Below are 57,497 nucleotides of genomic sequence, written 5' to 3'. Positions count from 1 at the left end.
TGCCAGTATGGCCGTGTTGATTTTCGCTGTCCTGCTGTACCCGGCACTGGAGCAGCAATCCGTTGAGCCGGAGCTAATGTACGAACCCATGGCTGTGCCAGAATCTGAAAAACAGGCCATGCCCATGGAGGCTGAAATAATAGTCGAAGCTGAGGCCATTCAAAAAGCGCGTGTACATCATGCCGGGAAGGCAGAAAGTGCTGCGCCAAGTCGACGAAGTATGCACTCCAAAAAAGAAATATCGGCAACAACGAAGACAAGTACTGCGCTCTCGAATGATTCTTTTGCCGGAGTTGAACTGGAAGAAGTGATTGTCCTGAGTGAAGATTCCACAGATGCGGGGATGTCAGAGTTTGATGCTGATGCCTTAACTGAAGAACAGTTGGAAGAGCTGAAAGAGATTCAAGCGCTCTACAATGAAAATCAAGATGAGGCAAAGCAGCGCTACTTAAAATTAAAGCAAAAATATCCTTTCCTGCCGGAAGACATGGTGCAGGTATTCAAATTGCTTAATGAGGAAGAAATAAACCAATAAGGGTCGCTTCTATTATGTCGGTGAGACTTTTCTGTTTTCTGCTTGTGGCGGCCATCGCCTCAGGCAGTGCTTTTGTTGTTCATGTGATCACTGTGGAGTGGTTGCCTGCATGGATTGCTCTGCAAATGGAAGGGAAAAGCATCTCTCCGGCTTGGGACGTTCGTTATGTGGCCATGCTTAGCTCGATCGAATACGGCCTTGCGGTCTTGCTCATTTATCACTTTATGCGAGATAAGTTGATTGCACGAGGCTTTATATTTGCAATCTTTATTCTGTTTGCACTCTTGGCGGCGAGTCATGGGGATTTGATTTGGCAGCCTGCAATGGATTATGTCGTCGGCAATCCGGCTCTCGTGGTCGTTGTTCAGAATGGATTTAAATACCTGACATGGTTTCTGATGTCTCTCATTACGGTATGGGGCTATGAGTTTATCAATCGAAAATTCTTCTGTGAATGATCTGTTAGGGATCGAAGGCCAGATCTGAAAGCCGGTGAATTTGAGGCAGTGTGCGATTGGCTCTACGTTGAAATACGTCGCGGTAGAGCCATCATTGATTTCAGTGGTTTTTGATCTGAGAATCCAACGATTGATTGAATGCCGAAACCTCAGACGATTTCAGCAAACTGTAAATGGCCGGCAAAACAAGTAATGTGAGCAGCACCGCGCTGCTCATGCCGCCCACCATCGGTGCTGCAATTCGGCTCATGATTTCAGAACCTGTACCGCTGCCGTACAGAATGGGAAGCAAACCAATGATAATGGTTGCGACGGTCATCATCACTGGCCTTACGCGTAAGCCTGCACCCTGCAATAACGTCTCCCGATATTCTTCCGTGCTGATCGCCTGATTTTTTTCTGATGCGGTTCTCTTCAATTCAGCGAAGGCCTGGTTGAGATACACCAACATAATAACTCCGATTTCAACAGCGACCCCTGCCAGCGCAATGAAACCTACGCCCACGGCCACGGAAAAATGAAAACCCTCCAGATACATCAACCACAGGCCACCAACCATGGCCATCGGCAGGCTGGTGATAATGACGGCAACTTCACTCAGGCGTCTGAAGTTGAGATACAACAATATTACGATGATGGCGAGAGTCAGTGGCAGCACATAACTGAGTTTTTCCTTGGCTCGTTCCATGTATTGGTATTGTCCAGCCCAGTTGATGGAATAACCCGGAGGCAAGATCAGTTCATTTTTGAGAGCCTGCTTGGCCGCAGTAACATAGCTTCCGATATCAACGCCGTCGATGTCGATAAATGTCCATCCGTTGATGCGGGCGTTTTCGCTTTTAATGCCAGGAGGACCGCTTTCAATATAAATGCGAGCGACATCGCCAAGTGCGATCCGTTGACCTGAAGGTGTCAGCACTGGCAATCGTGATAACTGCTCTGGCGAGTCACGATAGTCTTGGGGATAACGCAGATTTACCGGGTAGCGTTCCTGGCCTTCCACGGTTTGGGTTACGTTCATGCCACCGATGGCCGTAGACACCACCTGTTGAATGTCGGCGATATTCAAGCCAAAACGACTCGCCTTGTCGCGAGAAATATCGACTTTGATGTATCGTCCCCCCGCGACACGTTCGGAATAGACCGATGTGGTTCCGGGAACGCTGCTGAGGATTTTTTCCAAATCCTGGCCAATGTCTTGAATGGTATTCAAATCCGGACCCGCGACCTTAATGCCCACAGGGGTTTTGATCCCGGTCGCCAGCATATCGATTCGGGTCTTAATGGGCATGACCCAGGCATTGCTTAAACCAGGGAAACTGACTCGCTCATTTAACTCAGTCCGTAAGCGTTCCGGTGTCATGCCTTCTCGCCACTCGCTCCTGGGTTTGAGCTGTATAAAGGTTTCAATCATGGTCAGTGGTGCGGGGTCAGTTGCTGTTTCGGCACGCCCGACCTTGCCAAAAACATTCTGCACTTCAGGAACGGTGCGAATCAGTTTATCGGTTTGCTGTAAAAGCTCACGTGCCTTGCCGATGGAAATGCCCGGGTATGTTGTTGGCATGTACATCAGATCGCCTTCGTCCAAGGGAGGAATGAACTCGCTGCCAATTTTGTTAACAGGGTAAAAACCAAGAACAGTCGTGGCGATTGCCAGAAAAACCGTCAGCTTTGGGAAGTTCAGTACTTGTCTCAGTATCGGAATATACGCACTGATTAATAGCCGATTAAGTGGGTTTTTCTTTTCTGACAGTACCTTACCACGAATGCAATACCCCATGAGAACAGGCACGAGAGTAATCGCCAGGCCCGCCGATGCCGCCATGGCATAGGTTTTGGTGTACGCCAGTGGGGCAAACATCCGGCCTTCTTGAGCTTCCAGGATAAATACCGGAAGAAACGATACGGTGATGATGAGTAAACTGAAAAATAGAGCGGGCCCCACTTCCGAGGCTGATTTAGCTACGATCTGCCAGCGATTGTCATGGTTTAATGGTGTGCGCTCCATGTGCTTGTGCATGTTTTCAATCATCACAATGGCGCCATCGGTCATGGCTCCTATAGCAATTGCGATTCCGCCCAGGGACATAATGTTGGCATTGATGCCTTGGCTGTGCATGATGATGAACGCAATTAAAATGCCCAGAGGCAAGCTGACCACCGCAACAATTGAAGAGCGCAAATGAAACAAAAATGCAGCGCAAACCAGAGCCACAATCAACAACTCTTCTGCCAGTTTGTTCCACAGGTTTTCAATGGCATTGTTGATTAATGTTGAACGATCGTAGACAGGTACGATGTCGACACCCTCTGGTAAGGAATTTTTCAATGTGGCGAGTTTTTCTTTAACTCCCTCGATGGTTCGCTGAGCATTTTCACCGAAGCGCATGACCACCACGCCACCGGCGACTTCCCCTTCGCCGTTCAGTTCGGCAATACCTCGGCGCATTTGCGGACCCAGCGTGACATCCGCAACGTCGGCAATTTTTAAGGGGGTTCCTTGCTCGTTAATACCGAGTGGAATCTTTTCGATATCTCGAATGGATTGAATGTAACCCGTCGCTGTCACCATATACTCAGCTTCGGCCATTTCAACTACGGAAGCCCCGGTTTCTTGATTACCTTTTCGTAAAGCCATTTGAATATGGCTGAGGGGAATGCTGTAAGCCCGTAATTTATCGGGGTCGACTTGCACTTGATATTGTTTGACCATGCCACCAACGGCGGCGACTTCTGAAACTCCTGGCACCGTTTGCAGTTCATATTTTAAAAACCAGTCCTGAAGGCTGCGCAATTGACTGAGGTCGTAATTGCCCGATGTGTCGGTCAAGGCATAGATGTATACCCAGCCAACGCCGGTTGCATCGGGCCCAAGTTGTGGTGTGGCGCTGTCCGGTAAACTGGCGGAAACCTGGCTCAAATATTCCAGTACTCGACTGCGAGCCCAATACAGATCCGTGTCGTCATCGAAAATAATATACACGTAGGAATCGCCGTAAAAAGAATAGCCGCGCACGGTTTCCGCGCCAGGAACCGATAGCATTGCGGTGGTCAGAGGAAAGGTCACTTGATCCTGAACCACCTGTGGGGCCTGTCCGGGGTAGCTGGTTTTAATAATCACTTGCACATCGGATAAATCCGGGATGGCATCGACGGGGGTATTTCGAAGGGAGTACACACCGGAAAATGCCACAATAGCTGTGGTTAAAAGCACAAAAAAACGATTCGCGATGGACCAACGTATGATAGCTTCGATCATGTTTCAGCCCTCACTGTGCTTCTGGCTGTTGTGTGGTCAGTCGCTCGCCGCTGGCAGGACTGATGTCCACAATGGTGAGGTTTTCCCTGACTTCAAAGGTGAAGATAAGCAAGTCACCCGGTTGAAAAGGTTCGAGATGAACCCCCTTGTCGACCAGAAAATCAGCATTCGCTGCGGGTCTGTTCCATTGTGCAATGGCGTCGCGGTCGATGTTCATGTGTCGCTTCTTAAGGTCGATACTCCGAATGCGACCTGTCACTGTGGCTCGTTCATAAATCGAGTCGCTGGTACTGCTGTCTCTATGTTTAGAGTCTATACGCTTGAAATCTGATGTTTTGCTGGATTCTGAATCAATCAGAAATTGAGCCGAACTCACGACGGTGTCACCAGGAGTGAGGCCTTCGAGAATTTCAATGTCGTTTGTATTGACTCGACCGATTTTGACAGCAACGGATTTGAATTGACCATCGCCCAGGGCCAGAACGACACGATCTTGCTTGCCCGTTCGAATGACCGACTCTTTAGGGACCAAGGTGACGTGCTCGCGCTTGTTCGCATGGATGACAATCTGCGCAAACATATTGGGTTTAAGTTGATGGTCCGAATTATCGAATTTCAATCGAACACGGAGAGTACGGGTTTTATTGTTTAAGCTTGGATAAACATAATCCACCATACCTTGCCAGAGTTTGCCCGGTAAGTAGTCCAGTGTCATGGTAACGGGAAGTCCTTTGCGAATCAGTGCCGCATCGCGCTCAAAGACTTCCGCTTCAACCCACACTTGGTTCAGTTGGGCAATACTCAGCAGGGTATTGCCGGGTTGCACATAGAAGCCTTCTCTTATGTTTAAATCAGAGACCACGCCTTCCTGTGGAGAATAAAAGGTAATGGTTTGTTGAACTTCACGTTCTCTTTCGAGCTCGCGAATAAACTCGGTGGACAAATGCAAGGCCGTCATTCGATTGCGAGCTGATTTGATCAGGGAGCGGTCTTGGCGTTTGAGGGCAATCATCAGTTCCTCCTGAGCATTGACCAGCTCAGGAGAGTAGAGGGTGTAGAGCGCTTGCCCCTTTTTGACTGGGTTGCCGGCGGCTTTCACATAGAGGGTTTCCACCCAGCCGTCGATTCTGGGGTGAATGTGAATCAATTTGTCTTCGTCGTACTGCACATAACCAACGGTAGAAATGTCATCGTGTAAAGTTTTCGATTCAACCTGAGCCGTTCTGATGCCCAGATTATTAACGATGTGGGCGGCAATTTTTACGGCACCAGGGCCGTGGTCTTGGCGATTACTCCCCTCGTCATAGATTGGAATCAGATCCATGCCCATCGGAGATTTTCCTGGCTGGTCTCGACGATAGTTGGCGTCCATGGGCGCTACCCAATACAGCGGCTTTTTCTTCGTTGAGTCGATATCGGGTAGCGGTAATGGGTCAGGGCTTGATCGGAAATGCGACCAGGTAAAGCCAATGGCGGTACCCAACAGCAAAATGATAAATGCTTTCAATAATGTCATGTTCATAGTCGTCCCCAGCTAACACCGGGCTTGTTTCTACGCGGTTGCGCAAACGTAAGTAACAGAAAGAGGTGGTCAGTACACGAATTTTGGGCGCACTGATTCTGTGTTAGAGGACGATGGGTGGGCGAAAGAGAGAGGCGCTAAAGGTTTTGGGGTATTTCAATGAATAACGAAACCGTACATTGCTGTTTCCTTCCAGGGGGACGGTATTCGGCTTGCTGGTTAATGAGGAAATACTGGAGCAGGAACTGCTGGGGCACGAGCATTCAGCGCCACAACAATCCGCCATGTCAGCCGTTCCGGCATCCATCACAGTGTCGTGATTCATCTCGTCATGAGCGTGCAGAGAGGCGTGTCCCATATTGTTATGGGATGTGGCGTGAGGTGTGTCCATTGGCATTTCACAGTCAGCGTGAGCATACACGAGTGATTGGCCCAAGAAGGCAATCAGCATCGCGGCAGTAATCAGCGCTTGTGAAAAGGACCTAAACATAAAAGATTTTGATCGCGTGTTTTGAGTTCAGTGACGGTTTAATGCTAGGGCAATTGTTTATCAATGTAAATACGACCCGTTTTTTCTAAGTCAGTTCCAGCTGAAGTTCATCACCCTGGTCGCGCAGTTTGAAACGAGTCAAGTTATTCTCCGCTGGACCCTTGATGACCTTGCCGTGCTTATCATAGCGAGCGCCATGACAGGGGCAGATATAGCCGGACTCATCGGGGGCGGTTTCACATTGTTGGTGCGTGCATTTCATCAGGCAGGCGGTATAGCTGCCATCATCTAATTGGGCTATCGCGATGGGGTAGCGTTCGTTCGGGTGGGCAACCAAGAGCTGACCCCTTTTGATGGCTGACTTGCTGATGCTTAGAATGGAGCCTTGCTGGGGCACCTTCATGGCTGTGATGGTGCGTCCGCCACAGGCGTACAGCAAGCCGCTACTGCCAACAACACTGCTGCTTTTTATAAAATCACGGCGTTTCATGTCTTCCCTTTCATTTGTCTTTTTCAATGAACCTTTCTTCATTGAGCGCAGGTCTTTTGTGAATGTGGGGTGTTAAATCCAAGGTTGTTTATCCTGGGCGACGGTTTGCTCGGTTTGTTCCTTGCCGGTGTGCGCTGTGCTGGCCGGTTCGAACATCAAAATTTCAGTGCCTTCTTCTGCCAAAGGGCAGTGTTCCACCCCTTTGGGGACCACAAAAAGCTCACCAGGGTTGAGAACAATTTCCCGATCGCGCAGTTTCAGTGTCAGCTGCCCTTTATGGACGAAAAACAATTCATCTTCATTCTCGTGGCTGTGCCAAACCAATTCGCCTTTGCCCTTGGCGATTTTGACCAATTGGCCATTGCACTCCGCAATGATCTTGGGGGACCAATGTTCGTCGAACAGAGAAAATTTTTCACCCAGCGACACAGATTTTTGGGTTTCGTTTGGCATCTTAAAAACTGTCCTCATGCAGGCTGGCTTTGACCAGTTCCAAGGCTTGTTTGTCATTAAAGCCTTCTGATTTCAAGGCCAAAAATAACTTACGAATATATTTCGCCTTGTCCTTAATAAATTGCTCATCATTGAGAATCGCCGCATTGGCGCGCATCTTAATGTGCAGTTGGCGTTCCAGCTCATGGGTGAGTGGATCTTTGACAAAAGGATTGGCTGTACTTGGTGTGCTGATTATGACGGCGACGGTCAGTGCAGCAACACTGAGACTTTGCTTCAAACGGAATGTTATCTTGTCGTTCATCATCGCTTTCCTCACATGTCATCGGTTTAGTGGGTTGAAGAGTGTCCCATCGCTTTTATCAGTGCGCGGGTGATTTCTACGGCGCTGGATTCGGCTTTTTTGATGTTTCCCTCATTGACAGTAATTGCCACCGCCGTGTCCAGAGCGGGCAGCAAAGTCAGCAGGCAATACCACATTGTGTTGGAGCCGTTATGCCATATCACCTGGCCGTTGGCTAATGGGTCGTGTGCCTTAATCACCCAGCCCTTGGCGTAACTGTCCAGTTGGGCGGTGTGCAGTTCCTGATAGAGCGCTGTTTCTAAATAATCGCTCTCTCCACGCGCGCCTTTCATATGTTCCTGGGCATAACGCGCCAGATCGCTGAGGTTCATATGAACATTGCCGGCCGGGCCCATCACTTTAGGATTGTCTGAGGTGGTGGGTACGGAAAACTTAAATCCGAATATCGATTTGTGCCCTCTGGGCTGATCAATGCCATCGCTGTTGTCCTTTGGCGGGCCAAAACCAGCAGAGTTCAAAGCCAGAGGGTCAAACAGCTCCTCTTGCATCAGGGTTTCCCAACTTTTATTACTGACTTGTTCGGCGAGTGCCGCTGCGATGGTGTAGCCCACATTGGAGTATTGAAACGCTGTACCCGCCTGGCTGTCGGTGGCTTTGCTTAATATGCTTTGCACAGCTTGCAGTCTTTCTTTGTGCAGGGCCTCGGCGGTTTCCGGGTCGTCACTAAAAAGCAGGGACAAAGAGAAGTTCGCGGGCGCCCCGGAACTGTGGTGCAGCAGGTGCTTTAAAGTGACCTGATTCCAGTCGCTGTGCCGGCTGTCTTCACCACTGGGAATTGCATCAAGATTTTGCTCCCAGCTCAGCAGGCCTTTTTGGACGAGGCGAGCAATGACCGTAGCGGTCATGGACTTGGTTACCGACCCCAAATGCCATTTATCATTCACCGTCAGCGTTTCTGGGCTGCCTTTCTTCCGCAGGCCTTCGCTGGCCAGGGCTTGGATGGTGTTGTTATGAATGACCACTCCGCCGATACCAATCAAGCCTGAAGATTGCAGATGTTGTTTGAGTTCGGTTTCCAGGACGGATTGTAAATCGCTAGATTGAGCAGAACTCATAAGGCTTAGACTCCAGCAGCACAGAGCGATGACGATTTTAACTATCGACACATTTTTCATTTAAATAGTCCCTTGTTTCAGAGGGGTTCTCAGGGTCGTTCGTTAAAGCTAATACGCGGCTCAATTTAGATGAGCAGGTCTTGGGCCATATTATCATTATTTCAAAGCGGTAACTGTGTGGAAAACTGAAAATCGGTTTATTGACACTGTTCAACGCGTTTCCGGTCACACGATCTTGTTAAGAATTGGCGTGCCAATCATAATGCCGAAGCGCACAGCTTTACGAACAATCACTAGAGGAAGCGAAATGCAAAGATATCAAGCATGGGCCCGCAGTTTAAAGCGAGGCTTGCTGGTTTGGGGGGCCGGTCTCAGTTTGGGACTGACGACACAGCTGTCTGCTCAGACCACTGCCGAAGACGTGAATACCTTCACTTTAAAAAACGGTATGGAGTTTATGGTGTTGGAAGACCGTTCCATTCCCAATGCCAACATGTACTTATTTTGGAAGGTCGGTTCTCGTAATGAGGTGCCTGGTATCACAGGGCTATCCCACTTCTTCGAGCATATGATGTTCAATGGTGCAAAAAAATACGGTCCCAAACAATTTGACCGCGTTATGGAAGCCAACGGCGGCGCCAACAATGCCTACACCACTGAGGATGTAACGGTTTATACCGACTGGTTCCCGGCGAGTGCACTGGAAACTATTTTTGATCTGGAATCCGATCGCATTGCGCATTTGAAAATCGATGAAAAGATGGTCGAAAGTGAGCGTGGTGTGGTGACTTCAGAACGCAGCACCGGGCTTGAGAACTCCAATGTTCGTTTGATGATGATGGAATTGAAAGGCATTGCGTTTCGAGCGCATCCTTACAGTTGGCCGGTTATTGGACATCAGTCCGATATTGACAACTGGAGTATCGAGGACCTGCGTGAATATCATCGCCGCTACTATGCGCCAAATAATGGCCTGGTGGTCATCGCGGGTGATGTAGATTCCAAAGAAGTGGAACGTCTGGCCAGACAATACCTGGGCGATATTCCCGCCCAACCGGAGCCCCGTAAAATTCATACGGTTGAACCGGAACAAAAGGGTGAGCGTCGGGCTTATGTGCAAAAAGAATCGGTATCCAGCCCCAACATCATGATGGGTTTCCATGTGCCTAACAGCCGCCATGAGGATTACTACTCTCTGGCAATGGTCGAGAGTATTTTAAGCGGTGATGACAGTGCTCGTTTGAACCGCGCTCTGGTGGATCAAAAGCAATTGGCAACGAACGTCTGGGCGTATTTCCCGCAGAGTATTGATCCAAACCTGTTTTATATCTTTGCTACAGCGGCGGAAGGCGTATCCGTGGAAGCACTGGAAAAAGGCATCGTAGAGGAGTTGACTAAACTGAGCGCTGAGCCCGTCAGTGACAAAGAACTGCAGAAGGTGAAAAACCAGGCTCAGGTTGGTTTGTATCGCACTTTGTCGACCATTAATGGTAAGGCTGATACTTTGGGCACGTATCAAATTTATTTTGGTGATTACAAAAAAATGTTTGATGCCTCCAAGGATATGGCCAAGGTGAGTGCGAAGGATGTCCAACGTGTAGCGAAGACTTATTTCCGCAAGGCCAATCGCAGTGTCATTGTTTTGGACAAGCACGCTGACAGTAAAGAGGGAGATCGATAATGAAGCGTTTTACTCAATATGGCCTCTTCTCAAGTCTTTTACTTGCGAGCCAGCTAGTCCTGGCGGCATTTTCCATTCCTGACTATGAAAAATACACGATGGATAATGGCCTGGACGTTTACCTTATGCGCCAGGACGAGGTGCCCTTGGTGGATGTGCTTGTGGCCGTGAAGGCCGGTTCGGTCCAGGACGGGGCGCAATACGGTCTGGCAGAATTCACGGCGGAAGCTTTGAAGTTCGGTGCGGCCGGCAAAAGCAAAATCCAATTGGAAGATGAGATTGCGTTCTACGGCGCGGATTTTGGTGGTGGTGCTGGAACGGAAGTGACCACGCTCAGCATGTCTTACGCGAAAAAAGACGGCGATGTGATGTTGCCTCTGTTGGCCGACATGTTGTTACGCCCGGATTTTGATCAGGCTGAAATCGACAAATATCAAAAACGCTTGGGCGCTTTGCTGAAACAAAATCGCGAGAGTCCTCGAGCGATGATGGGCGATTTGTTGAATCACTTGTACTACGGTAATCATCCCTACGCCAATCCTGCTTCTGGTAATGAGAAAACGGTTGCTGCGATGACGCGCGATGATATCAAAGGCTTTTATCGGGATTATTTTAAGCCAGATAATGCGGCCATTATTGTTGTTGGTGATATTGAACCCAAGGCGATGAAAGCCAAATTGACCAAGTATTTTTCAACGTGGTCGGGTAAAGCCAAGGCCAAACAGGCGGTTGCGACGGTGGATGTGCCCAAGACAGCACGCGTATTGCTGGTAAACAAAGGCGATGCCAAAGAAACGCGTTTTGTTATCGGTGGGCCGGGTATTGCCCTGGGTGATGAAAATGAAGTGCCGTTGTCGGTGATTAATACCATTTTGGGAGGGCGTTTCACCTCTTGGTTAAATGATGAACTGCGAGTGAATTCGGGCTTAACGTACGGTGCGCGCAGCCGTTTCGATAAGGAATCCAAAGCGGGTTTGTTTCGTATCAGCACATTTACCAAGACAGAAACCACCTTCGAAGCACTCGACCTGGCTCTGAAAACCTATCAGCGCTTATGGGAGCAGGGCATTGATCAGAAAACCCTGGATTCTGCCAAGGCTTACGTAAAGGGCTTGTTTCCGCCCCGTTTTGAAACCTCTTCTCAGTTGGCGAGTTTGTTGGGCAGCATGTGGGCCTTTGATTTGGGGGATGAAATGATCAACGACTTTGAAGCCAAAGTCGGTGCCCTGGATGTGGCGCTGGCGAATCAATTGGCCAAGAAGCAATTCCCGCGTGACAAGCTGCAGTTTGTGTTAATTGGCAAGGCCGATGATATTCGTGAAAAAGCCAAACAATACGGTGAAGTGATTGAAGTGGACATCAAGGACTTCTATCACTGATCGCCCGCCTCAGAGTTCGTCCTTCCCCAGGACTTTGGGACTCTGTGGACGAACTGGAAAACCGGCCGCTTCTGCGGCCGGTTTTGTATTGGGCGCTCGACATGTTCTGGCACCTTATTCGTTCTTTCCCCGCGCATGGACAGCGGTCGGTGCGCCGCTCAGTTGGGAAAGCTCCTGGGCAAATCGTCGACTTTGCCAAGCTCGTTCAAAGCCCGCACCACTGTAGGGTTTAGCGCATCAAGAAATCTTTCCTAACGGCCTTTACCTGCCCCCCAAGAAAAGGGAAAATAGCGCCCATTTTCCAGCCTCAGGCTGTGTGTTTTTTGACCTATTCGCCCTCTCAGGAGCTCTTTATGCCTTCCCGCAACCAGCTAGCCAATGCAATTCGTGCTTTGAGTATGGATGCCGTTCAACAAGCCAACTCCGGCCACCCAGGCGCCCCAATGGGCATGGCGGATATCGCCGAAGTGCTGTGGAACGATTATCTGGTGCATAACCCAGCGAACCCCGAGTGGGCTAATCGCGACCGTTTTGTCTTGTCCAATGGTCACGGTTCCATGCTGATATACTCCTTGCTGCATTTGTCCGGTTACGCGTTGCCGATCGAAGAGCTGAAAAACTTCCGTCAGCTGCACTCCAAAACACCCGGTCACCCTGAATATGGCTATGCGCCCGGTGTCGAGACCACGACCGGCCCTCTGGGTCAGGGCATCACGAATGCTGTGGGTATGGCTGTGGCCGAGAAAATCCTGGCGGCTCAATTTAACCGTGATGGCCACGATATCGTGGATCATTACACTTACAGCTTCCTGGGTGATGGCTGTTTGATGGAAGGTATTTCCCACGAAGCCTGTTCCCTGGCGGGTACATTGGGTCTGGGTAAGCTGATTGCGTTCTATGATGACAATGGTATTTCCATTGATGGTGAAGTTGAGGGCTGGTTCACCGATGACACGCCCAAGCGCTTTGAATCCTATGGCTGGCAGGTGATTCCGTCCGTTGATGGTCACGACAGCGCCGCGATCAAGGATGCGATTGAGCAGGCCCGTGCAGAAGAAGGCAAGCCAACCTTGATCTGCTGTAAAACAGTGATTGGTTTTGGCTCTCCAAACAAACAGGGTAAAGAAGATTGTCACGGTGCACCTCTGGGTGCCGAAGAGATCGCCTTGGTCCGCGAAACGCTGGGTTGGGAGCACGATGCCTTCCAGATCCCCGAAGATATCTACAGTGCTTGGGATGCCAAGGACACTGGCGCCAAAGCGGAGCGCGAGTGGGAAGAGAAATTGGCGGCCTATAAAGCGGCCCACCCAGAGCTGGCGGCTGAGTTTGAGCGTCGTGTTATCAAGGGCGATTTGCCAGCCGATTTCAGTGAAAAAGCCGATGCTTACATTAAGGAGTGCCAGGACGCTTCTGAAAAGATTGCATCTCGTAAGGCCTCTCAGAACAGTCTGAACGCTTTCGGCCCGATGTTACCTGAATTACTGGGTGGTTCAGCCGATCTGGCCGGTTCCAATCTGACTCTGTGGAGTGGCTCGAAGGGGGTTTCTGCCGACGATGCCAGCGGGAACTACTTGTTTTACGGTGTGCGTGAATTCGGCATGAGTGCCATCATGAACGGTATTGCATTGCATGGTGGTTTCGTGAATTACGGCGCAACCTTCCTGATGTTTATGGAATACGCGCGCAATGCAGTTCGCATGGCGGCGTTGATGGGGCAGCAAAGCATCTTTGTATACACCCACGATTCCATTGGTTTGGGTGAAGACGGCCCCACTCACCAACCGGTTGAGCAAATTGCCAGCCTGCGTTTGACCCCGAACCTGAACACCTGGCGCCCTGCCGATGCGGTGGAGTCGGCGGTATCCTGGAAAAGCGCGATTGAGCGTCGCGATGGCCCAAGTGCGTTGATCTTCTCTCGTCAGGGCTTGGCACCCCAGCCGCGCAATGATCAGCAGCTGGCGGACATCGGTCGAGGTGCCTATGTATTAAAAGACAGCGACGGTGAGCCGGACGCTATTTTGATCGCGACAGGTTCCGAGGTAGGCTTGGCGGTAGATGCGGCCGACAAATTGACGGCGGCGGGCCGTAAGGTACGGGTGGTTTCCATGCCCTGTGCGGAAATCTTCAGCAAACAGGATGCGGACTACAAACAGTCTGTGCTGCCCATTGAAGTAGCGGCCCGCGTGGCCATCGAAGCGGCTCACGAAGATTACTGGTACAAGTTTGTCGGCCTTGAAGGTCGAGTGATTGGCATGAGCACCTTCGGTGAATCTGCCCCTGGCAATGTATTGCTGGAGCACTTTGGCTTTACCGTCGACAACGTCGTTGCCAATGTTGAAGAGTTGCTGGAAGACTAAACGGTCTTCCTCTTTCAGGTCGAGGCCCTATCGCCTCGACCGCTAGCTGGACCTGTGAATGTGAGCGTGACGAAGATAGCTATCAATGGCTACGGCCGAATTGGCCGCTGCGTGCTGCGGGCCTTATTTGAAGCCCAGCAACAGGGACGCTTTGGCCATTTGCAGGTGTTGGCCATTAATGAGCTGGCCGACTGCAACACCATCGCACACCTTACCCAGTACGATTCCACCCACGGCCGCTTTCCTGCGGCGGTGGCCGTCGAGAATGATCAACTGCATATCGATGAGCAGCGCATTCGCGTTTTGCATCAAGCGGATATTCAACAATTGCCCTGGGCGGAACTGGATATTGATCTGGTGTTGGAATGTACCGGTGCTTTTAATGATCGCCAAACGGCTGAGCAGCATCTGGCGGCAGGCGCTCGCCACGTGCTGTTTTCTCAGCCCGCGACGGCTGAAGTCGATGCCACCATCGTTTACGGTGTCAATCACCATCAGTTGAATGGCCATGAGGCCATTGTCTCGAATGCCTCGTGCACTACGAACTGTATTGTTCCAGTGATTCATACATTGAATGCCGCTTTCGGTATCGATAGCGGTGTTATCACCACAATTCATTCGGCGATGAACGATCAACCGGTCATCGATGCGTATCATCATACCGATTTGCGCAAAACACGCAGCGCGATTCAATCCATGATCCCAGTAGACACCGGTTTGGCGAAGGGCATAGATCGTCTTCTGCCCGAACTGGCGGGGCGTTTTGAGGCCCAGGCTATGCGCGTGCCAACGGTGAATGTGTCGGCAATGGATTTGTCGGTGGTCATGAAAAACGATGTCACCACGGCCGACATTAACCGCGTTCTGCAAGAAGCTGCAGACACTGCGTTTGACGGAGTGCTGGGCTACACCGAAGAGTTGCTGGCCTCCTGTGATTTTAATCACGACCCTCGCTCAAGTATTGTGGATGCTACGCAAACCCGCGTGGCCGGTGAACGTATGGTCAAGGTGCTTACCTGGTTCGACAATGAGTGGGGCTATGCCAACCGTATGATTGATACGGCGGCGTACTGGGCAAAAAAATTCTAAATTTATATTGAGGACAACACACCATGGCTGTTAAACAGATGAGCGAGCTGGATCTGGCAGGTAAACGGGTTTTGATCCGTGAAGACCTGAATGTACCAGTGAAAGACGGCAAAGTGACTTCCGATGCGCGTATTCGTGCGGCATTGCCCACCATCGAGCTGGCATTGAGCGCTGGTGCGAAGGTAATGGTCATGAGCCACTTGGGTCGCCCTACTGAAGGTGAGTTTTCCGAAGAGTTTTCACTGGCACCGGTTGCCAGTCACCTGGGGGCTTTGTTGGGCCGTGAGGTGAACGTTGTGAAAGAGTGGCAGCAGGGTGTAGAGCTTGAGGCAGGTGAGCTGGTTTTGCTGGAAAACGTTCGTTTTAACAAGGGCGAAAAGAAAGACGAGGATGAGTTGGCTAAAGCTTATGCGGCCTTGTGCGATATCTTCGTGATGGACGCTTTTGGTACCGCACACCGGGCCCAAGCGTCGACCCATGGTGTGGCCAAGTTTGCTCCTGAAGCGTGTGCTGGCCCTTTGCTGGCGGGTGAATTGGATGCTCTGGCGAAGGCGCTGGATAAGCCGGCACGTCCAATGGTGGCGATTGTTGGCGGTTCCAAAGTGAGCACCAAGTTAACGGTTCTGGAGTCATTGTCTGATAAGGTGGACCAGTTGATCGTCGGTGGTGGTATTGCGAATACTTTCCTGGCGGCCAGTGGGCAGAATGTGGGCAAGTCTCTGTGCGAGAATGATCTGATTCCCAATGCCAAAGCCTTGATGGAAAAGTGCGACATCCCGGTACCCTCCGACGTTGTCGTTGGTCAGGCGTTTTCTGAAAGCGCGGCCGCGGAGCTGAAAAGCGCGAGCGATGTTAATGACAGCGATATGATTTTTGATATTGGCCCGGACGCTTCCGCGGAACTGGCCAAGATTCTGGCTGAAGCCAAGACCATCATTTGGAATGGCCCGGTGGGCGTGTTCGAATTTGATCAGTTTGGTGAGGGGACGAAGGCGTTGTCCCAGGCCATTGCCGAGAGCGATGCTTTTTCGATTGCTGGTGGTGGTGACACTTTGGCCGCCGTTGATAAATATGAGATCGCTGACAAAGTGTCGTATATCTCAACGGGCGGAGGCGCCTTTTTGGAATATGTTGAGGGTAAAACCTTACCTGCGGTCGCGATTTTAGAAGCCCGCGCAGCACAATAATTTTTAACCATTGAAAAGGTCCCTAGGGATAGCGTGGGCCAAAATATTATAGGAAGACGATTATGGCTTTAATTAGCATGCGCCAAATGTTGGATCACGCCGCCGAGTTCGGTTACGGTGTTCCTGCATTCAATGTGAACAACCTGGAACAAATGCGCGCCATTATGGAAGCGGCCGATCAAACCGATTCTCCGGTCATCGTGCAGGCTTCTGCGGGTGCTCGTAAATACGCCGGCGCGCCTTTTTTACGCCACTTGATTTTGGCTGCGATTGAAGAGTTTCCGCACATCCCTGTGTGTATGCACCAGGATCACGGTACGTCGCCAGCCGTTTGTCAGCGTTCTATTCAACTGGGTTTCAGCTCCGTCATGATGGACGGCTCACTGGGTGAAGATGGCAAAACACCCACCGACTATGAATACAATGTCGATGTTACCCGTCGCACCGTGGACATGGCCCACGCTTGTGGTGTGTCGGTTGAAGGCGAATTGGGTTGCCTGGGTTCATTGGAAACCGGTGAAGCCGGTGAAGAAGATGGCATTGGCGCTGTGGGTAAATTGAGCCACGATCAAATGCTGACTGATCCTGAAGAAGCGGCCGACTTTGTTGCCAAAACTCAAGTGGATGCGCTGGCCATTGCCTGTGGTACGTCCCACGGTGCCTACAAATTTACTCGCCCACCCACAGGCGATATTCTGGCGATTGATCGCATTAAAGCGATTCACGAACGAATTCCAAACACTCACTTGGTGATGCACGGTTCCTCATCCGTTCCACAAGAATGGTTGAAGGTGATCAATGAGTTTGGCGGTGAAATTCCGGAAACCTATGGTGTGCCTGTTGAACAGATTTGTGAAGGGATTAAACACGGTGTGCGCAAGGTGAATATCGATACCGATCTGCGTTTGGCGTCTACTGGTGCGGTACGTCGCTTCCTGGCTGAAAACACCAGCGAATTCGACCCACGTAAATTCCTGAGCAAAACTGTTGATGCCATGAAGGATATTTGTGTTGCGCGATACGAAGCCTTTGGCACGGCTGGGAATGCCAGCAAGATCAAAGCTATCAGTCTGGACGATATGTTCCAGCGTTATGAGAGTGGCGAGATTTAAGGTTTAACCTGATAGCCCAATAAAAAAACCGGAGCCTGCTCCGGTTTTTTTATGCCTTGACTGAAAATGACGTTTATATTTTTTGCCCAGCCATAGGACGGAAGGTTTTGCCATCTCGTCCTCGCAAACGGAAAGGCAGCGAGGCTACGCGTCCGCCCATAATACCGCGAATAACAAAATGCAAATGCGGGCCAGTGGAATACCCTGAGGAACCTGCGCGGGCAATCACTTGTCCTGCGCGAACTTTGTCTCCAGGTTTTACTTTCGCGCTGCCTTGCAGAATATGAGCGTAAATGGCAGAGCTGCCATCGTCGTGATAAACCGTAATGTGGTTGGCTTTATCAAGGAAGAAACTCTTAGCGCCACCCATATGGTAATCGTCTTTGGCAATCGCGACGATGCCAGGGCGAGCGGCAGCAATATGGGTGCCTACTTCCATCGCTATATCCAGAGCGTTGCGGTTGCCGATTCCCTGATGTGAAAAACGCCCGTTAAATCCCTGGCTGATGAGTAAGCGCTTTTTGCTGGAAAACGGTAAATCATAAACCGATTGACTGTGCACAACATCGCCTTTTCCGATGGCCCAACCCGACTTCAGTTCGCCGAAAGATGAGTCTTGCTCGTGCAGTAAAAATCGACCTGGTCCCTCAGCACTGAATTGAAAACGTTTCTTTCCCAGTCGGCTTGCGCGGTACAAAAACTGTATGGGTGCGTGTACGGGATTGTTTAGAAACAGGCGGTGCTTGCCATTTTCTCGAATGGTTTCAAGCCAGGGCTCATGTTTGGACTGATTGCCGCGGGTTTTAAGTTGAATGGTTTCAGCCGCTTGCTTGGGTTTCTTGTCGGTGAACACCAACTTGCCATTTTCATCGGTGTACTTATAGATTTTGCTTTGGGCGTTTCCGATCGACGCGATAAATCCGTTGCTCAACAATAGTGCAAGTAGACCATATCGAAGCAGAGAACGTCGTTTACCGGGTGGGAGGGAAATTAAAGGCATGATAGTTTGATTTGAACACACGTTAATTATTGCGCTTAGCTTGGCACAATTGCAGCCAGTGTTCCAGAGAGTGGCTGATGGCTTTGTCGCGATGGAAAACAAAATAAAAACGTCGACGCCAGTCTCGATGTGGCGCATGAAGTTGTGCAAGGCTACCCCGTTGCAAAGCTTCGGTAACGGCCAGTCGGGATAGGCAAGCCACGCCAAGGTCTGCTTCAATGGCTCGCTTGATGGCTTCGGTATGCTCCAGCTCCATGGCGATGTTGAGTTGGGGCAGTAGGCCATGCAGGGCATGTTCAAAGGCCTGGCGGGTTCCTGAGCCGTGTTCCCGGCTGATCCAGCGCAGCGACAGCAATTGTTCGTCATTCAACGGTCCCTGATTGACGAGAGGGTGATCGGGGTTAGCGACGATCAGTAACTCGTCGTCGCGCCAATGTTGGCTGCGTAACTGGGGGTGATTAAATTCGCCTTCAATCAAGCCAATGTCCAGCTCATAATTCAGTACTTGGTGGGCGATATTGTCGGTATTGGCGACATGCAGATCGACTTTGGCTTCCTGGCCCTTCTGGCGAGCGTCATTCATGTACTCGGCCACTAAAGGAACGGCCAGATAGTTGCCAATGGTCAGGGTGGCACCTACTCGCAAATCCCCCAGGCCCGCTTGGCCTCTGAAGCTGGATTCCAATTGTTCGGCAGCACTCATCAGACTTTGTGCCTGGGGGCGCAGGGCAATGCCGTTTTCATTCAAGCGCAAGCGTTTACCCAAGCGGTCAAAGAGTTGCAGACCGAATTGCTGTTCCAGCTCTCGTAAAGCCGAGCTGGCCGCAGACTGAGAGAGATTCAGCTGTTTGGCCGCGATGCTGATGTTTTGCTGTTGAGCCGTGGCTAAGAAGACTTCTATCTGGCGAAGGCTAAAGCGCATACAGGTTCCAGTGGTATCAAGTTTTATATCGATTTTATCAATAAGCAATAGAAAGATAACCCATTTTACAGTTAAGTGACAGATATCTAGACTGTCTGCCATTGATAGTTACCTCTATGGAGAAGCCCTATGGCCAGCCTGATTCGTGAACGAGTCACCCGAGTACATCACTGGAATGAAAGCCTGTTCAGCTTTAATACCAGCCGTAGTCAAAGCTTGCGTTTTGAGAATGGCCATTTCGTGATGATGGGTCTTGAGGTTGAGGGAAAGCCATTGATGCGGGCCTACAGTATTGCCAGCGCGAATTACGATGAGGAGCTGGAATTTTTCAGCATTAAAGTGCCCGATGGCCCGTTAACTTCACGCTTGCAGAACATTCAGGTGGGTGACGAAGTGTTGTTGTCCACTAAGCCTACCGGGACTCTTGTGGCGGATCACCTGTTAGAGGGTAAGCATCTCTATCTTATTAGCACAGGAACTGGCTTGGCACCCTTTATGAGTATCATCAAAGACCCTGAGGTGTATCAGCGTTTCGACAAAATCATTTTGACTCATGGTGTGCGCCACGCCTCTGAACTGGCTTATCAGGACATTATTGAAAATGAGCTGCCCAATAATGAGTTTTTCGGGGATGAAGTTCGAGAAAAATTATTGTATTACCCAACCGTTACCCGCGAACCCTACCGAAACAATGGGCGCATTACTGACCTGATGCGGATGGGCAAATTGTTCCAGGATCTGGATCTGCCAAAGCCGAATCTCGAAGATGATCGTTTTATGATTTGCGGCAGTCCCAGCATGTTGAAAGAAACCTGCGAGATTCTGGATAGCCATGGTTTTAAAGAATCGCGTCACGGGCAAAAAGCCCACTATGTAATCGAGCGTGCGTTTGTCGAGCAGTAAGACCAACGCGTTTAAAATCCTGACGGCTGCAATACGACGTTAACCGTTTCACGCTTTAGCCTCCTTGGTTTTAACCTTGGGGGCTTTTTTCGTTTTGGTCCCAAGACTTTTCGCTTACACTGCGAGTTAGGGAAGACAACAACGAGAATGCTCATGGCGACGTTTTTACGATTGATTCTGTGCAGAGCCTATTGCTTACTTGCAGTGGGTGCTTTGATGGCCTGTGGTGAGACCATGCCTCCTGTTACTGATTGCAACGCCCTGGGCGACCGCAAAGCACTGTGCGGTTTTCATAATCCAGAAGATCTCGAGCCCTTGGGCGACGGACGCACTTTGATCGTCAGCCAGATGGGTATTGTGGGACAGCATACGCCTGGGTCGTTGGCATTTTTCGATGTCAAAGCCAAACATCTTAAAATTTTCCCTGACTTCACGGAAGCGGACTCAGAGCACTGGGGACAGGAAACGTGTGAGCCACCGGGAAAAGCGTTTTCTCCCCATGGTATTCATCTCAGTCGTCTGAATGAGCATACTCAGCGTTTGCTGGTGGTAAATCATGGTGGGCGCGAAGCGGTGGAATCTTTTTTGATTCGACGTGAGGGTGATGACTTTCAAATCAGTTGGCAAGGCTGCGTTGAAATGCCAGAGAACAGCAACATTAACGATGTGGTTGCGGGCCCGGATGGTGGTTTCTTTACGACTCACATGTTCGCGATGGAAGGTCTCAGCCTCGGGCCCATTAACTGGCCTCAGCTGGAAGGCCTGTTGGGCTTTGATACCGGTTGGGTTTGGCATTGGCAACCCGAGAACGGTGGTGAGTTCTCCAAAGTGAAAAATTTCCGCAGTGCTTTCCCTAATGGCATTCAAATCGATCCGGAAGGGAAATATTTGTATGTGAACAGCTGGGGAGACAATGAGGTTTGCAAACTGGACTGGCGTACGGGCGAGATTCTGGCCAGTGCAGAAATGTTACATCCTGACAATGTGCAATGGGGCGATAACGGTCACTTGTTGGTGGCCTCACAGCATTTTGATTTGGCCAGTGCCCAGCAATGCATGGATCTGCGTGAAGGCGCTTGCCCAAGCCGTTTTGATATTGTGGAAATTGATCCACAGGACATGAGCCATCAGATTGTTCTGGAGCAACAGGGGCCGCCGATGGGGGCAGGAACCGTCGCTCAGGTTCTGGGAGATTATATGTACATCGGCAGTTTTGCCGGTGATCGGCTATTGCGTGTACCAAAACCTTCGACAGCTTCGGTCTCCGAAGATGAACGCAATTAGCGTTTCGTCTAATAGCGCTGGCAAAGTCCTCGGATGATAATGACGCTGTAACGCTTTACTTATGGGTGTGGCATGAACAATCAGTGGACTGCTTATACGGCCGGAGCCGTGCTGTTATTTGGTGCGGCTTTCTGGGCCTCGATATTACCTCTGGATTACAAAGGGGTCGTTTTGCTCATGGGCGTGCCGAGCTTGTTTGCCGGTTATTATTTTGCGCGCTTTCCCATGCCCTACATCTGGGGTGCTCTGTTAGGTGTCGCTTGTTATATGGGGCTCGAATATCAGATTTACGGCCCTATCTATAAAGTATCTGGCCCGGTTTATGGCGCGGCATATATTTTGGCGATTGCTTGTTGCTTGACCGGTGTGTGGGTTGCGAATTGGCGGATAAGTCGCTCAAGCCAACGGGTGGCTTGAGCGATTCGCTGTTGATTCGTTAGAACCTGGAAACAGGACGGTTTATTTTTCCTTGGGAGAAAAATTGAGCGCCGCCTGGCCGAAGACAGAATGGCCATTTAACACTCGCCTGCTACCTGCGTAAGGTATTTGTTGTTCAATTCTAGGACCATACCCAGCCAGGAGATTCATCCACTCCTGACTATTTTTGCACTTTCGCTGCTAATTGAGAGCGGGCCCTTATTTAGCGAAGCTTTGCAAGCTCACGGTGATTGTTGGCATTGCGGTCGCTTGAGCGACTGGACACTGGATGGTTTTTGCGTGCGACTTTGGCGGTGATTTGACTGTCACCTTCTTCCAGAATGGCTTTCTGGTTAGGGCTGACATTTGCAATGGACGACTGGCGTTTCATTTGCTTTTCGGCTTTGACGGTCCAGGATTTCCATTCATTTTCTGTCATGCACTTCTTGCTGTAATGCTGATAGATTGAAGCACGAGCTTTCTTGCAAACCACTTCGTCTTTAGCCGTCTCTGCGGCGATGCTGCCAAGGCTGAGGCTAAGGGCAAGACCGGATACAACAACTTGAGAGATTTTTTTCATAACGATTCCTGTTGTTTATTTTACGGTTTATTTATCACGTGTTAATGAATGATAGGTGTATACCGGTTAGCTGTTATAGAACGCAAGCTTTTTGCTACCCTCCCTGGGATGGGTCGCTCCGGCAATTTGCCATTGCTTTTTATCTTTGGAGCAACTTCGACGATCCCATTATTTCATTGTTCGACAGTGTTGCGAAAATGATCGTTAAGAGGATTGCACGCAAGCCACCAACTAAGCCTATGAGTTGTTCAGGAATCTGTCAAATAACTACTGAGCTATTGGTTAACTGCCGCAGGAAAGTGTCGTGCCAGTCTTCTTGTTTTTTTGCAGACATAAAAAAAGCGAGGTAAAGACCTCGCTTTTTAACTTTTTGGCGCAATTATTTGATCAGGCGGAGAGTGAAGGGATATTCGAAATACTCACCGCTGCTGGCTTTAACGCCGCCGATAATCGACATGACAAACCAGAAAATACCGACCACAAACATCATGACGACCCCGATCAGAATAACGGTCAGGATGGCGCTCACAAACATTGCGAGTGCAATCGTAATTTGAAAGTTCAGAACTTCCTTGCCGTGGTAGTTCACGTATTCCATTTCGTCGCGTTTGATCAGCCAGACAATCAATGGGCCGATAATGCTGAAGAAAGGAATAATGAAGCCACTCATAGTCGCCAAGTGACAAAACATGGCCCAGTTGCGCTCATCGGAACTTGGGGCTGCAGGTTCGAAGCTTTGCTTTGGAGCCTCTTGTTGCTGACTCTGAGCGTTCTGCTCTTGGGCACGGCTTTCTTGCTGTTCGTTGTTTGCTGTACTTTCGTTCGTTGTACTTTCGTTTGTTGCAGTACTGTCGCTGTTCTCTTGGGAGTTCGCTTCAGTATGCTCTACGCTTTCTTCAATAACTTCGCCTTGTACTTCTTTCTCTTCGGACATGATTTGCTCCAAATCTCTGTGTGTCTGTTTTCTTCGCCTGTTTGGCTTCTTGCTGATTTAGACGAGGAAAATCCCTGACGTTCCTCGAACTATGACGAAAAAGGCTATTAACGGGCGATAATGGCACCCATTAGATGTCATGGTCATAGCTCGCCAGGCCTTGATTATACTGGCCTAGCGAGCATGAAGCAGCGCTGAACTTAAGTTTTGTAAAGCTTTTACTTTTTGTTCTTCATGGCCTGCTGTAACAGAGCGCCCATCGAGCCCATGCCCCCTTGTTTCTGCTGGCCGCCCTGTTTGCTGCCGCCACCAAAGGAACGTTGCTGCTGGCTGCGGTCCTGGCGGCCTTTGCCGCGGTGCTGTTGACCTGCTGGGCCAGATTGTTTCTCTCCCGGGGTGTCATCCAGGCGCATAGATAGGCCAATACGCTTACGAGGCACGTCCACTTCCATCACTTTAACCTTGACGATGTCGCCGGCCTTCACCACCTCGCGGGGGTCTTTGACAAAGGTATTGGATAGGGCTGAGATGTGAACCAGGCCGTCCTGGTGCACACCAATGTCGACGAAGGCGCCAAAGTTAGTCACGTTGGTCACGGTACCTTCCAGGATCATACTCGGTTCCAAATCCTTGATTTCTTCAACGCCGTCCTGGAACTGTGCGGTTTTAAACTCCGGACGAGGGTCGCGGCCGGGTTTGTCCAGCTCGCTGATGATATCGGTCACGGTTGGCACACCAAAGGCTTCCGAAGTGTAGTCTGCAGGCTTGAGGGCTCGCAAGAAGCCGGAATCGCCCATCAGATTGTGAATCGGCCGACCGTTTTTCTCGGCAATGGCTTCCACAACGGAATAGGATTCCGGGTGTACTGCCGAGGCATCCAATGGATTGTCTCCACCGGCAACACGCAGGAAGCCAGCGGCTTGTTCGAAGGTTTTGGCGCCAAAGCGACTGACGCTTTTCAGGTCTTCGCGGCTTTTAAAGGCACCGTTCTGATCGCGAAACTCGACGATATTGTTGGCAATGCTGCTGTTCAGACCAGAAACGGCGGCCAAAAGAGGTGCGGAGGCAGTGTTGACTTCAACACCTACGGCGTTTACACAGTCTTCGACGACAGCATCCAGGGAGCGAGCCAATTGTGCCTGGGACACATCGTGCTGGTACTGGCCAACACCGATGGACTTCGGCTCGATTTTCACCAGCTCTGCCAGAGGGTCCTGCAGGCGGCGAGCGATGGAGATGGCGCCGCGAATGGTCACGTCAAGATCTGGAAATTCTTTGGCGGCCACTTCCGAGGCGGAGTACACCGAGGCGCCGGCCTCATTGACCATCACTTTTTGCGCCGTGATGTCCTTATGGGTTTTGAGCACATCACCCACGAACTTATCGGTTTCACGAGATGCTGTGCCGTTGCCGATGGCAATCAGGCCCACATCGTGCTTTTTGCACAGAGCGACAAGGACCGCTTCGGCTTCACGGATCTTTTTCTGGGGTGGCGTCGGGAAGATCGCGCCGTGATCGACCACTTTACCGGTGGCGTCGACGACCGCGACTTTCACGCCGGTACGCAGACCCGGGTCCAGGCCGATGGTGGCTTTCTGACCAGCTGGGGCCGCCAATAACAGATCCTTCAGATTACTGGCAAATACTTTAATGGCTTCCTCTTCAGCCGCTTCGCGGATTTCGCCGAGCAGATCGGTTTCCAAATGAGTCAGCAGTTTTACGCGCCAGGTCCAACGAACCACCTCGGACAGCCATTTATCCGCCGCGCGTTCCTGCTGTCGAATCTCCCAGTGATCGGCGATCATGGCTTCGCAGGGATGGGCCGCCAGGCGATCTTCCGGGTCGCCTACGGTAATGGCGAGGCTCAGGATGCCTTCATTGCGACCACGAAGCATGGCCAGGGCGCGGTGAGAAGGCACGCCGCCCAAGGCCTCATCGTGTTCAAAGTAGTCGGAAAACTTCGCCCCTTCGGCTTCTTTACCGTCCATCAAGCGAGCGCTGAGGTTGGATTCGTCTTTCAGGAACTGACGCAGTTTGCCAATCAGCTCGGCGTTCTCGCTAAAGCGCTCCATCAAAATATACTTGGCGCCGTCCAGAGCCGCTTTGATGTCGGTAATCTTCTGGCCTTCTTCGCTGTCGCCATTGAGGTACTTTTGAGCTTCCTCTTCCGGAGCCAGATTGGGGTTTTCCAACAAGCTGTCTGCCAGAGGTTCCAAGCCCGCTTCTTTGGCAATCTGGCCTTTGGTACGGCGTTTGGGTTTGTACGGCAGGTACAAATCTTCCAGTCGGTTTTTGGTGTCTGCGGCGTTAATTTCCGCCTCCAGCTCTGGCGTCAGCTTTTCCTGCTCGTGAATGCTTTTCAGAATCGCGGAACGGCGATCTTCCAGCTCTCGCAAATAGCGTAAGCGTTCTTCCAGGGTACGCAGTTGGCCATCATCCAAGCCGCCAGTTACCTCTTTACGGTAACGTGAAATAAAAGGAACCGTGGCGCCTTCGTCCAACAGTTCCACAGCCGCCTCTACCTGGCGAGCGTTTACCGATAGCTCATCGGCAATGCGAGCATTAATACTGATCATTGAATCTTTGGTCTCTCTTATGTATTCCTTCGCTTGCGGCAGGCACGCCGCACCCCGGGGACGGCGCATTATGCGGTATTCCGAAGGTGTACAACAGCCTTGTTTTTAGCCGGGGATTATGGCTGTTGCCTCTGGGTTCAGGTGATGTTGTGTCAGTATTTTCGGGAAGCAGTGAACTATGTGAAGAAGGGTAAAATCCCGACGCGGCGCTCTGGCTGCGTTACACTAGCACTTTAGCCCCAGGCCTGGTGTGGATACCGGCCAATAATGACAATAGATAATGCATGAGGACTTCCTGTAGTGGCTGATTCCGCTGTCCGCTCCCGTTGGAGCAAGTTTTTGCCCATTCTGATTTTGCTTGCCGGTGCCGTGTTAGTGTTTGCCGTAGCCACCATGAAACCAAAATCCAAACCTCAGCCCAAAGAAGAACCCAAACCGGCTGAAGTGGAGATTGTGATTGCGGAACCTGCCGAGCATCAACTGAGCGTCCACAGTCAGGGTACCGTCGCGCCACGACGTGAAATCAGTTTGGTCGCCGAAGTCTCAGGTCGTATCGTGAAAGTAAACCCGAGCTTTGTTGCGGGTGGTCATATTGCGGCGGGGGAACCGCTGGTGGAGATCGATCCTCGTGACTATCGCTTTGCGGTGGTACAGGCGAAATCTCAAGTTGCCGAAGCCGAGCAGCGTCTGGCGACTGAACGCGGACAAGCTCGTCAGAAAAAACGCGAATGGCGCAATCTTGGAAATGATGAAGCCAATGACCTTTTCCTTCGCAAACCGCAGATTGCCGCTGCGCAGGCCAGCTTGGACGCCGCGCGTGCGAACTTGGAAAAAGCGGAATTGAACCTTCGTCGCACAAAAATCAGCGTGCCGTTTTCGGGTTTGGTGCGTAGCACCAGCGTGGATCTTGGACAGTATGTCGGGCCGGGCACTCAACTGGGCAAAGCATTCGATACGTCTGTGGTCGAAATTCGTTTGCCTTTGACGGATGCGGAAGCGGGCTTGGTTGATCTACCTCTAGGCGGCAGTGCGGCGAATCAGGCGGGACCGAATGTTGAATTGTCCGGTACGGTTGCGGGGGATCAGCAAACCTGGCAAGGACGCATTGTGCGAACAGATGCAAGCCTCGATACTCGCACGCGTTTGTACTACGCCGTGGCAGAAATTGATTCGCCTTATCACCCGGAGCAAACAGCGCCGCTGATGGTCGGTTTGTTCGTCGAGGCGAAAATCGACGGCAAAAATTTATCGAATGTTGTGGAGTTACCGAGAAAGGCGCTGTACAAAAATAATTTGATTTACCGAGTCAGTAACGATAACAAAGTGCAGATCGATGAAGTGAAAGTTCTAAAAGTGTCCAACGATAAGGTCTGGGTAAAAGGTGATATAGGCGCTGGCGATAAAATTATCGCCGCCAATCAGCAGTATCTGTCGGCCGATAAAGAGGTTCGCGTGAAAGGGGAGGAGGTGCTGGAGTCCAAACCTTCTGCTGCTGAAAGTGTTGCTGGTGATAACGATGCCCGCAATGAACAAGAGGTTGAGGGTTGATGAATAAGTTGATCCAGTGGTTCGTTGAGAACCCCATTGCGGCCAACTTGTTAATGGTCGCGATTATTATTGGTGGAATCTACAATTACAATCGACTGGACCGCGAGGTATTTCCAAACGCCTCTCCGGGTCGCCTGAGCATTGGCGTTCCTTATCCCGGTGCGGGCCCGAAAGAAGTGGAAGAGCAAATCGTCAAGCGTATCGAGCAAGCGGTGTTCGATCTTGAGGGCATCAAAAAAATCGAATCCAGTGCTCGCAATGGTTACGGCTCAGTCAATATTGAGGTGCAAAACGAATACGATACGCAAGTGTTGTTGAATGATGTCAAAACCCGAGTGGACTCCATTACCACTTTTCCGGCCGATGTTGAGCGACCGGAAGTTCAGGAAAGCAAAAATAAGATTGAAGTTCTCAGTATTGGCATTTACGGCGAGGTGGATGACACCGCTTTAAAGTCGGTTGGTGAGTGGTTGCGCGATGAAATTTCACTTCTGCCCGCGGTGACCTTGGTTGAGCTTGAAGCGGTTCGCCCTGAACAGATGGCCATTGAGATCTCCGAGCAAAAGCTGCGTGGATATGGCTTGCGGTTTGAGGATGTGGTGAACGCGGTTCGCAGTTCCTCCTTAAATCTGGGGGCAGGCTCGATTCGTTCCAAAAACGGTGACCTGCAGGTTCAAACCCGAGCCCAGGCCTACACGGTTGAAGATTTTCAGAATATCGTCATTCGCAGTAAGGAAGATGGCTCTGAGCTGACTATTGGTGAAGTAGCCGATGTCAAAGAGACGCTCGAAGAGTGGAACCTGATTGCGCGTTTGAACGGTCGCAAAGCGGTGTACCTGGAAGTGTATGCGACCGATAACCCTAATGTTGTTGAAACCGCGAAAGAGGTTCGAGAATTTATTGAGGAAATTCAACCTCAATTGCCCCAGGGCGTTCACGCGGTTGTTTGGCGAGATTGGTCGACTTTATTTGAAGGGCGTTTGAATTTGCTGCTGAGCAATTCGCTCTCCGGTCTGGCCTTAGTGTTTGTCGTGCTCATGTTGTTTTTGCGCCCGGCATTGGCTGCCTGGGTAACCGTAGGGATCGCAGTGGCGTTTCTTGGCGCTTTCTGGTTTTTGCCGACCACTGGCGTCAGCTTGAATATGTTGTCTTTGTTTGCCTTTCTATTGGTTCTCGGGATTGTGGTCGACGACGCCATCATTGTGGGCGAAAGTGTGTATTCGCGGCAGCAGGGTGGTATGCAAGGGAATCTGTCGGCGGCAACGGGTGCCAAAATGGTGAGCAAGCCGGTTATTCTCGCGGTGATCTCGACCATTATTTTCTTTGCGCCAATGTTATTTATTCCTGGTGGTCTGGGTGAAATCTCCTTCGGTATCCCTGCGGTCGTTACATTGTGTCTGGTGTTTTCTTTGATTGAGTCCTTGTTGATTCTGCCTTCTCACCTGGCGCATATGAAACCTGAACGTGAAAGCCGTTTTGCATTTATGCGTAAGTTCCAGGTATGGCGCCAAGGCGTTGCCAATGGTTTGGAACACGTTGCCGATCGCTATTACAAAACCAGCTTGAAACGTATGCTGCAACACAATGGCACCACCGTTGCGATATTCATCGTGGCATTTTTCCTGTCCGTATCGGTCTTTGTCGGAGGCTGGGTTGGGAAATCGTTCATGCCTGTGGTGGCCTCAGACTTTGTGCGCATGCGCATGAAAATTCCGGAAGGAGCCCCGTTTGCCACGATGGATTCCATCATTGAGCGCGTCGAAGGCGCCGTGCCTGAGCTGAAAAAAGATCAGGAATTGTTTGGTGAAGAAGGCGGCGATGCGGTCATCAAGGATATGCAGACCTGGGGCTGGCGAAACAATATTGTGGTGTCGTTGTCACTGACCGACGGTGAAGGGCGCGATGTTTCCGCCGATGCAGTCGTGAAGCGTTGGCGCGAGCTGGTTGGGCCTTTGCCGGAATTGGAAGAGCTTACGCTTGATGCCACCATTAATGACGTAGGTGCGGACATCAGTCTGCTTTTAACGGCGCCTGGTGATGATGAGGTGGTGTTAGCTGATGTTGCCCAAAAGCTGGAAGAGGCGCTGTTCTCTTATGCCGGTGTCTACGATGTGCGCAACAGTATTGAAAGCGCCCGCAGTGATATTCAACTCAGCCTGAAGCCGTACGCTGAAACCCTGGGCTTGAGCTTGAGTGATGTGGCTCGCCAGGTTCGCCAGGGTTTCTATGGTGCTGAAGCGCAAAGAATTCCTCGGGGCAATGAAGACGTTCGAGTGATGGTGCGTTACCCCAAGGAAGATCGTAATAATGTGGATCACCTTGGCAACGTACGTATTCGTACGGTAGACCAACGTGAAATTCCTCTTCAGGCGGTTGCGAATGTCGATTACGTGCCGGGGTATTCTCATATCAAACGAGAAGACCGCAAGCGTTCGGTAAAAATCAAAGCCTATGTGAAAAAAGGAGAAGGCGTTCCTGGCGAAATTGTTCAGGCTATCATGAAAGAACATTATCCCAAGTGGTCTAAACAGTACCCGGGATTGAAGTTGGATGTTTCGGATGGCATGAAAGAAGAACAGGAATTCATGGTGGCCATCCTGGTCAACTTCTTTATTGCCTCACTGATCGTATTGGCCATTATGGCGGTGGCCTTTAAATCCTATTGGCAGCCGTTCCTGATTTTCACTGCCGTGCCCTTTGGGTTTATGGGCGCTATTGTTGGGCATATGCTTCTGGGCCGCGAAATCAGCATGATGTCTTTCCTTGGGTTCTTTGCCTGTTCTGGGGTGGTAGTAAACGATAACCTGGTACTGTTGGATCGCATCAATCAACTGCGAGCCCAGGGGGAGAACGTTTACGATGCGGTTGTGAATGCGGGGCGCGATCGTTTCCGTGCGATTATCTTGACCTCAGTTACCACGTTTGTGGGTCTGGTGCCTATTCTGTTTGAAACCAGTTCCCAGGCACAATTCTTGGTTCCGATGGTGATCTCTCTGGCCTTTGGTGTATTGCTGGCAACCACGGTGACCCTCATTCTGGTGCCGAGTTTGTTTATGCTGGCCGAACGCGCAAAATCTCGCTGGCGTAATGAGCCTTCACCGTTACCGCGTTTGGAATTGAGTTAAGAGTGAATGTGCAATGGCCAATACCTGTTCATGTTGGCCATTGCCTGTATTCAGAAGGGACTATTTAGCCCCTTTATTTAGTCCCTTTATTTAGCCCCCTGTTGAACGCTTTCCGTCGGTGAATTCTTTCACAGGCTTTCAATTCTGAGCTGCGCGTGCATCGTAATGACACCCGTCTATTTTCATTCTTATGATGTTAGTACTGCGTTCATCGCTCTCTTCGCGAAAACACAGTTGCTCTTTTGATTACACTTGCTCGAGTTTGATTGTCCTTATTTGAGTTTGAGTTTGAGCTGTCCCGTTCGGTCAAATAAATAATCTGAACAGTAATGGCCTTCCCGGTGATGTGGATGAAAATGTATTGCGTTCGGCTTCTGTCCCAAGGGTGTTCTTGCCGGTAGAAGTGATGGATTACTTGACATGTTAGCGATTCGCTTTGAAAATAGGTCGAATGACTGACATGCCGACACCTTCTGCCCATCTCTATGCCTCCTGGCGGCAATTGCTGATTTACATATTGGCGTTAAGCGCCTATCTGTTATTGCCTTTTGTGTTGATTCTTTTTTTTGGTGCTATTTCTGCGGGAGGGTACTGGGAATGGTTGAATGGCATTGGCTTTGTTGCCTTCGCGTTGTGTTTGTATCTTTTTGTTGAACGAGCACGCCCAAAGGTCTGGCCGCGTTTGCGCGGTGATTTATTTTATTGGTGGCATCGCTTGCTGGCTTTTGCGATGTTGTTTTTCACTACGGTACATGGGCTTGGCTTTCTGGTGCTTGAGCCGACCAGTCTGGAATATCTCAGCTTACGCGCACCGTGGCATATGTTAGTGGCTTGGTTGGCCTGGCTGCTGTTCACCTATTTGTGTCTCGCTTCTTTGCGTCCGCTGCGCCGACGAATGCATGGCAAGGTGTATGGCTTTCGGGCAAGCCATGCGATCATTTCCATCATCGCAATGCTCGCCAGTTTTTACCATATTGTGGGCAGCGACTTCTATCTGAAACCTTATATTGCCTGGGCAAGCTGTGCGATATTGCTGGCACTGTTTCTGCTGTATTACGCTTTTAACCGCCAGGCTCAAACGCTATCGTTGAGCAAAACTCTGTTGGGCGAATCTGAGTCGGATCGGATGAGTTTATCCGTTACTCAGAAAACGTTTCTTTCGGTGTATCTTATTGTGTGTTGTTCGGTGCTGAGTGGGGGCTTGTATGTGGTCACCCGCTAAAGTGGTATTCACAGTAACTGCACTGCTGGCGATTATTGTCTTCCTTGTGTTCTTTCCACAGAAACGTGAGAGTTCTTTGCGAGAGGCGCCTTTGCTGGATGTCTATTTTGTGCATAAGGATCATCACCAAGTTGGCTGTGCCCAATGTCATCATAATTATGTGGACGGCACCGGAAGGCAGTTTGGTTGTTACCAATGCCATAAGGAAGACGAGTCAGTCAATCTTCTGGTGGAGGAACAGTTCCATGGACTGTGTCGGGAATGCCACCGTGAACGTAAGGCGGCAGGAGAAGAATCAGGGCCAATACGCCAGTGTGGCGGTTGCCATAAACCGGATACCAAACCCTGATGTCAGTTGTGTCGATTAATCCAGCAGTTCACATAAACCGTTAAAGACCAGCTCATTGTAACTGACCACGCCAACAACTTTTCCCTGATCAAGCACCGGTGCATTGGAAATGCCAAAGCGATCAAACATGCGGGCGACATAGCGAACGTCCAGATCGGCCTCAACAGGAATGACCGGCTTGGACATGATTTCGTACACGTTTACGCGTTCAGGAGCTTTGTCTTTGGCGAGTACTTTTTTAACCACATCCGAGAGCAGGACAATACCTAAGGCATCATTGTTATCGCGCTTTTGAACAATGAGTACATCACTCTGGTGAGCGCGCATGAGGGCGATGGCTTCTTTGACGGTGGCCTTGCCATCGATCTCCATGTGATTGCTGTGCATCACCTGTCGGGCTTGTATGACTTTCTTTTCTATCATGGTTTTTTCCATTACAGCAGCTCCTCTACATCCGAGGTGAGTTTTTCCACTTGGTGTGCGACGCCAACGGCGTCTTCAACGTCGATTTGAAACGCGATACCGGTTCCTGGTGCCGCATCGAACTCTCCCACCCGATTAATTTCTTCCAGAATGTGCCGGCTGAGGTGTTCTTCAACCAAAAACAAAATTACGTCACGTTGGCTGCTCAAGGATAAACCCAAAAAAGTTTTACTCTGTTTTAAACCTTCACCGCGCGCATTATTAATCACGGTGGCGCCGGTCGCGCCAGCTTGACGAGCTGCGTCCATAACGTCATCGGTTTTATCGTCTTCTACAAAAACGACAATCATTTTGAAGTGCATAGTGAGCTCCTAAGTTGAGGACTCAGCCGACTCGGTATCGGCGGATTTAGCGCGAGCACGATACTCGCTGATTTGGGCATATGCCATGACTGACATCATGGGAAACAGACTGGCAAAAGCAATTAAACCAAAACCATCAATTAATGGATTGCGCCCGGGCACTGTTTCCGACAAGCCCAGACCCAGTGCGGCAACCAGAGGTACGGTAACCGTTGATGTGGTCACACCACCGGAATCATAGGCCAGGGGAACAATCATTTTGGGGGCAAAACTGGTTTGGATCACAACCACAATATAGCCACTGATGATGTACCAGTGGATGGGGTCTCCGACCACAATACGGTAACAGCCAAGAGAAATACCCATAGCAACGCCAAGCGCCACCGCGAGCCGCAGGCCCCAAATACCGATCGCGCCACCGGACACTTCATTGGCTTTGATGGCAACAGCAATCAATGAGGGTTCAGCAATGGTGGTACTGAATCCAATGAGAAAGGCAAACAGATACACCCAGTAGTAGTCACGCCAATTGATCTGGCCGGCAATATCGGCAACGGTTTTTCCGGCGTGAATAAAATTGGGGTCGGTTAATTGCTCTGCCATCAATCGGCCCAGTGGAAACAGGCACCATTCCAAGCCTAATAAGAACAATGACAGGCCAAGCAGAACCCATACGAAACCAAATAAAATCTGGCCAAGATTGGCGGGCTTCTTGCGAATGACGGCGAACTGAAAGCCAAAAATAATGGCGGCAATGGGCAGCACATCGCTGACGGTCCCCAGGGTGACTTCCCATATCTGTTGCAATATTTCCATTAGATCAGCATCCCGTAGGCCATAACAAAAATCATTGGAGTGAGTGAGGCAAAGGCAATTAACCCAAAGCCATCGATCATCGGATTGCGTCCTTTGATGGATGAGGCCAGGCCAACGCCGAGCGCCGTCACCAAGGGCACCGTAATGGTCGATGTGGTGACACCACCAGAGTCATAGGCGATACCGATGATTTCACGAGGGGCAAACATTGTCATGATAACCACGATGAGATAACCGCCAATAATGATCCATTGAATTGGCCAGCCTTTGAGAATGCGCAACACGCCAATCACAATGGCCAGTCCTACTGAAAAGGCTACGGTGTAGCGCAAGCCATTGGCGTATTCGGTCTTGGCCAGTGAGCTGTTTTCGATCATCTGCCCAGTGGCCGCTACCTCGGCGGCTTCGGCGGCAACAGCAATCAAGGCGGGTTCGGCCACGGTTGTGCCAAAACCCAGTGAAAAGGCAAACACCATCAGCCAGAACAGGCTGCCTTTGCGAGCGAAGGCATGGGCCATGGATTCGCCAATTGGAAACAACCCCTGCTCGAGCCCGTGAATAAAAAAAGTTAAACCCAGAACCACGAAGACCACGCCCATCATCAGTTGGCCGACATTGGGCAGGGGTTGCTGCAGGACAAAAAACTGGAAGAAAAGAATCACCGCCACGATGGGCAGCAGGTCTCGCAAACTGCCGATCATGGAGCGTCCAAGTTGTTTCAGGGTTCTCAGCACGAAGATTCCTTTAGCGTTAGCAAGCCCTTATTGATGGATAAAACCATGATAGAAGTGGGGTCTGACAGGGTAAAGGCAAAAACGCCATTTACCCCTTTCAGATCAAGTACTTGGCAAATATTTTTACAGATTCAGTAACCCTAATCATTGTGGGGTGTTTTTATTGCAGAATGATTGTGTTGAGGATGAGCTGGCTATTAAGTATGGGTTCAGCCAAATTACACGATAGTAAGCCTACGCAATGGGGCTAGGGTCTTATGGTGTTGCCTCATCAACTAATCGGCACGGCGACAGTCAGTGCTTACGATGATACAAAGCGAAAGGGGAATAATTATGGGTTGGATTGCTTGGATTATCCTGGGTTTGGTTGCAGGTGCTTTGGCACGCTGGCTGATGCCGGGTGAAGACAAAATGGGTTGGATTCTGACCATCCTACTGGGTATTGGTGGCGCTTTTCTTGGCGGCTATCTGGGTTCCCTGTTGGGCATCGGCTCGGTTTCTGGTTTCAACATCGTGACCATTATTACGGCAACAGTTGGCGCATTTATTCTGCTGTTTGCCTACAACAAGCTTATTCTCAAGAAGTAAGCTTCTGTTCGGGGTCAGCGTCCTTTGGCTGGCCCCATTCTCCAGGTCATTTTTTGCCTTTCTGTCTCTGCTTCGATTCGTTTGTCGCGGATTGTCAAATTCTTATCTACCTTTCATATCAGCAGTGACTGATACTCAGCGCAAACCAACAATAACATTTGGAGTGCCTGGTGACATTCTCCCATCTTTCCCTGTGGCGGGTTTCGGCGGTATTGCTGTCCCTTGCCTTAATATCCTGTAGTAACGATGAGCCTTCAACAGCGCTGGAGACAACGCCAGATGAGGCGCAAGCCGCGCTGGCTGTTGAGTCCGACGCTAAACCTGGTGTAGCCAATATTGATGCCGAACGATTGCTGGCGGCGGATGGTGAGCCCGGTAACTGGATGGCTCATGGTCGAACCTATGGCGAGCAACGTTACAGCCCCCTGACGCAAATCCGTCAGGATAATGTAAATGATTTAGGTTTGGCCTGGTCATTCGATGTTGAGCATCAACAGGGTTTGGAAGCGAGTCCGATTGTGGTTGACGGGGTGATGTATACCAGTACGGCCTGGAGCGCGGTGTATGCGCTTGACGCTAAAACGGGCAAGCTCTTATGGCATTACGATCCTGAAATTCCCAAGGAATATAATCGCTATCTTTGTTGTTCCCCGGCAAATCGCGGGGTGGCGGTCTGGAAAGGAAAAGTCTACGTCGGGACCATCAATGGCCACCTGGTGGCCTTGGACGCAGCGGACGGTAAAGTGGTATGGGATGTGAAAACCGTCGACGGTGCGCCTTACTCTATCACCGGTGCGCCTCGTATTGTGAAAGACAAAGTGATTATCGGTAATGGCGGCGCTGAGATGGGGGTGCGGGGTTATATCACCGCTTACGACACCGAAACGGGGGCGCAGCAATGGCGTTTCTATACGGTTCCCGGTAATCCGGAAAAAGGATTCGAAAGCCAGGCTATGGAAATGGCAGCGAAAACCTGGACGGGGGAGTGGTGGAAACTCGGCGGCGGTGGCACGGCTTGGGATTCCATGGCCTACGACCCGGACTTAAATCTGCTTTATGTGGGGGTGGGTAATGGCTCGCCCTGGAATCGCAATATTCGCAGCCCGGAGGGTGGCGATAACTTATTCCTATCTTCGATCGTCGCAGTGCGTCCGGAAACTGGGGAGTACGTTTGGCATTATCAAACCACTCCAGCGGACAACTTCGACTACACCGCTACTCAACATATGATCCTGGCGGATATTCAAATCGACGGCGTGATGCGTAAGACCATTATGCAAGCGCCGAAAAACGGTTTCTTCTACATGCTCGACCGACGCACAGGCGAATTCCTGTCAGCCAAGCCTTATGTGCAAGTCACCTGGGCAACCCATGTGGATCAGGAAACCGGCCGGCCGGTTGAAGACAAAAGCGTGACAGAATTTACCGAGCGCACACAAATGGTTTGGCCTGCGCCGTATGGTGGCCACAACTGGCATCCAATGGCATTCAATCCCGAGACCGGCTTGGTGTACATTCCCGCGATTGAAATGCCGCACTTTTATAACGGCCGAAAAGAGCTGGACAAAGAACGCATTTGGAATCTGGGCATGAACTGGATTAAGCCGCCCGCGGAAGACAACGACACCATTTTGATGAACAAAAAATTGACCAGCGGAAAACTGATAGCCTGGGATCCGGCAAAGCAGAAACCTGCATGGGAAGTGGTGTACCCCACTCCCGGAGTGGGCGGCATGTTAACCACCGCCGGTGATTTGGTTTTTCACGGTGTGCCTCAGGGTAAGTTAATGGCTTACCGTGCCAGTGATGGCAAGCAGCTTTGGGAAGCCTACACCCAAACTGGTGTTGTGGCGCCTCCGATTACTTACGAAGTCGATGGCGAACAGTATATTGCAGTCATGGCCGGCTGGGGTGGTATGTTCAGTCTGACGGGGGGCACGGTGTTTGGAAAGGATGAAGGCCCTGGTCCAAACCGGGTGCTGGTGTACAAATTGGGCGCCGATAGCCGTCTGCCTGAACAAGCCAAGTTGGTGAAAGAAGCACCGAAACCGCCTGCTCAAACGGGTACCGCAGCGCAAATTGCCAATGGCGGTGCCTTGTATGATGAGTACTGTCAATTCTGTCATGGTTTGCACGCGGTCAGTGGTGGTGTGATTCCCGATCTGCGTCACATGAGTGAAGCCAGTCACCAGGCTTTTATGGGCATAGTGTATGGCGGTATGTTGAAAGACAAAGGCATGGCGGCGTTCAACGATCACCTGAGTGTGGAAGAGGTGCAGGATATTCATCACTACCTTATTCAACGTGCTATCGATAGTCACGGTGATGAGCGGGTATTTTAAATAGGGGACGCGAAAACAGGCGGACATGAGGTTCGCCTGTTTGTTCATTTGTCGAAACTGCCGTCACAAATCCCGACCTTTGTCATTATTCCCGCAAAATATGTCCGGCTTTTTCTGCAGGCTGCGGCTACACTGAATTTGTTCAGTGCTCTCTCAAAATAATGCCTCGCAATAATAATGATTAAGGAGTTCGAAATGCCTGCAAAATTTGTGGATGAAACCCCGCGCAGTGTTCACTTTTACAGTCGAGCCGCTGCTATCGCTGTCGACGATGATATTCCTCTGACGGAGCAGGATGTGGATGACGTGGCAGAAATTTTTCAGACCCCGCTCACCGGCAGTTACAACTGGGATTACAAGCTTCAGGATGGGCGCATCAAGCAGTTGTACGAGCTCGGAAAAAAACTGAATTGGAATGTCGAGAGCGATCTGGACTGGAGCAAACCTGTCACTTTATTGCCTGACGAGGTGCGCGCCAAAGTAGGTGGCTTTGCCGGTTTTGCGCCGTTTGAGCAATTGTCCGACGCAAAGAAGAAAGAGTTTCTGGATCATTGTGATGCCTGGCGTCTGGCACAGTTCTTACACGGGGAGCAGGGCGCCTTATTGGTGGCGTCTCAATTAGTGAGTTGTGCGCCAACCTTTAATGCAAAACTCTACGCCGGTTCACAAACTTTTGACGAAGCCAGACACGTTGAGGTGTTCAATAAATTTATTCAGGAAAAGCTGGGGGTGATGTACCCGGTGAATTATGCCCTTAAAGGAATCCTGGACAAAATTCTGACCGATGAACGTTGGGATTTGAAATTTATTGGTATGCAGGTGGTAATCGAAGGTCTGGCTCTGGCGGCTTTTACTTCCATGCACGATCGCTTACCAGAAGGCGGTTTGCTGAAGGACATCCTAAATTACGTCATTCGTGATGAGGCTCGCCATGTAGCCTTTGGCATTCACTATCTGGAAGAATTCGTAAAATCTTTAAGCGAAGAAGAGCGAGAAGAGCGGGCGCAGTTTGCTTATGAGGCCTGCGTGGTATCCCGAGAACGTTTAATTCCAACGGATGTGTTTGAATACTATGGCTGGGATGTGGAAGAAGCGCGCCAGGTATTTCTGGCCGGAGAAGGCAATACCAATTTTCGAAATCACTTATTTCAACGTGTGATCCCGAATCTTCGCCGCATTGGTTTATTGACCGAGAATATTCGCCCCAAATTCGACGAGCTGGGGGTACTGGAATATGAAAACATGATTGATGACGGCGATATTGATTGGGCTGAAATGAGTCGTCCACTGGATCAATTAAACTGATCGCATTATCGCCTGTTTGGAGTGGGCAGCCAAAACTGAAAATGTGAATAAAAAAGGGCGTGCAATCTGTTGCACGCCCTTTTTTACGGTTTTTTTGAATGGATATTTTGCTCTGTGAATGGCCGTTAATCAGGCTTTCTTATACGCCGCAAATAAAATTGCAATTAACACAAATTCCACCGCCAAAGGCATAATCGCCGCTTCAGTATAACCGTCGACAACTAAACCGGTGATGCGACCAATAGCCACACCTAACATAACGGTCGCGGCAGCAGCAAACCAGTGATTGCCTTTATTGATCAAGCCAAGGCTGGTGAGCACCATGGTGATAAAGAAAATACCGCCCATATCACCGCGAATAGAGGCCAGTCCCAAATTGCCGACGCCCTGCAGGCCGAGTTGTTGAGCCATTTCAACGGGGGAGATCAACGTCTTCACCCAAATAAAGGCACAGGTTAAAACAATAAGCACAGAAAGCGTGCGAACCAGAATTTTCATAAGAATCCTTTAGCTGTGTCAAATCACGGCTCGGCCAGTCGAGCCCCAATGCTGCCTAGGATACCATTTCTGACAGCTTATAGCGTAGTGCTTTACCCAATGGATTGCGGGGGATGGCTTCGAGCAGGATGAGCTTTTCAGGCAGCTTGTACATCGCAATCTGTTGCTCTTTGAGATACTCGCAAAGTTCGGCGAGGGTCAGGTTTTGCCCCTCTTTCAGCACAACAAAAGCCGCCACACGTTCCCCCATGGTGTCGCAGGCATAACCCGCCGCCGCGGCTTCTTCGATGGCGGGGTGCGCGCCCAGAAGATTATCCAACTCAGCCGGGGCGATGTTGACGCCGCCGCGAATAATCAGATCTTTGCAACGGCCGACAAAACGATAGAACTGCGCATCGGCAATTTCGAACAGATCGCCGGTTTTGAAATAGCCGTCGGCGGTAAATGCCTGCTGGGTTTTTTGCGGCGATTTGAAATACCCATCAAATACGGCCGGTCCTTTGATTTGTAATTCTCCACTCACGCCGGGACGATCGATGATGTCGTCGTTCTCCGGATTCGCCAGTCGCGTCTCCAACAATTTATTGCGGATGGGAAATAAGCGGGCGCGTTGATCGGGCTGCTGGGTATCATCCGGACCACACACCATGCTGACGCCTTCGTTGGACCCAAAATGGTTGACGATTTCAATATCGTATTGTGTTTTGAAACCTTCCACCATCCAGGCGTCCAAGGGTGCAGAACCTGAACCGATCGTATGAACTTTGGCCAGGGTATTGGGCGGTAACATTTCTGGGTGCTTGATAATATTGTTCAGCAGTGGAGGAGGCGCCAATGTGTAAGTAATGTCCTCTTCGATCAGCTGGCGAACAAATACCGCTAAATCCATGGGATGGTGTAAGACCATTTTCCCGGCACTGTAGAGCCAGCTCATCATTAAGCCGCCGATGGACGCCATATTGATGAATGGGAAAGGGTTTAACAACGCTTCGCCGTCTTTCAGCTTGTTGCCCTCGTAGGTCGCCAGACCAATCGTCAACCAATGATTGTGGGAGCGGGGAATGCCTTTGGGTTTTCCTTCGGTACCTGAGGTCCAGCAAATGGTTACAATATCATCGGCATCAACGGGGTGTTCATCCAGATAACTTTGCCAGAGCGATTCATTGATTTCGTCCTGCAGCAGGTTTTCAAATGCCTGACCATGCAGGGCTTGGCCGGCACCAATAGTATAATGGTCGGGTTTTTTATCCAGTTGTTGTCGACAATGTTCAACGGCCTGCCACATGGGCCCGCTGTGATCTTTGCCTTTGAAGGTATTCAGACTGACCACTATTTTGGGTTGCAGGATGGGTAGAATGTCCGCCAGCTCATGTTTCTGGTACTGCATAGGAACCGGGCTGATGATAGCGCCGAGGCGAGAGCAGGCCATATAGAGAATGACGAGCTCGACGATATTCGGCAGTTGCACAAAAACAATATCGTCCTTTTTTAATCCTGCGCGCATTAGCCCATAGCTGTACTGCTCGATCAAACGGTGCAAGGTTTGATAGGAGAGCGACTGGGCTTGTTGACCACAGAGATCCGAGCGATTTAAGGGATCGACCAGGGCGGTTGCGTCGGGTTTTTGTGTTGCGGTCTGATAGAGTACATCGTGCAGTTTTCGCTCAGCGAAAAAGCCTTGCTTCCGATACAGCTGGCGCAGTGGCTGTGGGGTGGTAATCATCACTCGGCTCCTTGGCCTGGGGCGCGTATTATTATTTGCGTAATGTAACTTGCGTTATAAGACCTTAATTATAATCCGAGCGGACCATCGTTTGTCCAGAGCTTGTACGGATTTATTTGCGGATCTCTTTAGTGGGCCTATTGTCGAGCCTGTTCATGAACCCTCTTTAAGGCCTTTCTACAGGGGTAAGCCGGCCTGTTGTTTTACATGGCCAAAGGCGAAACTGGATTCAATGGAATCAATGCCGGGTACCTTGGAGAAGCGCTCTCGAATAAAGCGTTCATAATCTTTGAGGTCGGCGGCGACCACGCGCAGCAAATAATCGCGATTGCCTGCGATCAGATAGCATTCAACAATCTCATCCAGAGTGGTCACGGCCTCTTCAAAGCGCTTAATAATGTGTTCTTCGGGTTTTTCCAGACGCACGCTGACGAAGACGTTCATGGCGAGGCCGCACGCTTCCTGATTCACTTTCGCGCTGTACCCCTCGATTAAGCCATTGGCCTCCAACTTACGCACTCGGCGCAGGCAGGGAGAGGGGGAAAGATTCACTTTTTCAGCCAGTTCTTCATTGGTTATTCGGGCATTTCGCTGCAGTTCACGCAAAATATGCCGGTCAATGGTATCCATTGGGTTCTGTCTCATTTTCTATTTGATTGGCAATATTCTGCCAAGATGATGATTCAAAGTGGCAAAAATCACAAGTTAATTGCGCGCCGGCTTTGACATACTTCAGTCAATAACATCATAAGAGAGCGCGTGAGATGAATGACTGCAAAGCCCGCCATTTGGGCGCTAAACAGCTGGCCCCGGAAACCCAGATGATGCACTACGGCTACAAGCCCAGCCTGTCTGAGGGGGCGGTGAAGTGCCCCCAGTTTCAAACCTCTACTTTTGTCTTTGATTCTGCCCAGCATGGTAAGGACTTCTTCAACTATGCGTCCGGCCGCGAGCCATTGCCGCCGGGTGAGGAGCCGGGTCTGATCTATACACGGTTTAATAATCCGGTTCTGGAAATTCTGGAAGGGCGTATTGCCCTTTGGGATGAGGCCGAAGACTGCCTGGTGACGGCGAGTGGTATGGCCGCGATTTCCACCAGTCTGTTGGCGCTGTCGAAGCCTGGTGATGTGGTGGTCTACTCAGAACCCGTTTACGGTGGTACTGATGCACTGTTGAGCAGCATTCTCTCCCAGTACCAGGTGAGCGGTATTGGCTTTTGTTCCAGCGACGGCGCGGAAGGTCTGGCAAAGGCTTTGGCGCAGGCAAAATCGCTAGGGCCTGTGTCAGTGGTGTTTGTAGAAACCCCCGACAACCCCACGAATCAGATCATTGATATCCGAGCCTGTGCCGACTTGATCGCAGCGGTTGATCAGGAAGAACAACCGGTTTTCGTCGTGGATAACACCATGTATGGCCCGATCTTCCAGAAGCCTCTCGATCACGGTGCTGACGTTTGTCTCTATTCCTTAACTAAGTACATTGGGGGTCATTCCGATGTGGTTGGTGGCGCTTGCTCTGGCCGCCAGGAGGTCATCGGTAAGATTCGCGGTTTCCGCAACATTATGGGCACCACCATGGACCCGAATACGGCCTGGTTGATCATGCGCTCTCTGGAAACCCTCAAGGTACGGATGCAGGCGTCGTCGAACCACGCCCTGAAGGTCGCTGAATACTTGCGCACTCACCCCAGAGTGGAAGCGGTGCTGTATCCGGCTTTTCTGGCAGAAGGGGATCCTCAGGCGGATATTTTTAAACGCCAGTGCAGTGGTTGCAGCTCCACGTTTTCGTTTGCCATCAAAGGCGGAGAAAAAGAGGCATTTGCCGTATTGGATAACATGCAGATTGCCATGTTGGCGGTGAGTCTGGGGGGCACCGAAACCCTGATTCAGCACCCCGCGTCGATGACCCATTCCTGTGTGCCAGCGGAACGTCGCGCCGAGATCGGTATTGGCGACAATCTGATTCGTATTTCGGTTGGCCTGGAGAATCCAGAAGACATCATCGCTGATCTTGAGCAGGCGCTGGGGTAAGCGCCGCCCCTTGATTCGCCTTACCGTTCATCCCGGCTCGTGCGTGGCCGGGATGAATATCCCTATAAAATATGTCTAATTATTTGGAATAACACGCCGATAACACCCTACGTATTTGAATTAACGTAGAGTGCGCCATGCAAGCTGATTCTCTCTCCCTGGCCAGCAAAATTTACTGGGCTCTGGGTCTTATTGCCGCCCTGTTACTGACGGCCAATATTGTTGTGTTTTATTACGATGAGCGTTCCCTGGCGGAAGGCTTGGTCAAAGATAATATGCAAACCCTGGCCAGCAATTATTTTGATTCGGTCAATGCCATGATGCTGACAGGCAGTATGGCAAATCGCAAAATCATCCAAGATAAATTACTGCAAGAAAACGATATCGTTGAGGCGCGTATCATACGTGGTGATAAAACTCGCGAATTGTACGGCGACGGCTTTGCAGATCAGCGTGCTAGCGACGATTTTGAACGCAAGGCGTTGCAAGGTGTTGCCGGGTTTCGCATGAACGACAAAGGTGAGCAGCATGTGTTGGAATACATCATGCCGGTCACAGCTGAGGAGAATTATCGGGGCACTAATTGTTTGGGTTGTCATCAGGCAAAACAAGGTGACGTCCTGGGCGCTGTAAAAATCAGTTACGATCTGGGTCGTGTCGATGGCGAAATTCGTCGTTCGGTGATGTTGGGGGCGGGTGCGCAACTGCTGCTGATCATTATCTGTTTCGCGATGCTGAGTCTGACTTTTCACCGCCTGGTGTTGCGCCGTTTGAGCCGATTGAAAGGAACGATTCAGCGGGTAGAAGACGATATGGATCTGAGTCGGGAAATCACCGTGCATCACGATGACGAACTGGGGGCGGTCAGTAAGGCACTGAATGCGATGATGCGAAAATTTAAGGGCAGTTTTCTGGCGGTGTCTGAAGCCAGTGATCGCTTGGTGGATTCTGCGACCAGTCTGGATAAAATTTCTTCGCTCACCAAAGAAGCCGTGCTCAGCCAAAAACGAGGTACGGATTCTGTGGCTTCGGCGATTAATGAACTGGATGCCTCGGCGCATGCCGTACGCAGTAATACTCGTGATGCGGCGGAAAAATCCGAAGCGGCCAATAACCGTGCCAGTGAAAGCCTGACACTGGTTAAGAAAACCCGTCAAGGTATCTTCCTGCTGCGCGACACCGTGGAAAGCAACGCATCCAAAATCGAAGAGTTGGGTGAGAAAACCCAGGAAGTGGGTGGTGTATTGGATGTGATTACCGGTATCGCCGAGCAAACCAATCTACTGGCGTTAAATGCCGCAATTGAAGCGGCTCGTGCGGGACCACAGGGGAGAGGCTTTGCCGTGGTGGCCGACGAAGTACGTCAATTGGCTACTCGCACACGAGAATCCATCGATCAAATTCAGGGTACCATCGAAGCTCTGCAAAACGACGCCAAATCAGCGGTGCAATCGATGCACGATGTCCGACAGCAGGCAAATGAGAAAGCCGATGATGTTGAAGCGGTAGCGAATTTGTTGGGCAGTATCACAGAGCAAATTCAAGTACTCGACGGATTGAACATTCAAATCGCATCAGCGACAGAACAGCAGAATCAGGCCGCCGATGAAATCAATCAAAATGTGGTCAGCATTGCTCAGGTAGCCGAACAGTCGAGCGAAGACGCTGTGCGTGGCAAGCAAATCAGTGAGAGCCTGCTCGAATTAGCCTACGGCCTGAATAAATTGCTTCAGCAGTTTAACTTGAGTAAGTAAAACGATTTGCTCCTTTCGGTGGAGGCACATGCCTCCGCCGTTTTCCGTCCTCACCAGTGCTGATTATTGTCTGATTCTATGCCGTATTTTTTCTTCAAGCTGTCGATTAACGATTGATTGTCAATAAGAAAAGCATTCAGTCGTTCAATCATCTCCCGATGTTGAATAGTCGATACTCTAAAACCAACAACCGTGATGGGGAGAGTGTCGTCCATCACCAACTTTCCTGGGTGACCCAGTTTATTCAAAATAAATTGGGTGACATTGTATTCGATGTCGGCGCCATCGGCTCGGTCTCGAAGTACCATTTTTAAGGCTAATTCAGGAGTGCTGGTTTCCACAAGTTGCAATTGTTTCTTTTTTAACAGTGCTCGCCATTTGGTGGGTGAAAAGCCTTTCGGGAATGCTACGGAGCGAAAGTTTTCTGCACCCACACCGTTGCGTCGACGTTGTACCATGGTGCCGTAGGTGGCCATGGTTAAAGCTCGGCTGAAGGTTTTGTCTGACGGATGCGGGTTCTCGCCTTCCAGCCAGCGGGCATTGCCTGGGTAGATAAAATCGATACTGCCCCGTCTTAGTTCATCCTGCAAACGCCTGAGGGGTAAAGGAACATATTCAAAGTGAAGATTTTCCTGTCTGGCAAACGCTTCCAGTACGGCCCAGGCATAGCCTTTGTCTTTCCGGCTAATAAAGTTGTATTGGGGGGAATAATCGAAGTTTTGAGTGCCTATTTTATAATGGTTTGTTGCACCAGCATGACTTGATATCAAAAATAGGCATAAGCACCGAATCCACATGGCCAGGCCTTTCCGTTGGCGAAAAATTCATTATTGACCCGCATGGTGCATTCTTCAAGATTCAGAAAAAGATAAAAGAAAAAAAGGACAATGAAAACGCTGCCAAAGCGAGAGCTCCGGCAGCGAGGAAATCAGACGCGCTCGACCAACATGGCTGTGCCGATACCAATGGCGCCGCTGACCGCAATTAAGGCTAAGGATTTATCCTGACGTTCCAGCTCATCCAGTGCCATGCCGACCAGCATTGCACCGGTGGCTCCCATTGGGTGGCCGAGGGATAAGGCACCGCCATTCACATTGTATTGTTCATCGTCCAGATCAAAATGACGCTGGCAGTAAATGCTGGTGGCTGCGAAGGATTCATTGAACTCCATCAGGTCCACATCTTTCATTGTCATTTTTTGGGCCGCTAAAAGTTTGTCGGCGGCATCGATACCGCCGGTCAATACCAGGCGCGGATCACCACAGGCATTAGCGAAACCGAGTACGCGGCCACGAGCGCTTACGCCGAGATCATCCGCAATGCTTTTGTTGCCCATCAGATTCAGTGACGCACCGTCGACCATGCCCGGTGAATTTCCAGGATGATGAATATGGTTGATCTCACTCAGTTCTTTAAATTGTGCCAGCAGTGCCTGGTCAATTCCCATGGCCCCCATCTTGGCGAACGAGGCTGATAATTCCGCCAGGCTTTCCAAGCTACCGCCGGATCTTGGGGCATTGTCGGTTTCCATCAATCCATGTTCGGTTGAAATGCCCACGACCGATCGTTTGAAACGACCTTCGGAGATCGCTCTGCTTGCACGCTCTTGACTGCGCAATGCGTAACGGTCGGCGTCTCCGCGGCTGATGCTTTGCAAACTGGCGATCAAATCTGCGCCAATACCCAATGGGAGATTGTGCGCAGCGGTCGCGACTTTCGGATCCATAAAGCCTGGAGCTTTATCGCTCATCATCGGCGTCCGGGACATCATTTCCACGCCACCGGCGAGTACGGCCTGATCTATACCCAGGCTGATTTTTCCCGCGGCAATGGCCATGGCGTCCAGCGCGGATGTGCAATAGCGATTGATGGTCATCGCCGGCAATTGAGTCCAGCCAGCGGTATTGGCCGCGAGTTTCGCGACATTGGCACCTTGCTCTCCGGTTTGAGTGGCGCTGCCTAAAATCAGATCTCCGCATATCTTTTTTGAACCCGGCGCTCGCGCTTCCAGTTCATTAAATAACGGTAACATCACTTCAATGGAAGACAGGCCCGATAAACCCGTGCCTGCTTTGGCTTTCGTTCTGGGGCTGCGCAGGGTTTCGTAAATATAAACATCATCGAAGGTATTCATTTTAGTTTCCTCGAGCTTCTTGGTATTCCTGAATAAGTTCCTGGGTTAAATCCGCAACGCTTTGAATGGATTGGCTGGCCCCAACACCCTGACCGGCGGCCCATATGTCTTTCCATTTTTTTGCATCGGCGCCCGCTTCGGCGAAATTAATGCCGGCGGCGCTGGGCATATTACGTGGGTCATAGCCTGCTTGAACCAAAGAAGGAATCATCCAGTTGGCCTTTACGCCAGTGATGGCATCGGAAATCATGATGTCATCGGCCGTGCAATCAACCACCATTTTTTTATAGGCATCCTGCGCCAGACTTTCCTGAGTGGGAATAAAACGGGTGCCCAGATTGGCCATATCGGCGCCCATAACTTGCACGGCGTGAATGTCGGCGCCACTGGAAAGACCGCCCCCGAGCATCAGCAAACCATCCCAGAATTCACGCACCTCGCGTACGAATACAAAGGGGGATAAATACCCGGTATGTCCGCCCGCGCCCGCAGCAACGAGAACCAAACCATCGACGCCAGCAGCAACAGCTTTTTTGGCAAAACCGGGCGAGATGACGTCCGCAACAACCAGGCCACCGTAGGCATGCACTTCTTCAATAATGTGGGCCGGGCTGCCAAGAGCCGTGACCACGATCGGAGGTTGGTGTTTCTTAATCAGTTCCAAGTCGGTATCACGCCTCGGATAAGACGGGTGTACCACAATGTTCACAGCCCAGGGGGTATCGCCGAGTTCGTTTTTAATTTGTGTCATCCACTGATCGAGAATGTCTGGGCTGCGAGCGTTGGGGGTCGGAAAGCAACCGAGCATTCCGGCTTTGGATGCGGCGATCACCATCTCGGGTCCGCTAATTAAAAACATGGGGGCACACATGGCGGGTAGGGTCAATGTGTTCAAGAGTTCTTCGCGGTTCATCGATCAGGGCTCCTAAATTTTCATGGCAGAGCCGATTGCACGTGCAACCAGCTTTCCAGCTTTGTTATGAATGGTGCCAGCGGTGGCGAGGGTGCGCCGGCCAGCATGTTCGACTTCGGCCCGTACAGTGAGTACATCTTCTGCGCTGGTGACGGGGCGAATAAATTTGCTCGTAATGTCGGTCATAATGTGACGCTCGCCGACATCGAGAAGTGTCATGACGGCAGCACCCATGGCAGTATCCAATAGCGTTGCCATGATGCCGCCGTGCAGGGTACCAATCAGATTGACATGCCGATCTTTAAGTCTGTATTCGTAAACCACATAGCCTTCGCCATACTCGGTGACGGTATACCCCAGGTTTTCTGCCATGCCGCCGCGATGCTCCATGGCTTCAAACTGTTCGATTCTTTCTTTTCCGCTTAAATGACTGAGTTGATTAAAATTAATAGGGTCGCTCATATTAGGAACCAGGATAGATGAGTGATTTGATTTCGCGCTTGACGACTTTCCCGACAGGATTGCGAGGCAGTTGTGCAAGTCGATGGAAGGCCTTGGGCGTTTTAACTGCACCGAGTTCGGCTTTCACTTTCTGGCTGAGCGTGTCATCACTCAGCCCAAACGTTTCGTCGACGCAAATGGCGGCTTCGACCCGCTCTCCCCAATAGTCATCGTCGACCGAAAAGACGGCGGCTTCACGTATGCCTGAAATCTCGCTCAGTACGTTTTCCACCTCCGCGGGGTAAACATTAAAACCGCCGCTAATGATCAATTCCTTGGCTCGGCCTTGTAAAAATAAATAGCCGTCTTGATCGATGTAACCCAGGTCACCGGTATGGAGCCAGCCTTCGCGAATTGTGTCTTGGGTTTTGTCAGCTTCCTGAAAATACCCGGCCATGACAATGTTGCCTCGGGTAATGATTTCCCCGCTTTCCCCTGTTGGCAATTGCTCACCCTGCTCATTAACAATGGCGATGTCACTGTGGAGGCAAGCCTTGCCCACTGAGCTTTGCAAACGAGACTGGGTCATATCCTCCGCTGTCATAGCGGTAATGGTCATGGGGGCTTCGGTCTGGCCGTAGACCGTTGACAGTTTGGGACCAAAAAAATCAATGGCTTGTTGAATTCGTTCCGGAGGCATGGGGGCGGCGCTGTAGGTGAGATGACGCAGCTTGGAAAAATCCGATTCTGCATCGGGGCCGCAATCCATAATTTTATAAATCAGAGTTGGTGGCATAAAACTGACGCTGGCGCCTCGCTGTCGAAAGGCTTCGCGAATGAGGTCGGTATTGGCCTGCGGTAGCAATACTTGCCGACCGCCAACCGCCAGCAAGGGTAAAATATAGTGAGAGCCGCCATGGGTCAGTGGTGCAACGGCCAAATTGCCATCGTTGCTATTGAACTGAAACAGCGCTTGCATATTTTCGACTACCGCAGCCACATTGGCGTGACTTTGCATCACTCCTTTGGGTTCGCCTGTGGTGCCACCAGTAAATTTAATGCCAAAGATGTCATCGGCTTTCGCTCGAACGGGCGTAAATGCTTGTCCGCGAAATGCCTGACTTAATGTTTGAATGCTGTTGTGGTGGGAGTGACGAAGATATATTCGGCTAGTGGGATCATCCGCCAGTGTGGCCTCGCTGTCGGGATCAACCAAAACCAGATTTGGCTGACTTTTTTGCAACAGTTGTCGATTCAGTTGTGCGCCGTTTTTCGGGTTGATTGGCACCCAACAATGACCAGCAAGCAAAATGGCCAGAAAACTCACCAGGTGATCAATATGGTTTTGTGCGCATAATGCTATGCGGCTGGCTTCCGGCACGCGGTCTTGCAAGACCATGGCCAAGGCTTCTGCGCGAATTTTCAATTCCTGATAGTCAATGGTCTCTCTATCATCACTTGCGGCAATAGCTGAGGCATTGAGAGCAAAGCCCTGGTAAACATAATCAATCGGTAAGGGAAGGTCGATTTTGTCAGCGCTCATGACTGGCGCTCCAGTACCGTCACTACAGTTGCGGCTTCTTCATGTTCGTAAAAGCCGCCGCCATTTTCGGCGACAGCGATGCGAGGGTTTTCTACCTGACGTTTGCCCGCTTCGCCGCGCAATTGTGTGCACAGTTCCTGCAGTTGCATAATGCCAGTTGCCCCAACCGGGTGACCTTTGGAAACCAAACCGCCGGAAGGATTGACGGGAACACGTCCGCCGAGTGTGGTTTCGCCCGCTTCTGTAAATGCGCCGCCTTCGCCAATATTGCAGAGCCCGAGGTTTTCGATCTGCTGAATTTCGGCATAAGCGGTGGCATCGTGTACTTCGGCCACATCCACATCTTTACCGTCTATACCGGCTTGCTCGTAAGCACCTAAAGCCGCGACGCGGCCAATATGTTGGGCAAAATCATCGGGCGCACGACTCTGACCGCTGGCCAGGTGAATGCCGCGAATTCGAATGGCGCGCTGACGTTGGTAACCTCGCTTTTCCAGTTTGCCCAAGGCGCTGCTGGAGCAGACAACGGCACACGCTGCGCCGTCGGAAATGGGGGCGCACATCGGCAAGGTAAAGGGCCAGCTGATCAGTCGGGCATTCATGATTTCCTCGGTGCTCATGTCATTTTGATATTGAGCCAAAGGATTCATAGTGGAGTGCCAGTGATTTTTAGCGGCTGCCATGGCGAGCTGATCCTGGCGGGTGCCAAACGTTTTCATATGCAGTCGTGCTTGGGCGGCGTAGCTGTCCATAAAAAAGCTGCGTTGACCGGTATCGATATTGCGTAAAGGCTCAGGAATCATATCCACAGCGGTTTGTTCGATGGCTTCGCTGAATTCATCCAGGCGGTCAATATCGGTGCCGCCCATAAAAGCCTTGAACATGGCATCGCGCTTCTCGGGGAAAAACATTTTTTCTGCTCCCAGCACCAACACCATTTCGGCCATTCCGGCGCGTATATGGGTGACGGCTTGATAGAGAGCAGACGAGCCTGAGGCGCAGGCGTTTTCGACATTGCAAATGGGAATGGATTCAAAACCCAGTGGGCGCAATGCAATCTGCCCACGGATGGTGTTTTGTCCTTCCAGCATTTGTTGGCGAGTATTGGAAAACCAGGCAGCTTCGATATCTTCAACGCGTGCACAGGCGTCGGACAGTGCGAGGTTAACGGCTTCGGCACTGAGATCTTTTACACTGCGGTCTGGCATTTTGCCGAGCCCGGTCATGCCGATGCCGGCAATTACAATATCATTCATACGAATTATCTGCTTGCGGTGAAGGTTGCCCAGCCATTGCCTGTCTGGTATCAGAAGTACGCAGCACCCTGAGGTACTGCAATGTCAATGGCGCGTGTTCAGCTGCGCATGACTTTACTTTGTACGATGCGAAAACGACTGGTAACAAATGCCAGATCCGCTAAACAGGCATTGCCCGCTGGGTTCAAACCGGTGACATGAAAATCGCTGTAGGCCGCAGCGAAATTAATCGGCATGCCCATTAAATTGCAGGCCACTGACGCCCCCGCAAAATTGTAGGCATCCTGTGCTTTCTCCAGAAAGTCATCGTCGATGCTGTAAACATGCGAGGTAATTGCACCGCGTTCTTTGGCGTCGCGGGTCGCCGCTGCCAAGCAATCGTCGGCGTCTTTGCCTTTGATCATAAAGGACACCGGGCCGAACAGTTCTTCCCGGTAGAGATCGGCGTCTGTGTTGCTGACGGCCAGAATTAATGGCGTTGCCGTGCGGGCATTAGGGAAGCCTGGATTGTCATACGGGCCGGAGTGACGCAGAACAGTGCCGCGTTGCTCGCCCTGTTCCGCGAGCCGGTCGAGGGTTTGGTAAATGTTGTCGTCGACCAGAGTGCCGCAGAGGAAAGCCGCGTTCTTGGGGTTTTCCAGATGGGCATCGACGGCCGCGACAATTGCCTGACAAACGTCTTCGTAAGCGACTCGCTCACCGTTCACTAAAATGCCGTCTGCCGGAATATGAACATTTTGTACGCTGGTGCACATCTGGGCAGACGCCTGGCACAGGGAGTGGGCAATGGCTTTGCTCATGGCGGCGAGATTATCGGTGGATTCGATTACCACGGAGTTGCAGCCGGCCGTTTCGGTGTAGACCAATTTATCGCGGCAATTTTGTTCGATCCAGTGACCAAACCTTGGGCTGCCCGTGAAGTCGACAATGGCCGTATCTGGATGCTCCAGCAATGCCATCGTGGCGGGCTCCTCTCGAGTGTCGGCTACCATGGTGACCAGGTTTGGGTCGTAACCCGCTTCACTCAGGATGTCCCGACAACGACTCACCATCAAGGCAACGGGTAGGATTGCCGCTGGGTGAGGTTTCATAACGACGGGATTGCCAGTGGCCAGGCTGGCGCAGAGTGCCGGGTAACCGTTCCACAGTGGAAATGTGGCGCAGCAGATCACCACTCCCACGCCGCGAGGCATCAGGCGATAGCGTTTTTCCAATCGGGCTGCACCATCGGCCCCGAATTGACGTTCCCAATCGGCGTTTGTAGGTACATCTTTCATGGCCTTGTAGGCATAGGCTAATGCTTCCAGGCCGCGGTCCAGGGCATTGGCGCCGGAGCCGGCAAAAGCCATGATGTAGCTTTGTCCGGAGGTGTGCATGGTGGCGTGAGCGTTTTCAAATAGCTGCTCACTGCAACGGTGGAGCATTTCCAGGCAAAGGCCCACACGCTCTTCAATACTGGTTTGGCGCCATTGGGCTTTGGCTAAATCAATGTGCTCGTACAGTGCTTCTACATCGGCTTTGGGGTAGCGAATGCCAAGGGCCTCTTTGGTGTAAGGGCTGATTTCCGCGCCGGTCTGGCCGATGGTTGCCGGTTGCTCAAGTGGATAAGGTTGGCCGAGCAGGGCTTCAAAGTTGGCTTTGCCTGCGGCGGGGCGCTCGCTGCCATGAATCTTGCTGCTGGGGCTTTCCTGATACGCGGTCCAGGCATAACGCTTGGCGCAGGCGTCCAGGGCTTTTTCCAGAGTGGCTTGGTGCTTCTCGAACCAGACTGACATGGGCTGTTCCTCGGCTTTGTCCAGAGATGGCGCCCTGTGAGTCAGGGCTTATTTTGTCAGTCCAATAATACAAGTTACATTGCCGTGGAGTAAAGACCCTGCTGTCCAAAGCGTTGTCTGGGGTGGCGATCAAAGTGCTAACCATAGACCTCTATCACTCGAATCATAAGCACACCCAGAGCGGTCAGGGGCGAAGGGCGGTGTGTTTTAAAGGGCTTTATTCTTCCGATTCAGGATGCTTCAGAGCAAAGCCCTCATCCAGCCAGCCGCAGACGCCACCGATCATTTTCTTTACCGATCGGTCGAGTTTGGCCAGGCGGATGGCGGCTTTTTCTGTGGCATTACAGTGGGGGCCGGCGCAGTAGACAACAATTAACTGCTCTTCAGGAAACTCCGCCAGAGAGTGTTCATTGATTCGTGGATGAGGCAGGTTGACGGCCCCGGCAATATGGCCCTGGTGAAAAGCTTCTTCGCCTCGGACATCAAGCAATACAAAGTCCTGGCGATGGTTGCTCAATGCATGGTGAACATCCCAGCAATCGGTCTCAAAGGTGAGTAGCGACTCAAAATGCGCAAGAGCCTGGGCTGATGAGGCGGCGGGAACACGAGTAACGGCGGATGACATGGGCAACTCCTTTGGATGCTTGAGGGAAATAAAACAGCGATGTCATCTTAGGGATTGTTGACGGTTTTGAATGCTGGCCTAAAAGTCATTATTCGTTAATAATCAGCCAATGTCTGATGCATCGACCGCCCAATCCCATTCCTTGAACGGTGCCAGCCGTCGAGTGGCCATTCTCGTTCCGGGCCCGGTTTCCCTGTTTGAGCTCGGCTGTGCGGTTGAGTTGTTTGTGTTGCCCCGGCCCGAACTCAAAGCCTGGTATCACACGCAGGTACTGGCTTTGGAAGATCGCTCTCTGGAGGGCCTGGCAGGCCTGCGAGTACAGGCACCGCGTTTTGAAGGCCTGGGCGATTTTGACGATGTGTTGATTCCCTACTGGCCCATTGATCAACGCGCTGATCCTGAGCTGATAGCTGAATTACAGGGAATCTATAAGCGGGGTGGGCGGTTGTGGAGTTTTTGTTCCGGAGTGTTTTTGCTGGCACAAACCGGTCTCTTGGATGGCCGGGCGGTCACTACCCATTGGCGTTATCGAGCCTTGCTGCTGGAGGCATTCCCCCAATTACGTTATCGCGATGACTGCCTGTATCTTTATGATGAGCAGATTGCTTGTTCGGCGGGCAGCGCGGCTGCTTTGGACCTGGGTTTGGAAATTATTCGGCGGGATTATGGCCATGAAGTCGCGGGTACCGTTGCCCGTCGCTTGGTCAGCAGCCCCATACGGCAGGGCGGCCAGGCGCAGTTTGTCAGTCGGCCAGTCAGTCGTCATCCTGATCTGCTTGCCGCCAGCCTGGACTGGGCCATCGAACACTTAGCGGAACCGATTGCCGTGGATCAATTGGCCGAGCGTTGCAATATGTCCCGGCGCAGTTACGATCGTAAGTTTCGCCAAGCGATGGGGCAAAGTCCGAAATCCTGGATTCTGGGGCAGCGATTACAACAGGTGAAAGATTTACTGGAAAGCAGCGCGATCGCCATCGAGCCATTGGCTCAGGCCACGGGTTTTGCTAATGGCAGCAGCCTACGGCACCACTTTCGTGGCCAGTTTGGTCTTTCACCCAGTGAATATCGTCGCCAATTCCAGGCCAAATAGTGAAAATGGTGGATCTAGGGTAGAATTTTAGAACTTTGTGGTTCACCTACGCAGGGAGCGATGGGTGATTGAGAGGGCTGCCAAGTATAGATCATCAGTCAGCCTGCCGGAGAAATAAGGAACCGCTTGTATGAGTGTCGCCAATTTAATTGTGATTAACCCCGTGGTAAAAAGCCTGGAGCTGCTGGGGGATCGTTGGACAATTTTGATTCTGCGCGATGCTTTTCTTGGGCGTCATCGCTTCGAAGAGTTTCGCAGCCATACTGGTGCGTCCCGCAGCACCTTATCCAAGCGTTTGGAAAACCTGGTCGCTCAGGATGTTTTGTATAAAAAACCCTATCAAACCACGCCACTTCGCCATGAATACCGCCTCACCAAAAAAGGCTTGGATCTATACCCTTGGGCCCTGTTGATTTGGGCTTGGGAATCTCAGTGGTGCGGAGATCAACAGCAGCTGCCCCCTAAATTAATTCACCGCCTGCCTGATGAACATGAATTGCAGCCGATGGTGGTTTGTCGCCACTGTCAGCAGGAACTGCACATCACCGATGTGGAGCGTGAAGTGTTATCCGATTCGGTGGAGTCGGATGTGCAAGCACTGAAAACCATCGGCAATCAACGTCGCTCCCGCGGAGGGCGAGGCACTGAGGAAGACAGCAGCCTCGGCCATATTACGGATATCATCGGAGATCGTTGGGCAAGCTTGATTTTGGCCGCCGCCTTTATGGGCCTGCAGCGCTATGATGACTTTCGCCGACAGCTCGGCATTGCCACCAACATTCTGGCTGATCGTTTGAAGCGCTTGAGCGATGCTGGTGTTTTTGATCGCATTGAATATCAGAGTAAACCGCCACGCAGCGAGTATCGTTTGACCGAGAAGGGCAAAGCGCTTTACCCCTTCACGATGATGATGCGTCAGTGGTCCTTGGATTGGTTGGATGCGATGGAAGACGCCCCCTTTACATTAATCCATAAGCCCTGCGGTCATGAGCTGGCGGTGGATGTAATTTGCAAAGGCTGTTCTGCGGTTCCCAATCCGAAAGAGGTTTCTTATCAGAATGGCAACGCGCAGAATTCTGACCACTAAGGTTCTGCGCTGACCTCAGTGCTGCTTTGCTGTCTCGGCACGTGCTTCGTATAGGCAATAAAACTGATCAGTGCGCCGATCATTAATACGGTGATCATGGACCAGAAATCACCACGTATGGAATGTTCTGAATACTTGATGGCGTAGCTCAGTGCCGCTGCAAAACAGAACATCGTCGTCATGATTTTCAGAACAGTGCTGAACTCATAGGGTGAGTTGTGTGTTTTCCAAGCCACTCCCGCGAGACTGGCGGTGAGCAATGCGCTCCAGAAACTCCAATATGGATTCACATTCAATATTTGGGACAATAAAAAGCTCAGGGCAAACGCCGCAGGAAGTGCCCATACAAAACCGCCCCACAAAATATTGATAAGGTCTTCTTTGCGGCGTTTATTGAGCCATATATTGACTCCACTGATGGCGATGTAGGTGAGGGCTGAGCCCAGTAATACGTACAACAGTTTGAGGGTGAAGCCGGCAAAGTCTCCAAAGTGCAGGCGGTAAGTCGATAACAGTACTTGGGATCCTATGGGTAGCTGGTCGGGATCGGTTTGGCCGATAAAGTTGCCCGCGGCGTCGAAGCGAAAGTTTTCCGAATAGATGAGGCGTTGATCCTTCATCAGATAAAACTCCACGAACTGGTTTTCGCTGCCGGCTTCATGAATGGTCATGAAAATAGGTTTGGCATCGGGCTTAAGGCTTCTCAGGTTTTCTATACTGGCTTTCACATCAACAAGCGGCGCCTGTTTGAACAGCTCTGGTTCGCTGCCAAAAACTTGTTCGATCATATGACGTTGGTCGCCGCCGTGAAAGAAGCCTGCGGCCAGAGTGAGCAGCAAACCTACCAGACCAAAATAACAACTCGTTAAAGCGATCATGATATGGAAGGGTAAGCCCCAAACACTGAGTCGATTGTGCAAGTCGATAGATTGAGTCAGTTTTGATCGCCCCAGACGTAAGCGAAAAGCTTCTTTGACCATCGTTTTGTGAGCCAAAACCCCCGATACAATCAACGCCAGTAGCAGAGCGGCAATCAGGCCGGTTAACAGTGTTCCGATGGTTGAGGGTAAATGCAGGTGTTTGTGTAAGTCGATGACCATCTTGATCCAAGGGGCGTGTTCTTTGGCGCCCAGGCTGCCATCGTGATTTACAAAAAACGCCTGATGATCGTTTTCAACTACAATGCGAGGAATCGCATCGCGTGGAAAGACGATGTGAATGTGTTCTGTATCTTCCGTATGTGTTTCCACAAAGCGTCGATAAGCTTGATCGATAAAGGTTGGGCTGTAATCGTTGAATTCATCGATACCCGGCTGCTCCCATCGCTCCATTTCCTGACCGATAACGGTGAGCACACCAGAGAAACACAACAGGTACAGGAAGGTGGCAGCAAACAGGCCGATCCAGGAATGGGCATCGAGAGATCGTTGGCTAAGCGGTCGATCAGAATTTTTATGTTCAGGCATAGTCGGGCCCTCTTTAGGGGCATTGGTCTTTACAGGAAAAGGTCGACACTCATCAGGCCAGGCGAAGCCAAGCGTAGAGTGCCAGAAAAATTAATAGGGCAAACAAGCGCCACAATCTTTCAGCGGTAAAGCTGTAGATAATGAATCCTGCCCAGAGACTTGGGAACAAAAACGTGGCGACGGCCATTCGTTCGGGTTCGCCTAGGGGAAGGTCATAACTGATGGCAATACTGGCATAGGCGCAGATACCACCAATAAACAACACATAAAAAACCAATCTCACAAAGAACATGGCCAGCTT

The 57,497-nt window shown here is 51.0% G+C and carries 51 protein-coding genes (2 of these 51 only partly in view); 22 read left to right on the top strand and 29 right to left on the bottom strand.

The features are described 5' to 3' along the window. On the top strand, positions 1 to 535 hold the 3' portion of the coding sequence (locus tag ABWW03_RS02610) for a hypothetical protein (RefSeq protein WP_353406193.1). 152 nt of this gene lie to the left of the window's left edge; 535 of the gene's 687 nt are visible here — the last part of the coding sequence; the start codon falls outside the window, past its left edge; it ends in the stop codon at positions 533 to 535. Positions 536 to 549: 14 nt separating this feature from the next. Next, positions 550 to 993 (top strand): hypothetical protein, encoded by a 444-nt coding sequence (locus tag ABWW03_RS02605; protein WP_353406192.1) that lies wholly within the window; start codon positions 550 to 552, stop codon positions 991 to 993. A 100-nt stretch (positions 994 to 1,093) separates the two neighbouring features. Here the strand turns inward: ABWW03_RS02605 and ABWW03_RS02600 are convergent, their stop codons facing one another. The 7 genes from ABWW03_RS02600 to ABWW03_RS02570 form a co-directional block, all read right to left on the bottom strand. Next, entirely contained in the window at positions 1,094 to 4,252 is a 3,159-nt protein-coding gene (locus ABWW03_RS02600; protein WP_353406191.1) for an efflux RND transporter permease subunit, read from the bottom strand. A 10-nt stretch (positions 4,253 to 4,262) separates the two neighbouring features. Beyond that, positions 4,263 to 5,774 (bottom strand): efflux RND transporter periplasmic adaptor subunit, encoded by a 1,512-nt coding sequence (locus ABWW03_RS02595; protein ID WP_353406190.1) that lies wholly within the window; start codon positions 5,772 to 5,774, stop codon positions 4,263 to 4,265. 103 nt (positions 5,775 to 5,877) lie between these two features. Continuing rightward, positions 5,878 to 6,165, bottom strand: a complete 288-nt coding sequence (locus ABWW03_RS02590) for a hypothetical protein (protein WP_353406189.1) — start codon at positions 6,163 to 6,165, stop codon at positions 5,878 to 5,880. Positions 6,166 to 6,349: 184 nt separating this feature from the next. Further along, the gene (locus tag ABWW03_RS02585; protein ID WP_353406188.1) at positions 6,350 to 6,754 is read right to left on the bottom strand and encodes a ubiquinol-cytochrome c reductase iron-sulfur subunit; all 405 of its coding nucleotides are present in this window, start codon (positions 6,752 to 6,754) and stop codon (positions 6,350 to 6,352) included. Between the two features lie 72 nt (positions 6,755 to 6,826). Continuing rightward, the gene (locus ABWW03_RS02580; protein ID WP_353406187.1) at positions 6,827 to 7,207 is read right to left on the bottom strand and encodes a cupin domain-containing protein; all 381 of its coding nucleotides are present in this window, start codon (positions 7,205 to 7,207) and stop codon (positions 6,827 to 6,829) included. 1 nt (position 7,208) lies between these two features. Beyond that, complete coding sequence (locus ABWW03_RS02575; RefSeq protein WP_353406186.1) at positions 7,209 to 7,511, bottom strand: hypothetical protein; 303 nt, start codon at positions 7,509 to 7,511, stop codon at positions 7,209 to 7,211. A 26-nt stretch (positions 7,512 to 7,537) separates the two neighbouring features. Beyond that, positions 7,538 to 8,626, bottom strand: a complete 1,089-nt coding sequence (locus tag ABWW03_RS02570; RefSeq protein ID WP_353406185.1) for a serine hydrolase domain-containing protein — start codon at positions 8,624 to 8,626, stop codon at positions 7,538 to 7,540. A 307-nt stretch (positions 8,627 to 8,933) separates the two neighbouring features. Between ABWW03_RS02570 and ABWW03_RS02565 the strand changes: the two genes are divergently transcribed. The 6 genes from ABWW03_RS02565 (at position 8,934) to fba (ending at position 17,431) form a co-directional block, all read left to right on the top strand. Continuing rightward, the gene (locus ABWW03_RS02565; protein ID WP_353406184.1) at positions 8,934 to 10,307 is read left to right on the top strand and encodes a M16 family metallopeptidase; all 1,374 of its coding nucleotides are present in this window, start codon (positions 8,934 to 8,936) and stop codon (positions 10,305 to 10,307) included. Then, on the top strand, positions 10,307 to 11,686 hold the full coding sequence (locus ABWW03_RS02560) for a M16 family metallopeptidase (protein WP_353406183.1): 1,380 nt from the start codon (positions 10,307 to 10,309) through the stop codon (positions 11,684 to 11,686). Before ABWW03_RS02565 ends, ABWW03_RS02560 begins: the two co-directional genes overlap by 1 nt. Positions 11,687 to 12,039: 353 nt before the next feature. After that, positions 12,040 to 14,043, top strand: coding sequence for a transketolase (tkt, locus tag ABWW03_RS02555; RefSeq protein ID WP_353406182.1), 2,004 nt, complete (start codon positions 12,040 to 12,042; stop codon positions 14,041 to 14,043). Between the two features lie 66 nt (positions 14,044 to 14,109). Beyond that, the gene (gene gap / locus ABWW03_RS02550; protein ID WP_353406181.1) at positions 14,110 to 15,132 is read left to right on the top strand and encodes a type I glyceraldehyde-3-phosphate dehydrogenase; all 1,023 of its coding nucleotides are present in this window, start codon (positions 14,110 to 14,112) and stop codon (positions 15,130 to 15,132) included. Positions 15,133 to 15,155: 23 nt separating this feature from the next. Further along, on the top strand, positions 15,156 to 16,319 hold the full coding sequence (locus ABWW03_RS02545) for a phosphoglycerate kinase (RefSeq protein WP_353406180.1): 1,164 nt from the start codon (positions 15,156 to 15,158) through the stop codon (positions 16,317 to 16,319). A 62-nt stretch (positions 16,320 to 16,381) separates the two neighbouring features. Continuing rightward, positions 16,382 to 17,431 (top strand): class II fructose-bisphosphate aldolase, encoded by a 1,050-nt coding sequence (fba, locus tag ABWW03_RS02540; RefSeq protein WP_353406179.1) that lies wholly within the window; start codon positions 16,382 to 16,384, stop codon positions 17,429 to 17,431. A gap of 73 nt (positions 17,432 to 17,504) precedes the next feature. Here the strand turns inward: fba and ABWW03_RS02535 are convergent, their stop codons facing one another. After that, positions 17,505 to 18,431 carry a M23 family metallopeptidase gene (locus ABWW03_RS02535; RefSeq protein WP_353406178.1) on the bottom strand — a complete coding sequence of 309 codons (927 nt, stop codon included), beginning with the start codon at positions 18,429 to 18,431 and terminating at the stop codon, positions 17,505 to 17,507. Between the two features lie 22 nt (positions 18,432 to 18,453). Next, positions 18,454 to 19,455, bottom strand: coding sequence for a LysR substrate-binding domain-containing protein (locus tag ABWW03_RS02530; protein ID WP_353406177.1), 1,002 nt, complete (start codon positions 19,453 to 19,455; stop codon positions 18,454 to 18,456). 27 nt (positions 19,456 to 19,482) lie between these two features. Between ABWW03_RS02530 and ABWW03_RS02525 the strand changes: the two genes are divergently transcribed. From ABWW03_RS02525 to ABWW03_RS02515, 3 genes are all read left to right on the top strand, one after another. Beyond that, positions 19,483 to 20,256 (top strand): ferredoxin--NADP reductase, encoded by a 774-nt coding sequence (locus ABWW03_RS02525; protein ID WP_353406176.1) that lies wholly within the window; start codon positions 19,483 to 19,485, stop codon positions 20,254 to 20,256. Positions 20,257 to 20,409: 153 nt separating this feature from the next. Beyond that, positions 20,410 to 21,540, top strand: a complete 1,131-nt coding sequence (locus tag ABWW03_RS02520) for a hypothetical protein (RefSeq protein WP_353406175.1) — start codon at positions 20,410 to 20,412, stop codon at positions 21,538 to 21,540. Positions 21,541 to 21,612: 72 nt separating this feature from the next. Further along, entirely contained in the window at positions 21,613 to 21,957 is a 345-nt protein-coding gene (locus ABWW03_RS02515; protein ID WP_353406174.1) for a hypothetical protein, read from the top strand. A 223-nt stretch (positions 21,958 to 22,180) separates the two neighbouring features. Here ABWW03_RS02515 and ABWW03_RS02510 read toward each other — a convergent pair whose 3' ends face one another. The 3 genes from ABWW03_RS02510 to ABWW03_RS02500 form a co-directional block, all read right to left on the bottom strand. Then, a complete protein-coding gene (locus ABWW03_RS02510; RefSeq protein WP_353406173.1) occupies positions 22,181 to 22,537 on the bottom strand; it encodes a hypothetical protein in 357 nt (118 codons plus the stop codon). Between the two features lie 379 nt (positions 22,538 to 22,916). Next, entirely contained in the window at positions 22,917 to 23,471 is a 555-nt protein-coding gene (locus tag ABWW03_RS02505) for a DUF4870 domain-containing protein (RefSeq protein WP_353406172.1), read from the bottom strand. Between the two features lie 218 nt (positions 23,472 to 23,689). Then, positions 23,690 to 26,047 carry a Tex family protein gene (locus ABWW03_RS02500; RefSeq protein WP_353406171.1) on the bottom strand — a complete coding sequence of 786 codons (2,358 nt, stop codon included), beginning with the start codon at positions 26,045 to 26,047 and terminating at the stop codon, positions 23,690 to 23,692. A 300-nt stretch (positions 26,048 to 26,347) separates the two neighbouring features. Here ABWW03_RS02500 and ABWW03_RS02495 point away from each other — a divergent pair, with 300 nt between their 5' ends. The 4 genes from ABWW03_RS02495 (at position 26,348) to ABWW03_RS02480 (ending at position 32,291) form a co-directional block, all read left to right on the top strand. After that, a complete protein-coding gene (locus ABWW03_RS02495) occupies positions 26,348 to 27,595 on the top strand; it encodes an efflux RND transporter periplasmic adaptor subunit (RefSeq protein WP_353406169.1) in 1,248 nt (415 codons plus the stop codon). Next, positions 27,595 to 30,720, top strand: a complete 3,126-nt coding sequence (locus tag ABWW03_RS02490; protein WP_353406167.1) for an efflux RND transporter permease subunit — start codon at positions 27,595 to 27,597, stop codon at positions 30,718 to 30,720. The genes ABWW03_RS02495 and ABWW03_RS02490 overlap by 1 nt, the downstream gene beginning before the upstream one ends. A gap of 451 nt (positions 30,721 to 31,171) precedes the next feature. After that, positions 31,172 to 31,942, top strand: coding sequence for a ferric reductase-like transmembrane domain-containing protein (locus ABWW03_RS02485; RefSeq protein WP_353406165.1), 771 nt, complete (start codon positions 31,172 to 31,174; stop codon positions 31,940 to 31,942). Continuing rightward, positions 31,926 to 32,291, top strand: coding sequence for a cytochrome c3 family protein (locus ABWW03_RS02480; protein WP_353406164.1), 366 nt, complete (start codon positions 31,926 to 31,928; stop codon positions 32,289 to 32,291). The genes ABWW03_RS02485 and ABWW03_RS02480 overlap by 17 nt, the downstream gene beginning before the upstream one ends. Before the next feature lie 15 nt (positions 32,292 to 32,306). Here the strand turns inward: ABWW03_RS02480 and ABWW03_RS02475 are convergent, their stop codons facing one another. The 4 genes from ABWW03_RS02475 to ABWW03_RS02460 are packed head-to-tail and all read right to left on the bottom strand — an operon-like array spanning position 32,307 to position 34,626. After that, the gene (locus tag ABWW03_RS02475; RefSeq protein WP_353406163.1) at positions 32,307 to 32,726 is read right to left on the bottom strand and encodes a CBS domain-containing protein; all 420 of its coding nucleotides are present in this window, start codon (positions 32,724 to 32,726) and stop codon (positions 32,307 to 32,309) included. Next, positions 32,726 to 33,076, bottom strand: a complete 351-nt coding sequence (locus tag ABWW03_RS02470; RefSeq protein ID WP_353406162.1) for a P-II family nitrogen regulator — start codon at positions 33,074 to 33,076, stop codon at positions 32,726 to 32,728. Before ABWW03_RS02470 ends, ABWW03_RS02475 begins: the two co-directional genes overlap by 1 nt. A gap of 9 nt (positions 33,077 to 33,085) precedes the next feature. Further along, entirely contained in the window at positions 33,086 to 33,892 is an 807-nt protein-coding gene (locus tag ABWW03_RS02465) for a DUF1538 domain-containing protein (protein WP_353406161.1), read from the bottom strand. Continuing rightward, a complete protein-coding gene (locus tag ABWW03_RS02460; protein WP_353406159.1) occupies positions 33,892 to 34,626 on the bottom strand; it encodes a DUF1538 domain-containing protein in 735 nt (244 codons plus the stop codon). The genes ABWW03_RS02465 and ABWW03_RS02460 overlap by 1 nt, the downstream gene beginning before the upstream one ends. 333 nt (positions 34,627 to 34,959) lie before the next feature. On the opposite strand from ABWW03_RS02460, the gene ABWW03_RS02455 reads away from it, so the two are divergent. From ABWW03_RS02455 to ABWW03_RS02445, 3 genes are all read left to right on the top strand, one after another. Further along, positions 34,960 to 35,214, top strand: a complete 255-nt coding sequence (locus ABWW03_RS02455; protein ID WP_353406157.1) for a GlsB/YeaQ/YmgE family stress response membrane protein — start codon at positions 34,960 to 34,962, stop codon at positions 35,212 to 35,214. 170 nt (positions 35,215 to 35,384) lie between these two features. Then, positions 35,385 to 37,556, top strand: coding sequence for a PQQ-dependent dehydrogenase, methanol/ethanol family (locus ABWW03_RS02450; protein WP_353406156.1), 2,172 nt, complete (start codon positions 35,385 to 35,387; stop codon positions 37,554 to 37,556). Positions 37,557 to 37,751: 195 nt separating this feature from the next. Further along, positions 37,752 to 38,861 (top strand): ferritin-like domain-containing protein, encoded by a 1,110-nt coding sequence (locus ABWW03_RS02445; protein ID WP_353406155.1) that lies wholly within the window; start codon positions 37,752 to 37,754, stop codon positions 38,859 to 38,861. A gap of 129 nt (positions 38,862 to 38,990) precedes the next feature. On the opposite strand, the gene ABWW03_RS02440 is transcribed toward ABWW03_RS02445, so the two are convergent. The 3 genes from ABWW03_RS02440 to ABWW03_RS02430 all read right to left on the bottom strand — a co-directional run bounded on the left by ABWW03_RS02440 (position 38,991) and on the right by ABWW03_RS02430 (position 41,712). Beyond that, entirely contained in the window at positions 38,991 to 39,359 is a 369-nt protein-coding gene (locus tag ABWW03_RS02440) for a hypothetical protein (protein ID WP_353406154.1), read from the bottom strand. Between the two features lie 55 nt (positions 39,360 to 39,414). Next, positions 39,415 to 41,082 carry a class I adenylate-forming enzyme family protein gene (locus tag ABWW03_RS02435; protein WP_353406153.1) on the bottom strand — a complete coding sequence of 556 codons (1,668 nt, stop codon included), beginning with the start codon at positions 41,080 to 41,082 and terminating at the stop codon, positions 39,415 to 39,417. Between the two features lie 177 nt (positions 41,083 to 41,259). After that, the gene (locus ABWW03_RS02430) at positions 41,260 to 41,712 is read right to left on the bottom strand and encodes an Lrp/AsnC family transcriptional regulator (RefSeq protein WP_353406152.1); all 453 of its coding nucleotides are present in this window, start codon (positions 41,710 to 41,712) and stop codon (positions 41,260 to 41,262) included. Positions 41,713 to 41,846: 134 nt separating this feature from the next. Between ABWW03_RS02430 and ABWW03_RS02425 the strand changes: the two genes are divergently transcribed. Both ABWW03_RS02425 and ABWW03_RS02420 read left to right on the top strand, forming a co-directional pair. After that, complete coding sequence (locus tag ABWW03_RS02425; protein ID WP_353406151.1) at positions 41,847 to 43,112, top strand: cystathionine gamma-synthase family protein; 1,266 nt, start codon at positions 41,847 to 41,849, stop codon at positions 43,110 to 43,112. Between the two features lie 137 nt (positions 43,113 to 43,249). After that, positions 43,250 to 44,866 (top strand): methyl-accepting chemotaxis protein, encoded by a 1,617-nt coding sequence (locus ABWW03_RS02420; protein WP_353406150.1) that lies wholly within the window; start codon positions 43,250 to 43,252, stop codon positions 44,864 to 44,866. A gap of 50 nt (positions 44,867 to 44,916) precedes the next feature. Here ABWW03_RS02420 and ABWW03_RS02415 read toward each other — a convergent pair whose 3' ends face one another. From ABWW03_RS02415 to ABWW03_RS02380, 8 genes are all read right to left on the bottom strand, one after another. After that, positions 44,917 to 45,636 carry a substrate-binding periplasmic protein gene (locus ABWW03_RS02415; RefSeq protein WP_353406149.1) on the bottom strand — a complete coding sequence of 240 codons (720 nt, stop codon included), beginning with the start codon at positions 45,634 to 45,636 and terminating at the stop codon, positions 44,917 to 44,919. Positions 45,637 to 45,794: 158 nt separating this feature from the next. Continuing rightward, on the bottom strand, positions 45,795 to 47,000 hold the full coding sequence (locus ABWW03_RS02410; RefSeq protein ID WP_353406148.1) for an acetyl-CoA C-acyltransferase: 1,206 nt from the start codon (positions 46,998 to 47,000) through the stop codon (positions 45,795 to 45,797). A 1-nt stretch (position 47,001) separates the two neighbouring features. After that, positions 47,002 to 47,913 carry an NAD(P)H-dependent flavin oxidoreductase gene (locus ABWW03_RS02405; RefSeq protein ID WP_353406147.1) on the bottom strand — a complete coding sequence of 304 codons (912 nt, stop codon included), beginning with the start codon at positions 47,911 to 47,913 and terminating at the stop codon, positions 47,002 to 47,004. 12 nt (positions 47,914 to 47,925) lie between these two features. After that, entirely contained in the window at positions 47,926 to 48,375 is a 450-nt protein-coding gene (locus ABWW03_RS02400) for a PaaI family thioesterase (RefSeq protein WP_353406145.1), read from the bottom strand. A gap of 1 nt (position 48,376) precedes the next feature. Then, positions 48,377 to 49,897, bottom strand: coding sequence for a class I adenylate-forming enzyme family protein (locus tag ABWW03_RS02395; protein WP_353406144.1), 1,521 nt, complete (start codon positions 49,895 to 49,897; stop codon positions 48,377 to 48,379). Further along, on the bottom strand, positions 49,894 to 51,153 hold the full coding sequence (locus ABWW03_RS02390; protein WP_353406143.1) for a thiolase family protein: 1,260 nt from the start codon (positions 51,151 to 51,153) through the stop codon (positions 49,894 to 49,896). The genes ABWW03_RS02395 and ABWW03_RS02390 overlap by 4 nt, the downstream gene beginning before the upstream one ends. Before the next feature lie 98 nt (positions 51,154 to 51,251). Further along, the gene (paaN, locus tag ABWW03_RS02385) at positions 51,252 to 52,928 is read right to left on the bottom strand and encodes a phenylacetic acid degradation protein PaaN (RefSeq protein ID WP_353406140.1); all 1,677 of its coding nucleotides are present in this window, start codon (positions 52,926 to 52,928) and stop codon (positions 51,252 to 51,254) included. Between the two features lie 217 nt (positions 52,929 to 53,145). Next, complete coding sequence (locus ABWW03_RS02380) at positions 53,146 to 53,553, bottom strand: rhodanese-like domain-containing protein (RefSeq protein ID WP_353406139.1); 408 nt, start codon at positions 53,551 to 53,553, stop codon at positions 53,146 to 53,148. A gap of 109 nt (positions 53,554 to 53,662) precedes the next feature. On the opposite strand from ABWW03_RS02380, the gene ABWW03_RS02375 reads away from it, so the two are divergent. Then, positions 53,663 to 54,643, top strand: a complete 981-nt coding sequence (locus tag ABWW03_RS02375; RefSeq protein WP_353406136.1) for a helix-turn-helix domain-containing protein — start codon at positions 53,663 to 53,665, stop codon at positions 54,641 to 54,643. Positions 54,644 to 54,773: 130 nt separating this feature from the next. Next, positions 54,774 to 55,730, top strand: a complete 957-nt coding sequence (locus ABWW03_RS02370; RefSeq protein WP_353406134.1) for a winged helix-turn-helix transcriptional regulator — start codon at positions 54,774 to 54,776, stop codon at positions 55,728 to 55,730. Here ABWW03_RS02370 and ABWW03_RS02365 read toward each other — a convergent pair. Further along, positions 55,727 to 57,196 carry a PepSY-associated TM helix domain-containing protein gene (locus ABWW03_RS02365; protein ID WP_353406132.1) on the bottom strand — a complete coding sequence of 490 codons (1,470 nt, stop codon included), beginning with the start codon at positions 57,194 to 57,196 and terminating at the stop codon, positions 55,727 to 55,729. The genes ABWW03_RS02370 and ABWW03_RS02365 overlap by 4 nt on opposite strands. A gap of 52 nt (positions 57,197 to 57,248) precedes the next feature. Next, on the bottom strand, positions 57,249 to 57,497 hold the 3' portion of the coding sequence (locus tag ABWW03_RS02360; RefSeq protein ID WP_353406131.1) for a hypothetical protein. The gene runs 288 nt beyond the window's last position; 249 of the gene's 537 nt are visible here — the last part of the coding sequence; the start codon falls outside the window, past its right edge; its stop codon occupies positions 57,249 to 57,251.

Source organism: Pseudoteredinibacter isoporae, assembly GCF_040372805.1.
Lineage (GTDB): Bacteria > Pseudomonadota > Gammaproteobacteria > Pseudomonadales > Cellvibrionaceae > Pseudoteredinibacter > Pseudoteredinibacter isoporae_A.
Note: the sequence above shows the minus strand (reverse complement) of the source record. Positions and strands in the feature narration are given on the sequence as shown.

What these genes read in the sequence shown, in the direction of transcription:
- ABWW03_RS02605 (WP_353406192.1), top strand. Translation starts at nt 550, where the DNA reads ATGTCGGTGAGACTTTTCTGTTTTCTGCTTGTGGCGGCCATCGCCTCA.
- ABWW03_RS02600 (WP_353406191.1), bottom strand. Translation starts at nt 4,252, where the DNA reads ATGATCGAAGCTATCATACGTTGGTCCATCGCGAATCGTTTTTTTGTG.
- ABWW03_RS02595 (WP_353406190.1), bottom strand. Translation starts at nt 5,774, where the DNA reads ATGAACATGACATTATTGAAAGCATTTATCATTTTGCTGTTGGGTACC.
- ABWW03_RS02590 (WP_353406189.1), bottom strand. Translation starts at nt 6,165, where the DNA reads ATGGACACACCTCACGCCACATCCCATAACAATATGGGACACGCCTCT.
- ABWW03_RS02585 (WP_353406188.1), bottom strand. Translation starts at nt 6,754, where the DNA reads ATGAAACGCCGTGATTTTATAAAAAGCAGCAGTGTTGTTGGCAGTAGC.
- ABWW03_RS02580 (WP_353406187.1), bottom strand. Translation starts at nt 7,207, where the DNA reads ATGCCAAACGAAACCCAAAAATCTGTGTCGCTGGGTGAAAAATTTTCT.
- ABWW03_RS02575 (WP_353406186.1), bottom strand. Translation starts at nt 7,511, where the DNA reads ATGAACGACAAGATAACATTCCGTTTGAAGCAAAGTCTCAGTGTTGCT.
- ABWW03_RS02570 (WP_353406185.1), bottom strand. Translation starts at nt 8,626, where the DNA reads ATGAGTTCTGCTCAATCTAGCGATTTACAATCCGTCCTGGAAACCGAA.
- ABWW03_RS02565 (WP_353406184.1), top strand. Translation starts at nt 8,934, where the DNA reads ATGCAAAGATATCAAGCATGGGCCCGCAGTTTAAAGCGAGGCTTGCTG.
- ABWW03_RS02560 (WP_353406183.1), top strand. Translation starts at nt 10,307, where the DNA reads ATGAAGCGTTTTACTCAATATGGCCTCTTCTCAAGTCTTTTACTTGCG.
- tkt (WP_353406182.1), top strand. Translation starts at nt 12,040, where the DNA reads ATGCCTTCCCGCAACCAGCTAGCCAATGCAATTCGTGCTTTGAGTATG.
- ABWW03_RS02545 (WP_353406180.1), top strand. Translation starts at nt 15,156, where the DNA reads ATGGCTGTTAAACAGATGAGCGAGCTGGATCTGGCAGGTAAACGGGTT.
- fba (WP_353406179.1), top strand. Translation starts at nt 16,382, where the DNA reads ATGGCTTTAATTAGCATGCGCCAAATGTTGGATCACGCCGCCGAGTTC.
- ABWW03_RS02535 (WP_353406178.1), bottom strand. Translation starts at nt 18,431, where the DNA reads ATGCCTTTAATTTCCCTCCCACCCGGTAAACGACGTTCTCTGCTTCGA.
- ABWW03_RS02530 (WP_353406177.1), bottom strand. Translation starts at nt 19,455, where the DNA reads ATGGCAGACAGTCTAGATATCTGTCACTTAACTGTAAAATGGGTTATC.
- ABWW03_RS02525 (WP_353406176.1), top strand. Translation starts at nt 19,483, where the DNA reads ATGGCCAGCCTGATTCGTGAACGAGTCACCCGAGTACATCACTGGAAT.
- ABWW03_RS02520 (WP_353406175.1), top strand. Translation starts at nt 20,410, where the DNA reads ATGGCGACGTTTTTACGATTGATTCTGTGCAGAGCCTATTGCTTACTT.
- ABWW03_RS02515 (WP_353406174.1), top strand. Translation starts at nt 21,613, where the DNA reads ATGAACAATCAGTGGACTGCTTATACGGCCGGAGCCGTGCTGTTATTT.
- ABWW03_RS02510 (WP_353406173.1), bottom strand. Translation starts at nt 22,537, where the DNA reads ATGAAAAAAATCTCTCAAGTTGTTGTATCCGGTCTTGCCCTTAGCCTC.
- ABWW03_RS02505 (WP_353406172.1), bottom strand. Translation starts at nt 23,471, where the DNA reads ATGTCCGAAGAGAAAGAAGTACAAGGCGAAGTTATTGAAGAAAGCGTA.
- ABWW03_RS02500 (WP_353406171.1), bottom strand. Translation starts at nt 26,047, where the DNA reads ATGATCAGTATTAATGCTCGCATTGCCGATGAGCTATCGGTAAACGCT.
- ABWW03_RS02490 (WP_353406167.1), top strand. Translation starts at nt 27,595, where the DNA reads ATGAATAAGTTGATCCAGTGGTTCGTTGAGAACCCCATTGCGGCCAAC.
- ABWW03_RS02485 (WP_353406165.1), top strand. Translation starts at nt 31,172, where the DNA reads ATGACTGACATGCCGACACCTTCTGCCCATCTCTATGCCTCCTGGCGG.
- ABWW03_RS02480 (WP_353406164.1), top strand. Translation starts at nt 31,926, where the DNA reads ATGTGGTCACCCGCTAAAGTGGTATTCACAGTAACTGCACTGCTGGCG.
- ABWW03_RS02475 (WP_353406163.1), bottom strand. Translation starts at nt 32,726, where the DNA reads ATGGAAAAAACCATGATAGAAAAGAAAGTCATACAAGCCCGACAGGTG.
- ABWW03_RS02470 (WP_353406162.1), bottom strand. Translation starts at nt 33,076, where the DNA reads ATGCACTTCAAAATGATTGTCGTTTTTGTAGAAGACGATAAAACCGAT.
- ABWW03_RS02465 (WP_353406161.1), bottom strand. Translation starts at nt 33,892, where the DNA reads ATGGAAATATTGCAACAGATATGGGAAGTCACCCTGGGGACCGTCAGC.
- ABWW03_RS02455 (WP_353406157.1), top strand. Translation starts at nt 34,960, where the DNA reads ATGGGTTGGATTGCTTGGATTATCCTGGGTTTGGTTGCAGGTGCTTTG.
- ABWW03_RS02445 (WP_353406155.1), top strand. Translation starts at nt 37,752, where the DNA reads ATGCCTGCAAAATTTGTGGATGAAACCCCGCGCAGTGTTCACTTTTAC.
- ABWW03_RS02440 (WP_353406154.1), bottom strand. Translation starts at nt 39,359, where the DNA reads ATGAAAATTCTGGTTCGCACGCTTTCTGTGCTTATTGTTTTAACCTGT.
- ABWW03_RS02435 (WP_353406153.1), bottom strand. Translation starts at nt 41,082, where the DNA reads ATGATTACCACCCCACAGCCACTGCGCCAGCTGTATCGGAAGCAAGGC.
- ABWW03_RS02430 (WP_353406152.1), bottom strand. Translation starts at nt 41,712, where the DNA reads ATGGATACCATTGACCGGCATATTTTGCGTGAACTGCAGCGAAATGCC.
- ABWW03_RS02425 (WP_353406151.1), top strand. Translation starts at nt 41,847, where the DNA reads ATGAATGACTGCAAAGCCCGCCATTTGGGCGCTAAACAGCTGGCCCCG.
- ABWW03_RS02420 (WP_353406150.1), top strand. Translation starts at nt 43,250, where the DNA reads ATGCAAGCTGATTCTCTCTCCCTGGCCAGCAAAATTTACTGGGCTCTG.
- ABWW03_RS02410 (WP_353406148.1), bottom strand. Translation starts at nt 47,000, where the DNA reads ATGAATACCTTCGATGATGTTTATATTTACGAAACCCTGCGCAGCCCC.
- ABWW03_RS02405 (WP_353406147.1), bottom strand. Translation starts at nt 47,913, where the DNA reads ATGAACCGCGAAGAACTCTTGAACACATTGACCCTACCCGCCATGTGT.
- ABWW03_RS02400 (WP_353406145.1), bottom strand. Translation starts at nt 48,375, where the DNA reads ATGAGCGACCCTATTAATTTTAATCAACTCAGTCATTTAAGCGGAAAA.
- ABWW03_RS02395 (WP_353406144.1), bottom strand. Translation starts at nt 49,897, where the DNA reads ATGAGCGCTGACAAAATCGACCTTCCCTTACCGATTGATTATGTTTAC.
- ABWW03_RS02390 (WP_353406143.1), bottom strand. Translation starts at nt 51,153, where the DNA reads ATGAATGATATTGTAATTGCCGGCATCGGCATGACCGGGCTCGGCAAA.
- paaN (WP_353406140.1), bottom strand. Translation starts at nt 52,928, where the DNA reads ATGTCAGTCTGGTTCGAGAAGCACCAAGCCACTCTGGAAAAAGCCCTG.
- ABWW03_RS02380 (WP_353406139.1), bottom strand. Translation starts at nt 53,553, where the DNA reads ATGTCATCCGCCGTTACTCGTGTTCCCGCCGCCTCATCAGCCCAGGCT.
- ABWW03_RS02375 (WP_353406136.1), top strand. Translation starts at nt 53,663, where the DNA reads ATGTCTGATGCATCGACCGCCCAATCCCATTCCTTGAACGGTGCCAGC.
- ABWW03_RS02370 (WP_353406134.1), top strand. Translation starts at nt 54,774, where the DNA reads ATGAGTGTCGCCAATTTAATTGTGATTAACCCCGTGGTAAAAAGCCTG.
- ABWW03_RS02365 (WP_353406132.1), bottom strand. Translation starts at nt 57,196, where the DNA reads ATGCCTGAACATAAAAATTCTGATCGACCGCTTAGCCAACGATCTCTC.